This window comes from Clostridium sp. FP1, from assembly GCF_011065975.2.
GTDB lineage: Bacteria > Bacillota > Clostridia > Clostridiales > Clostridiaceae > Clostridium_AD > Clostridium_AD tagluense.
Window position 1 is genome coordinate 4,118,186 of sequence record NZ_JAAMNJ020000001.1, and the last position, 57,671, is coordinate 4,175,856.

At 31.4% G+C, this 57,671-nt stretch carries 46 protein-coding genes and 1 riboswitch (2 of these 47 running past the window's edge); of the genes, 12 read left to right on the plus strand and 34 right to left on the minus strand.

Annotation, left to right across the window (positions count from 1 at the left end):
* The 4 genes from G9F70_RS19825 to G9F70_RS19840 all read right to left on the minus strand — a co-directional run.
* Nucleotides 1-782, minus strand: the 5' portion of a protein-coding gene (locus G9F70_RS19825) for a hypothetical protein (RefSeq protein ID WP_164944689.1). 277 nt of this gene lie to the left of the window's left edge; 782 of the gene's 1,059 nt are visible here — the first part of the coding sequence; the start codon lies at nt 780-782; its stop codon lies off the left edge, out of view.
* Complete coding sequence (locus G9F70_RS19830) at nt 772-1,347, minus strand: sigma-70 family RNA polymerase sigma factor (RefSeq protein ID WP_318011002.1); 576 nt, start codon at nt 1,345-1,347, stop codon at nt 772-774. The genes G9F70_RS19825 and G9F70_RS19830 overlap by 11 nt, the downstream gene beginning before the upstream one ends.
* Nucleotides 1,348-1,787: 440 nt before the next feature.
* Nucleotides 1,788-2,930, minus strand: a complete 1,143-nt coding sequence (gene thiI, locus G9F70_RS19835) for a tRNA uracil 4-sulfurtransferase ThiI (protein ID WP_164944690.1) — start codon at nt 2,928-2,930, stop codon at nt 1,788-1,790.
* 38 nt (nt 2,931-2,968) lie between these two features.
* On the minus strand, nt 2,969-4,114 hold the full coding sequence (locus tag G9F70_RS19840; protein WP_164944691.1) for a cysteine desulfurase family protein: 1,146 nt from the start codon (nt 4,112-4,114) through the stop codon (nt 2,969-2,971).
* 237 nt (nt 4,115-4,351) lie between these two features.
* On the opposite strand from G9F70_RS19840, the gene G9F70_RS19845 reads away from it, so the two are divergent.
* Nucleotides 4,352-5,419 (plus strand): HD-GYP domain-containing protein, encoded by a 1,068-nt coding sequence (locus tag G9F70_RS19845; RefSeq protein WP_164944692.1) that lies wholly within the window; start codon nt 4,352-4,354, stop codon nt 5,417-5,419.
* 67 nt (nt 5,420-5,486) lie between these two features.
* Nucleotides 5,487-6,389, plus strand: coding sequence for a DMT family transporter (locus G9F70_RS19850; RefSeq protein WP_318011003.1), 903 nt, complete (start codon nt 5,487-5,489; stop codon nt 6,387-6,389).
* Between the two features lie 56 nt (nt 6,390-6,445).
* Here G9F70_RS19850 and G9F70_RS19855 read toward each other — a convergent pair whose 3' ends face one another.
* Genes G9F70_RS19855 through G9F70_RS19870 form a run of 4 tightly spaced genes read right to left on the minus strand, consistent with a single transcriptional unit; the run spans nt 6,446 to nt 10,341 of the window.
* Nucleotides 6,446-7,042, minus strand: coding sequence for a metallophosphoesterase (locus G9F70_RS19855; protein ID WP_224617701.1), 597 nt, complete (start codon nt 7,040-7,042; stop codon nt 6,446-6,448).
* A gap of 19 nt (nt 7,043-7,061) precedes the next feature.
* Nucleotides 7,062-8,972, minus strand: a complete 1,911-nt coding sequence (locus G9F70_RS19860; RefSeq protein WP_164944694.1) for a BMP family ABC transporter substrate-binding protein — start codon at nt 8,970-8,972, stop codon at nt 7,062-7,064.
* A 35-nt stretch (nt 8,973-9,007) separates the two neighbouring features.
* Complete coding sequence (locus tag G9F70_RS19865) at nt 9,008-9,886, minus strand: PH domain-containing protein (protein WP_164944695.1); 879 nt, start codon at nt 9,884-9,886, stop codon at nt 9,008-9,010.
* Nucleotides 9,883-10,341: a PH domain-containing protein gene (locus G9F70_RS19870; RefSeq protein ID WP_164944696.1), complete on the minus strand. Its 459-nt coding sequence runs from the start codon at nt 10,339-10,341 to the stop codon at nt 9,883-9,885. The genes G9F70_RS19865 and G9F70_RS19870 overlap by 4 nt, the downstream gene beginning before the upstream one ends.
* Before the next feature lie 336 nt (nt 10,342-10,677).
* Between G9F70_RS19870 and G9F70_RS19875 the strand changes: the two genes are divergently transcribed.
* Entirely contained in the window at nt 10,678-11,118 is a 441-nt protein-coding gene (locus tag G9F70_RS19875; protein WP_164944697.1) for a CBS domain-containing protein, read from the plus strand.
* Nucleotides 11,119-11,178: 60 nt separating this feature from the next.
* On the opposite strand, the gene nagB is transcribed toward G9F70_RS19875, so the two are convergent.
* From nagB to G9F70_RS19895, 4 genes are read right to left on the minus strand one after another with little or no spacing between them, the layout of a single operon-like run.
* A complete protein-coding gene (gene nagB / locus G9F70_RS19880) occupies nt 11,179-11,904 on the minus strand; it encodes a glucosamine-6-phosphate deaminase (protein WP_164944698.1) in 726 nt (241 codons plus the stop codon).
* Between the two features lie 32 nt (nt 11,905-11,936).
* Entirely contained in the window at nt 11,937-13,112 is a 1,176-nt protein-coding gene (nagA, locus tag G9F70_RS19885; protein WP_164944735.1) for an N-acetylglucosamine-6-phosphate deacetylase, read from the minus strand.
* 22 nt (nt 13,113-13,134) lie between these two features.
* Entirely contained in the window at nt 13,135-14,010 is an 876-nt protein-coding gene (murQ, locus tag G9F70_RS19890) for an N-acetylmuramic acid 6-phosphate etherase (protein ID WP_164944699.1), read from the minus strand.
* Between the two features lie 53 nt (nt 14,011-14,063).
* Entirely contained in the window at nt 14,064-14,795 is a 732-nt protein-coding gene (locus tag G9F70_RS19895) for a GntR family transcriptional regulator (RefSeq protein ID WP_164944700.1), read from the minus strand.
* A 189-nt stretch (nt 14,796-14,984) separates the two neighbouring features.
* On the opposite strand from G9F70_RS19895, the gene glcT reads away from it, so the two are divergent.
* Complete coding sequence (glcT, locus tag G9F70_RS19900; protein ID WP_164944701.1) at nt 14,985-15,833, plus strand: glucose PTS transporter transcription antiterminator GlcT; 849 nt, start codon at nt 14,985-14,987, stop codon at nt 15,831-15,833.
* A gap of 194 nt (nt 15,834-16,027) precedes the next feature.
* Here glcT and G9F70_RS19905 read toward each other — a convergent pair whose 3' ends face one another.
* From G9F70_RS19905 to G9F70_RS19925, 5 genes are all read right to left on the minus strand, one after another.
* A complete protein-coding gene (locus tag G9F70_RS19905) occupies nt 16,028-18,166 on the minus strand; it encodes a heavy metal translocating P-type ATPase (RefSeq protein WP_164944702.1) in 2,139 nt (712 codons plus the stop codon).
* A 69-nt stretch (nt 18,167-18,235) separates the two neighbouring features.
* A complete protein-coding gene (locus tag G9F70_RS19910; protein ID WP_125002763.1) occupies nt 18,236-18,598 on the minus strand; it encodes an ArsR/SmtB family transcription factor in 363 nt (120 codons plus the stop codon).
* A gap of 209 nt (nt 18,599-18,807) precedes the next feature.
* Nucleotides 18,808-19,668: a methyl-accepting chemotaxis protein gene (locus tag G9F70_RS27335; RefSeq protein WP_318011004.1), complete on the minus strand. Its 861-nt coding sequence runs from the start codon at nt 19,666-19,668 to the stop codon at nt 18,808-18,810.
* A 95-nt stretch (nt 19,669-19,763) separates the two neighbouring features.
* Nucleotides 19,764-20,516 carry a 5'/3'-nucleotidase SurE gene (gene surE, locus G9F70_RS19920; RefSeq protein WP_164944704.1) on the minus strand — a complete coding sequence of 251 codons (753 nt, stop codon included), beginning with the start codon at nt 20,514-20,516 and terminating at the stop codon, nt 19,764-19,766.
* A gap of 334 nt (nt 20,517-20,850) precedes the next feature.
* A complete protein-coding gene (locus G9F70_RS19925; RefSeq protein ID WP_164944705.1) occupies nt 20,851-22,140 on the minus strand; it encodes a hypothetical protein in 1,290 nt (429 codons plus the stop codon).
* Between the two features lie 451 nt (nt 22,141-22,591).
* Nucleotides 22,592-22,689, plus strand: a riboswitch (glycine riboswitch).
* Between the two features lie 156 nt (nt 22,690-22,845).
* On the opposite strand from G9F70_RS19925, the gene G9F70_RS19930 reads away from it, so the two are divergent.
* Nucleotides 22,846-24,183 carry an APC family permease gene (locus tag G9F70_RS19930; RefSeq protein ID WP_164944706.1) on the plus strand — a complete coding sequence of 446 codons (1,338 nt, stop codon included), beginning with the start codon at nt 22,846-22,848 and terminating at the stop codon, nt 24,181-24,183.
* A gap of 417 nt (nt 24,184-24,600) precedes the next feature.
* Here G9F70_RS19930 and pepF read toward each other — a convergent pair whose 3' ends face one another.
* From pepF to G9F70_RS19945, 3 genes are all read right to left on the minus strand, one after another.
* On the minus strand, nt 24,601-26,400 hold the full coding sequence (gene pepF / locus G9F70_RS19935; RefSeq protein WP_164944707.1) for an oligoendopeptidase F: 1,800 nt from the start codon (nt 26,398-26,400) through the stop codon (nt 24,601-24,603).
* Between the two features lie 198 nt (nt 26,401-26,598).
* On the minus strand, nt 26,599-27,435 hold the full coding sequence (locus G9F70_RS19940; RefSeq protein ID WP_164944708.1) for a YjjW family glycine radical enzyme activase: 837 nt from the start codon (nt 27,433-27,435) through the stop codon (nt 26,599-26,601).
* Nucleotides 27,428-28,924 carry a YjjI family glycine radical enzyme gene (locus G9F70_RS19945; RefSeq protein ID WP_164944709.1) on the minus strand — a complete coding sequence of 499 codons (1,497 nt, stop codon included), beginning with the start codon at nt 28,922-28,924 and terminating at the stop codon, nt 27,428-27,430. Before G9F70_RS19945 ends, G9F70_RS19940 begins: the two co-directional genes overlap by 8 nt.
* A gap of 388 nt (nt 28,925-29,312) precedes the next feature.
* Between G9F70_RS19945 and G9F70_RS19950 the strand changes: the two genes are divergently transcribed.
* The gene (locus G9F70_RS19950; protein ID WP_224617702.1) at nt 29,313-29,465 is read left to right on the plus strand and encodes a hypothetical protein; all 153 of its coding nucleotides are present in this window, start codon (nt 29,313-29,315) and stop codon (nt 29,463-29,465) included.
* A gap of 306 nt (nt 29,466-29,771) precedes the next feature.
* Here G9F70_RS19950 and G9F70_RS19955 read toward each other — a convergent pair whose 3' ends face one another.
* From G9F70_RS19955 to G9F70_RS19975, 5 genes are all read right to left on the minus strand, one after another.
* Complete coding sequence (locus G9F70_RS19955; RefSeq protein WP_164944710.1) at nt 29,772-30,689, minus strand: pseudouridine-5'-phosphate glycosidase; 918 nt, start codon at nt 30,687-30,689, stop codon at nt 29,772-29,774.
* Complete coding sequence (locus tag G9F70_RS19960) at nt 30,683-31,777, minus strand: PfkB family carbohydrate kinase (RefSeq protein WP_164944711.1); 1,095 nt, start codon at nt 31,775-31,777, stop codon at nt 30,683-30,685. The genes G9F70_RS19955 and G9F70_RS19960 overlap by 7 nt, the downstream gene beginning before the upstream one ends.
* Before the next feature lie 132 nt (nt 31,778-31,909).
* The gene (locus G9F70_RS19965) at nt 31,910-32,839 is read right to left on the minus strand and encodes an alpha/beta hydrolase (protein ID WP_164944712.1); all 930 of its coding nucleotides are present in this window, start codon (nt 32,837-32,839) and stop codon (nt 31,910-31,912) included.
* Nucleotides 32,840-33,114: 275 nt separating this feature from the next.
* The gene (locus G9F70_RS19970) at nt 33,115-33,489 is read right to left on the minus strand and encodes a hypothetical protein (RefSeq protein WP_164944713.1); all 375 of its coding nucleotides are present in this window, start codon (nt 33,487-33,489) and stop codon (nt 33,115-33,117) included.
* Nucleotides 33,490-33,855: 366 nt separating this feature from the next.
* Complete coding sequence (locus G9F70_RS19975) at nt 33,856-36,180, minus strand: YcdB/YcdC domain-containing protein (RefSeq protein WP_164944714.1); 2,325 nt, start codon at nt 36,178-36,180, stop codon at nt 33,856-33,858.
* 257 nt (nt 36,181-36,437) lie between these two features.
* On the opposite strand from G9F70_RS19975, the gene G9F70_RS19980 reads away from it, so the two are divergent.
* Nucleotides 36,438-37,055 (plus strand): flavin reductase family protein, encoded by a 618-nt coding sequence (locus G9F70_RS19980; RefSeq protein ID WP_164944715.1) that lies wholly within the window; start codon nt 36,438-36,440, stop codon nt 37,053-37,055.
* Nucleotides 37,056-37,132: 77 nt separating this feature from the next.
* Here the strand turns inward: G9F70_RS19980 and G9F70_RS19985 are convergent, their stop codons facing one another.
* A complete protein-coding gene (locus G9F70_RS19985) occupies nt 37,133-38,077 on the minus strand; it encodes an SPFH domain-containing protein (protein ID WP_164944716.1) in 945 nt (314 codons plus the stop codon).
* A gap of 30 nt (nt 38,078-38,107) precedes the next feature.
* Nucleotides 38,108-38,536, minus strand: coding sequence for an NfeD family protein (locus G9F70_RS19990; protein WP_164944717.1), 429 nt, complete (start codon nt 38,534-38,536; stop codon nt 38,108-38,110).
* A 514-nt stretch (nt 38,537-39,050) separates the two neighbouring features.
* On the opposite strand from G9F70_RS19990, the gene G9F70_RS19995 reads away from it, so the two are divergent.
* Entirely contained in the window at nt 39,051-40,961 is a 1,911-nt protein-coding gene (locus G9F70_RS19995) for an NAD(+) synthase (RefSeq protein WP_164944718.1), read from the plus strand.
* Between the two features lie 98 nt (nt 40,962-41,059).
* Here the strand turns inward: G9F70_RS19995 and G9F70_RS20000 are convergent, their stop codons facing one another.
* The gene (locus G9F70_RS20000; protein WP_164944719.1) at nt 41,060-41,482 is read right to left on the minus strand and encodes a YaaR family protein; all 423 of its coding nucleotides are present in this window, start codon (nt 41,480-41,482) and stop codon (nt 41,060-41,062) included.
* Nucleotides 41,483-41,853: 371 nt separating this feature from the next.
* Between G9F70_RS20000 and G9F70_RS20005 the strand changes: the two genes are divergently transcribed.
* The 3 genes from G9F70_RS20005 to G9F70_RS20015 all read left to right on the plus strand — a co-directional run bounded on the left by G9F70_RS20005 (nt 41,854) and on the right by G9F70_RS20015 (nt 45,702).
* Entirely contained in the window at nt 41,854-42,390 is a 537-nt protein-coding gene (locus G9F70_RS20005; protein WP_164944720.1) for a chromate transporter, read from the plus strand.
* Entirely contained in the window at nt 42,391-42,927 is a 537-nt protein-coding gene (locus G9F70_RS20010; protein ID WP_164944721.1) for a chromate transporter, read from the plus strand.
* 111 nt (nt 42,928-43,038) lie between these two features.
* Entirely contained in the window at nt 43,039-45,702 is a 2,664-nt protein-coding gene (locus G9F70_RS20015) for a cation-translocating P-type ATPase (protein WP_164944722.1), read from the plus strand.
* A 141-nt stretch (nt 45,703-45,843) separates the two neighbouring features.
* Here the strand turns inward: G9F70_RS20015 and ltrA (G9F70_RS20020) are convergent, their stop codons facing one another.
* The 4 genes from ltrA (G9F70_RS20020) to G9F70_RS20035 form a co-directional block, all read right to left on the minus strand.
* The gene (gene ltrA, locus G9F70_RS20020; RefSeq protein ID WP_164948105.1) at nt 45,844-47,163 is read right to left on the minus strand and encodes a group II intron reverse transcriptase/maturase; all 1,320 of its coding nucleotides are present in this window, start codon (nt 47,161-47,163) and stop codon (nt 45,844-45,846) included.
* Between the two features lie 584 nt (nt 47,164-47,747).
* Nucleotides 47,748-49,154 (minus strand): group II intron reverse transcriptase/maturase, encoded by a 1,407-nt coding sequence (gene ltrA / locus G9F70_RS20025; RefSeq protein ID WP_224617703.1) that lies wholly within the window; start codon nt 49,152-49,154, stop codon nt 47,748-47,750.
* Between the two features lie 487 nt (nt 49,155-49,641).
* A complete protein-coding gene (locus G9F70_RS20030; protein WP_164946908.1) occupies nt 49,642-50,481 on the minus strand; it encodes a S1 RNA-binding domain-containing protein in 840 nt (279 codons plus the stop codon).
* 293 nt (nt 50,482-50,774) lie between these two features.
* Nucleotides 50,775-51,281 carry a gamma carbonic anhydrase family protein gene (locus tag G9F70_RS20035; RefSeq protein WP_164946909.1) on the minus strand — a complete coding sequence of 169 codons (507 nt, stop codon included), beginning with the start codon at nt 51,279-51,281 and terminating at the stop codon, nt 50,775-50,777.
* 356 nt (nt 51,282-51,637) lie between these two features.
* Between G9F70_RS20035 and G9F70_RS20040 the strand changes: the two genes are divergently transcribed.
* On the plus strand, nt 51,638-54,664 hold the full coding sequence (locus G9F70_RS20040; RefSeq protein WP_164946910.1) for a vitamin B12-dependent ribonucleotide reductase: 3,027 nt from the start codon (nt 51,638-51,640) through the stop codon (nt 54,662-54,664).
* A gap of 540 nt (nt 54,665-55,204) precedes the next feature.
* Here G9F70_RS20040 and G9F70_RS20045 read toward each other — a convergent pair.
* Both G9F70_RS20045 and G9F70_RS20050 read right to left on the minus strand, forming a co-directional pair.
* A complete protein-coding gene (locus G9F70_RS20045; protein WP_164946911.1) occupies nt 55,205-57,001 on the minus strand; it encodes a hypothetical protein in 1,797 nt (598 codons plus the stop codon).
* A gap of 482 nt (nt 57,002-57,483) precedes the next feature.
* Nucleotides 57,484-57,671, minus strand: the 3' portion of a protein-coding gene (locus tag G9F70_RS20050) for a hypothetical protein (protein WP_164946912.1). 184 nt of this gene lie beyond the right edge of the window; only the last 188 of its 372 coding nucleotides appear in the window; its start codon lies off the right edge, out of view — the gene reads right to left on this strand; the stop codon is at nt 57,484-57,486.

Genomic DNA, 57,671 nt, shown 5'->3' on the forward strand with positions numbered 1-57,671 from the left:
AATTCGCATGAATTATCATATTTCTCTGGTATTAAAATCTTTTCCATTACAAAATCTTTAGGTATATAAACCGGAGTTTTTATACTTTCTCCAAAAATATTTTTTGCTTGCTGCAGAGATAGTGTTCTCATTTTAGTTTCTTCATTGAATTTAAAATCACTTTTCTTTTGTAATACTACAGATTTATCTTTATTATCCTCAACTATCAATTTTTCACTATCAACTATAACTTCATTTATGGCAACAATAGTATCTTTTTCCTTTTTATCATCCGGCACTAAGCTTTCTATTTTAAATGGTATTACAGGCTTCTCATTTAAAATAATTGTTTGTTTTTCCTGCTTCTCTTGGTTACTATTCTTATTAACTACCTTTTTATTTTCTTCCACTATTTTACTAGGTTTGTCCTCAGTAATCTTATCTTTATCTTTAATCATTACTTTATCTTTAATCATTACTTTATCTTTAATCATTACTTTATCTTTAATCATTGCTTTATCTTCATACGGCTCTTTTAATGTTTTAATTTCTTGATTTCTAGTATTCATAGTTATTTCTTCATTTTTCATTAAATTGTTTTTATTATATATAGGGTATATTATAAATCCCATAAATAAACAGGCTACCATGGTTAAAGTCATTGGAATAAAGGCTTTGTTTGTTGATCTTCTACTGTTTTCATCCAATTTTTCTAGTGTTTTTAATTTTAGCTCTCCACTTACTTTTATATCCTTTAATTCCATATTAAACATGTCTCTTATTTCATCTAAATTATCCCTCATATCCAATCCTCCCAGTAACATTCTTTTTAAGTAACTCTCTACCTCTAAATAATCTAGTTCGTACTGTCCCTTCTGGAATCTTCAACATTTCACTGATTTCTCTAGTATTAAATTCCTCATAGTAATATAAAATAATTACTTCCTTATATTTGATAGATAAATTCATAACCTGGTGTAGTAGTTCCCGTGACTCTATAGATTTGATTATAGTATCATCTAAGCTTTCAGCATTGTACTGCTCATTATAAATTTCCCTGTCATAATCTCCATGGCTATTTAGGAGAACCCTCTTTATCCAAAAACTTTTAAAGTAATCTTTACACACATTGATTGTTATTTTCATAATCCAAGTTTTTTCACTACTATTACCTTTAAAGGAATCATATTTTTTAAATACTTTTATAAACACTTCTTGAAAAACATCCTCAGCCTTATTCCTATCCTTAACATATAGAAATGCTACTCTAAGGACATCATCTCCATAACAATTAATAAGCCGCTCTATTTCCTTGTGGATATCCTTTTTTTCTTCATTGTCCTTTTGAACTAAAAACGCAATAGGCACCTATATCCCTCCCATCCTAAATATTAGACGATAATAAAATGAATTTTGTTTCATTAATACTATAATAATTTCTTTTAAATGAAAATAATAGCAATTTATATGAATTTCTATAAAATAAAATAAGCCAACAAAAATGATTTATCATTTTTGTTGGCTTATTTTTTTAGTAACATATTTGTTTTTTATAAAATTGGGAATAAAACCAATATCCCTTTAGGGTAATTGGCAGTTAAATATGTTTTGTTTTAACCTACTGTATTGCCCTTTTGATTCTTTTTCTGAGTTTTATCTTTTGTATCTTTAGAACCCGATTTCTTTTCTCCACCTTTTTTAGCCATGTTAATCACCTCTTTAATATATTTTAAAATCATATTTCTTCTAATATTATTTACACTTTACATGATTTAATACATATTATGAGTCTATTAACATGAATATATTTATTTATAAATTTCCATCTCACAAATAGCCTTTTCAACTAGTCCATCAATATCTAAAACTGATTCAGACTTAATTATCTCAATTAACCTTGGCTTTGTTTTTGGATGTTTAGGAACAAAAATTGTACAACAATCTTCATAAGGTAAAATAGAAGTTTCATAAGTTGCTATCTTTCTTGAAATGTCCATAATATCTATTTTATCCATAGCCACTAGTGGCCTAAAAACTGGTCTATCAGAAACATCATCACTTACTACAAGGCCTTCCATAGTTTGACTAGCTACTTGACCTATGCTTTCTCCAGTAGTTACTGAATTTATTCCATATTTTTCTGAAAGAGCACAGGCAAGTCTCATCATAAATCTTCTCATAATTATTGTTAATTCATCTTCTCTACACTTTTCTATAATTTGCATTTGAATTTCAGTAAAAGGTACTACATACAAAGTTAATTTCCCAGTGTATTCTTTTAAAATATTAGTTAATTGTTTTACCTTATCCTTTGCTCTTTCACTAGTATATGGATGGCTATGATAATAAACCGCATGCAGTTCTACACCACGCCTTGCCATCATATAACCTGCTACAGGTGAGTCTATACCTCCAGATAACATAAGCATAGTGCTACCATTCATTCCATAAGGTAACCCACCCACTGCCTTGATCCTTTTAGCATATATGTATGCCTTATTTCTTATTTCTACATTTATAATACACTTAGGATTATGTACATCCACACTTACCTCTTCATTATTATGTAATATGTAAGTCCCTACTTTTCTACTTACTTCCAATGAATTTATACTAAAGCTTTTATTTGCTCTATTGGTTTGTACTTTAAAAGTCTTAGCTGAGTCTTCTTCAAGTTCTATAAGTGCTTGCTTTTGAATTTCCTCAAGGGTTGCTTCAATTTCTGTAACAATGCAAATCTCCATTATTCCAAAAACATTTTTAACCTTTTCAATGATTTTCTCCATTTGCTGCGAGCATATAAACCATCTTCCTGAGTCCTCAACAAATTCGTACTCTATGTCTATTAGTACATTTTTTATATTATCTTTAAGTTTTTTTTCAAATTTACCTCTGTTTAGTCCCTTTAAAAAGATTTCTGGGGCATATTTTACTAAAATTAATTTTCTCATCTATTCGTTCTCCTCTTTTTCTTATATAGACTTAGCCTTTATCTTTTGTTTAGCTTTCTCAAAAATTTTAGTGATTTGTTAAGTTCACATATAACATAGTCTATCTGTTCTTTATTATTATCTTCAGAAAAACTAAACCGTATAGCCCCCTTTTGCTCCTCTAAACTTCTTCCAAGAGCCTTTAATACTTCACTATTTTTATTAGGGTTTTTAGCTGAACATGCTGAACCTGTAGACACATATATGCCCTTTTCTTCTAAGGAATGAAGAAGTACCTCCCCTTTGACACCAATAAATGATACATTTAGTATATAAGGTGTAAACCTATCCTCCAACTTGCTATTAATTATAGCACCATCTAGCTCAGACAATTTATCTATGAAATATTTCTTTATCTCTAAAACATTGTTGAAATTTACATGCTGATTTTTACACATAATTTTCACTGCGGTTCCAAATCCAACAATTCCAGCAAGATTTTCTGTACCTGACCTTAAATTTCTTTCTTGTCCTCCACCATTTATTAAGCTAATAGGTATGAGACCCTTCCGTGCATATGCAAATCCAATTCCGCGAGGACCATGGATTTTATGTGCACTAGTAGATAATAAATCAATATTATATTTTTCTACATCAATAAGAATCTTTCCATAACTTTGCACTGCATCTACATGAAATTTAGCTCTATTACTTTTTGTTTTAATTAGTTTTCCTATAAACTCAAGATCCTGTATAACCCCTACCTCGTTGTTAACATGCATTATACTAACAATTTGAGTATCGCGATTTATACTACTGCTGAGCTGCTCTATATCTATTCTACCACTTTCATCTACATCAATATATGTAACCTTTGTTCCTAAATCTTCTAATGCCTTAAATGTGTTTGCTACACTTGAATGTTCAATTTTAGTAGTTATTATATGAGACCCAGGCCTCACAAACCCCTTTATAAGAAAATTATTACTTTCGCTTCCTCCTGATGTAAATATTATTTCCTCGCTTATAGCATTTATACTACTCGCAATATTCACTCTTATTTCCCTAAGTTTTTGCTCTGCCTTAAACCCTAAACTATGAGCTGAAGATGGGTTACCATAATAATTTCTCATAGTACTACATACATCCTCAATAACTTCTTCATAAGGTATAGTTGTTGCACTATTATCCAAGTATACTTCCATAATTCTATATCCCTCCTCTTCAAACATCCACTAAAATCACTCAATCAATTCTTAGTGTTTTGCTCTGATATAGTTAATTATAAATATTTTAATTATTATTGTCAATAAATAAAAAACATTCATTTGGGCTAATGTCAGTTTTTATGGTAAAATAAAATCATCCAAATATATAATTTATCTACTAAAATTTAAGTAATTTCACTGAATTTATAAATTAATTTTAAAGGGGATGCATCTATGAAACCAACAGTTAAAAACATAAGCATTTACGAGCTAAAAACAGGTATGATTTTAGCTGAAGATTTAATACTAAATGGCTTAACTTTAGTTACAAATAAAAGTACATTAAATAGTTCCATAATTCAAAAAATACTAGATTTTTATCCATTAGACACTATATCCATTTATGCACAAGAAAGTGAAACCATAGTTCCTATTTCCCAAAATTCAAGGCAAAACAATTTAATCGAAACCGAAAATAAATTGAATCATTTTTCAAATCGCATAGATAATTTTTTAAATAACATAGAAAAAGATATAAAATTAGACTTAATAGAAGTAAGAACTATGTCTAAAGAAATTTTAGACAGTTTTAATGATTATGACTCTATTTTAAAGAGTATAACAAATTCTAGGAATATAGATGAGTACCTAACACGACATTGTGTAAATGTTGCACTTTTAAGTTCTATGCTAGGTAAATGGTTAAACCTACCTAAAAAGGATATAACACTCTTGACCTATGCAGCTTTTCTTCATGATATTGGTAAAACAAAAATTAGCCAAACTATATTAGATAAGCCTTCAAAACTTACAAAATTAGAATTTGAAGAAATTAAAAAACATCCAGTTTACTCTTATGAGCTTGTACGCAATATCCCTTATTTAGATGACTCTGTGAGTTTAGCTGTGCTTATGCATCATGAACGTATAGACGGTTCTGGTTATCCTTTACATTTGAAAGAAGATAAAATTAGTGTTTTTGCAAAAATAATAGGAATTGCAGATATGTTTGATGCAATGACCGCGGATAAAGTTTATGGCAAAAAACAAAACCCCTTTGTTGCATTAGAAATTATGCAACATGATTGCATGGGTTTATTTGATTATAATTATCTCACTGCCTTTATCACACAAATGTCAAACTACTACACTGGTGAAATGGTTAAGCTGAGTGATGGTTCTATAGGAAAGGTAATTAAAATAGACATAAATAATATTGCCAGGCCTCTCATTTCTATTGATTCAAATTTTATTGATTTAAGCATTGAAAAAAATATATTTATTACAGAACTTATAGCCTAATCACAATAAACTTCTCATTTTTTAAAAATAACAAGGCAAAGATGCCTTATATATTAAAGGAGTGCTAATGATGAAAAATACAGACAAAAAAAAGAGTATTCTCGCTGATATGTCTTTACTACTAGTAGCAATTGTTTGGGGTGGCGGATTTATAGCTGTAAAAGGTGCTTTAGATAGTGTTACACCTTTTTATATTATGGCAATGCGGTTTGGTATTTCTGCCATAATTATGCTCTTAGTTTTCAGAAAAAAAATTAAACACATTACTAAAAATCAGCTAGCGGTTGGAACTTTGGTTGGACTTCTCCTTTTTTTAGGCTTTGCTGCTCAAACTATTGGTATGAAATATACAACTGCTGGTAAAAATGCTTTTTTAACTGGAACTAATGTAGTTATTGTACCCTTTCTTTATTGGATAATTAGCAAAAGAAAACCAGATTCCTATTCGTTAGCATCAGCTTTCCTATGTTTTATAGGAATAGGAATGCTCACCTTAGATGGAGGTATACACATCGGACTTGGAGACGGTTTAACCTTAATATGTGCAGTATTTTTTGCAGCCCATATAGTTTCTGTTGGGTTTTTTACGCAAAAAGTTGGTGCTATAACCCTTGTAATAATACAGTTGGGTTCCGCTGCAGTTTTCTCACTTATAGCTGCTTTAATCTACGAACCAATACCAACGCAAATGAATTCAGATACAATTTTTGCAATTGGTTATTTAGCAATTTTCAGTACAATGTTTGCATTCATTATACAAAATGTAGCACAGAAATATACCACCTCGACTCACGCTGCTATTATTTTATGTTTAGAATCAGTTTTTGGCTCTATTTTATCTGTTGTAATGCTTAATGAAGTATTTACCTCAAAGATGGTCATAGGTTGTATAACTATATTTTTGGCAATTATAACAACAGAAACTAAATGGGATTTCTTAAAAACAAAGAAAATATCAGCTAGTAGTTAACTTAATTACATAAAAATATAGAAAACCTATGGTCAAAATCATTACCCATGGGTTTTCTATATTTCAACAATATGGTATTTAAATGCGTTTATAAGAGTAGTAGTGTTGTAAATCATTTTCCTTTCACCTTTTCCATAATCCAAATGCTGATGACCGTAAAAAAAATATTTTGGAGAGTATTTATTTAAAATATCTATAAACACTTCAAAACCCTGATGACAAGGATCTTTTGCATCCCCTATGCCTTTTGCTGGTGAATGAGTTACTAATATATCAAATCCTTTATTCTTCCATAAACTCAATTTTAATTTTGAAGCTCGTTTGTTCATTTCCTTTTGTGAATATTGAAAAGGGCCGCTATTATAGTCAATAGATCCTCCAAGTCCTAGTATTCTAAGATTTTTGTATACAAAAATCTTACCATCAATAGAGATACATCCAGCTGGTGGATTTTTCAAGTAATTTACATCATGATTACCATTAACATAAAGCAGGGGTGCTTTAATCATATTAGCTATATATTCTAGATAATCTGCTTTTAAATCTCCACAGGATATTACTAGCTCAATTTCACTAAATCTTTCATAATCAAAGTGATCCCAAATGTAACTATCTTCAATATCTGAAACTAATAATACTTTAACTTTAATCACCTACTCATCTTTTGAAATTCTATTCCTCCACGGGAAGTTCTCCTACCACATTATCCACAAACCAGTCCATATATAACATATCTTCATAGTTTCCTATGTCACCATCCTTAATTCTAATTTCACCTTGAGTATCTTGCACAGGGCCTGCGAAAGTATGGAATCTATTTTCAATAATTAGTTCGCGCATAATATCTACTAACTTTTGAGTTTGGATGGGCACATTATGTTTTGAATAAATAATATCCACAAGGCCTGAGTCCATTCCCCACCAAAAACTTACACGTTTAGATTCAGTACTAAATATACCTTTAAAACTGCCATTTACAATATTTCTAAGTATTTTCTCATAAAACTCTCCTAAGTCCCATGTAATTAAACCATAGTTTACTCCAGGTATCCATTTTTCCTCCTTTTCGCTATATTCTAAGGAATATAGCCCAAAATCTCTGGAACCCGTGCGTAAAGCTGTTAGATCATTTTGCATTATAAGATCTGCACCCCGCCTTTGAAGTTCTTGAATTAATTCTTTAGAGTGATTTACGTCCCCTATTTCATTAAGCCAAGAAATCATAACTTTAGCATTAGGATTTACTGTTTTAACACCTAAAGCAAAGGCATTAATCCCTGTTATAATCTCAGTTTCATTATAAATATCCATATATCCTATAATATTTGATTTTGTAATTGTACCTGCAATAAGACCCATTAAAAATCTCGGTTCATGAGATCGCCCAAAATAAGTACTTACATTTCTAAAAGCTTTTACTGGAGAGCAATTAAAAAACTTAATATTATCATATTTTAAAGCTGCTCTCAAAGTTATATTAAGATAACATGAACATGTAGTAAATATGACATCATAATTTTCTTCACATAATTCACTTAATTTTTCATAGCTATCACCATCATTTTGAAAATTATCAATAACAGTGGTTTCAACCTCACTGCCTAATTGTTTCTGCGCGTACATTCTTCCTAAATTATGAACATAACTCCAACCTGAGGTATCAATAGTTTTTTCAAAAACAAAAGCCGCTCTTAACTTTTTAGACGGTGCTACTAAATTTGTAAATGAGGTGATAACATTTCTTTTATGCACATCAAAAGGTTCTGTTTGAATATCTACTGCATTATTTTTTGATAGTATCTTAAGTTCTGTTAAGAACTTTTCAACTCTTAATTTTCTCTTTGTTTCTATAAATTCATCTGAAATGCCATATATTTTTATATACTCTAGGAATGCATCCCCAGTGGTAATATTTAATTTATCTCCACCTAATTCATAAAATATGTTCCTAAAGGGCGAATAAACATTTTTAAAAAAATGCTCATATTTGTTTGAAAACAAGTTAAGCTTTGGATTATATTCATCCAAATACTTATCAAGTTGAGTAAAACCACCTTGACACGTAAACCAAATAGCATTTATACCTGTGTTATTATTAAAATCTAAAAATTCATAATATATTGTATTGTTTAAATCCATCTCGTCCCTTTTAGGAACTAACCTAGTAATTTCTCCTTCTATTGCATAAGCATCTACATATTTCAATACACTTACCCTCTTATTTCCCTCCATAACATAGAACTCATTCATGTACTCATACATTTTTATAGGGTCATTTATTCCATCATTAATATGATGAGCATAGACTGCTTGCCATTTCGTAGAAAACTCACTGTCTTCACCCGCTAAAGGAAGAAAATTCATTGCAAAATCTCTACTTCTTGTATAAAAGTAAGTTCCTAATATCTTTTTTAATGGAACACTTTTTATTCCTAAGGGCATTTCTGCTACTATGTCTATTTTTTTTAAAATGCTATCTAAGGATGATATATGCCCTGATTTTCCTTTTGATATGTCCATGTAATATCTAAGTTTAGCTAATTTACTAGCCTTTTTAAATTCTTCAACAGCTGAAAAATTCATCCCACTCACTCCTTAGGGTTTTGATAAATGTATCATCAACAAGAAATATTTTCACTAATATATCCAACCTTATATGATTTACTTACCCCAGCTATAGTTACTTTATATTTAGCAATAGCTTTTCTCTTTTGCAAAACATTTTGTTCTTTTTCAAAAGACTGAATACAATCCTTATGGATTATAACTGTTTTCCTATCTAGTTTTCTAAACCGCATAACAACAAAATGCTTACCATAATACAAGCCATTGTCTTTAAATCTTATATTGTGCCAAAATAATAAAATAGGTATTAGTAGAAAAACATAGTATCCATAAGGAATAAAAATAGCTATTAGGCCTATTATCATAGCCTCCTTTAATAATCTAAATAATAAAAATCCATTTAAAGCTTTTTCTGGTGAATTCCTTAAGTCATAAGTTATATTCATTTCAGGTAAAATTTCTTCAAAAAATTTATTAAGCACTTTACTCTTGGCTATAGGACAAATCATTTTGCTTTTACCTTTGTTTTTTCCACAACCTATAGTTTCCACCTTTAATGAAAAATAACCTAAGGGCTTTTTAATAATACCCTCTACTATTATTAAACTTTGAATTCCTTTTATTGGAATAATCATTTCCTTTTTATGAAATAATCCATAGGATAGTCTCATATCATTTGTGTCTCTTATAACTGTAAAATTATAATATTTTATTATGGTTACAACGACACATATTATCCATGAAACAAATAACATAATAAAAATCACTCTATCCCCAATCTTAAAGTAAACAGATACAATTACAGATAATAATACTAAGATACTACTATACATTGTTGCCATCATAAATAAATCTTTTAAAGGTGTAGTGAATTCTTTTGCGCATTCTTGTACTTGATTTTCATTTCCGTCTTTATTATTTATTTCTCTCATATACTTCTCTCCTGAACAATTTTTGAAATACTAAGCTGCACTTTTTCTCCTGCTTCACTTTCCAAATAAGGGATTACATAATATCCTCCATCAGTATGCACAGTTAAATTTATAAGCCTATATTTTCTAAAAAGAACTCCTTGCTTCATATCAACGTACTTAACTCTTTTCATAGGAATAACTACATTTTTTTCATTGAATATTCCATATCTTAAAATAATTTTTTCCCTGTCTATTTCATATCTATATTTTTCATATCTATATCTTGACATAATTAAAGAATTTACCAAAAAAACTAATGCTAACCCATACATACTACAAATTATCACATATTTCCATAAAACATTGAATTCTAAAGATATATTTAATGCTACAGCAATTGCTAAAAATATCCCGGTTGTTATTAATCCTTTTATTGTCCATATTTTTCGTGAATATGCTGAAATTTTTTTCATACTAACCTCCATACTCATGCTTTTTTCATTTTCCTATATATTATATTAAAATAGCATTACTTAGTTACTTATTACTATTATACCTTATTGCTAATGCATAATTGCTATTTAATGTGTTATTTTAGTATTTTAGTCTAAAATTCATGTAAAGTCCATTATTAAATTTATTAATAATAAATAGTTATAAATCTTTTATAACTACTTTACAAATCATTCATTAAATAGCATAAATTTTAATAAATTATACATCAATAAATAAAAAAAACATGCTATAATGAGATTGTAAGGTTACTGGTAAAATTGGTAAAATAAAAAAATTTAAAGGATGGGTAAAATATGAACATAGCTTTTTTTCTTACGCCTAAAAATGAAGTTATTTATGAAAAGCCAAGCTCTACAATGAGGCAAGCGTTAGAACGAATGGAATACCATAGGTATTCTGCTGTGCCCTTAGTAAATAAAAAAGGTAATTATGTAGGTACTTTAACAGAAGGTGACTTATTATGGAAACTAAAAAATACTCCAAATTTAAGTTTTAATGATACAAGTAAAATTTTAATTGAAGATATCCCAAGACACATCTGTAACACACCAGTATTAATTAATTCAGACATAGAGAGTTTAATATCCCTAGCAAAGGATCAAAACTTTGTTCCCGTTGTGGATGACAATAATATCTTTATAGGAATAATTAAAAGAAGTGATATAATAAGTTATTGTTTTAATTTATTATACGATAATAATGAAATTAAAAGCTTTAAATTAATAGCAACATAAGACATAAAAATAAACAAAATCCCTGTACTAGCTTAACTAGCTAGTATAGGGATTTTGTTTTTATAAAAGACTGGCAGCTTCCTTGTCTAAAATTATTGTTACATCATTATGTAGCTGAAGAATAGACGCTGGTACTTTAGGGCTTATTTTTCCATTAATAGCTTTTGCTATAGCTTCAGCCTTACCTATTCCATTGGCAAGTAAAAGGATCCTCTTAGAGTTCATTATTGTCTTTATTCCCATACTTATGGCTTTTACTGGCACATCCTCTATTGAGTCAAAAAACCTAGAATTAGCTTCTATAGTTTCTTCGTCAAGATTGACTAAATGTGTCTCTGCCTCAAAATTCACATCTGGCTCATTGAATCCTATATGGCCGTTTCCACCTATACCTAGCACTTGCATATCTATTCCAGAAGCTCGTTTTATTTTATCCTCATAGTCTGAGCATACAGCCTTAACATCTTTTGCCATACCTCTTGGCACATTAATCTTTTCCCTATTTATATTTATACTATTAAATAAATTAGCCATCATATAACTATAGTAGCTTTGAGGATTTTCTCTATTAAGTCCATAATATTCGTCCAAATTAAAGGTTGTAACCTCTTTAAAATCTACTTCACTTTTATTATACAAAAGTATTAATTCCTTATACATTCCAAGTGGAGTATCTCCAGTAGCTAGTCCTAACACACTATCTGGCTTTAACATTATTTGACTTGCAATCATCATTGCAGCTTTTTTACTCATTTCTTCATAATTATCTACTACTATTATCCTCATATTTGCACCACCTCATAATAATACTCAAAATCTTACTTTTGAGTTTGGAACACTATTTCCCCTTCAACTATTGTTAAAAGCACATCTATATCTTCATTAAAAATTACTATATCTGCATCTAGTCCCACTTCTAAACTTCCCTTTTTATTATCCATATGAATAACCTTTGCTGGAACACTGGATGCCATTGCAACTGCCTCATAAATTTCTAAATTACTATGATGCAGCATATTTTTCACGGCCTTATTTAAGGTTAATATACTACCAGCTAAAGTACCATTTTCAAGCTTTGCAGCTCCATTTTCAACTATTACCTTCTGACCACCAAGCTCATATATACCACACTTGATACAGCCTGCTCTCATAGAATCTGTTATAAGTACAATTTTATCCTTTTGCTTTACATTTATAAGTATATTAAAAATTGCGGGATGAATATGTATCATATCCGCTATTAACTCACAGGTTATATCACTTGTAAAAATTCCACCTACAATACCTGGTTTTCTATGATTCAATGGAGTCATAGCATTAAATGTATGGGTTGCATGGGTTATTCCACTCTCAATGGCCTTAAGTGTCTCTTCATAACTTGCATCTGAATGACCTATTGATAACGTGATTTTAGAATTACCTTTTACTTTTTTTATAAAACTATGATCCTTATCTTTTTCTGGCGCAAGGGTTATAATTTTAATAATATCTAAATAATCCACTATAGTATCATAATTTGGTTCTATAATATTATCCGCCTTCTGAGCCCCTTTATACTTTTCATTTATAAATGGTCCCTCCATATGTGCCCCTAAAATCTTTGCTCCTTGATTATCCTTGGACATTGCTTCTCTTATAGCATCTAAAGCACAATATATGCTACCCAGCTCCATAGTCATTGTAGTTGGTAAATATGCTGTTACTCCATTTTTAGCTATTGTAGTACTTATAACTCTTAAGGCCTGAGCCGTACCATCCATGGTATCATATCCTCCGGAGCCGTGAATATGAATATCAATAAACCCAGGTGAAACATATTTTCCTTTAGCATCTATAACTTGTATTTCTTCCTTATACTCTTGTTTATAATCTTTCTTATAATTAAGGAACTCCTCCTTATTTATAATTTTTATGATCTGTTTTTCAAAAATTATAACATTATCATATATTACTCTATCTTTCATTATAAGTTTTCCATTAACTATAGCTTTAATTTTCATCACCCCTTCAAAATTATTATAATATAGCTAAGGCCTTAGCTACGTTTCCCTTAGTCTTATCTAAGGCTTCTTTTGCTTTTTCAACCGTCACATCACTTTTAATCTTAACAATGCACACCTTAGGATCATATTCACAGATTTCTAAAATTTCATTTACTTTGCTGTCATCCACACCTGTGGCAAGCTTCACTATTTCCCGTACCCGCTGTTTTAGTTTTTTATTAATAGGTCGTACATTAACCATTAAATTAGAATAAGTTTTACCCGTTTTAATCATGGCTACGGTACTTAACATATTTAAAACCATTTTTTGTGCAGTTCCTGCCTTCATTCTAGTAGATCCCAAAATAACTTCTGGTCCAACCTCTATATTTATGGTAACTTCACAAATGTCTTTAATTTTCCCCTTTGAATTACATATAAGCGCTATAGTTTTGGAGCCCACGGCCTTAGCATATTCCATGGCAGCTACCACATAAGGAGTATTTCCACTAGCAGTTATACCTACTAAAACATCTTTTTTATTCATATTTACCATTTTTAAATCATGGATAGCAAGTTCTGGATTATCCTCTGTGTGTTCAAGCCATCCGCTTAAGGCTTCTACTCCACCAGAAATAATTCCCTGAACCATAGTATCTGGAGTTCCAAAGGTAGGAGGACATTCTGAGGCATCCATTACTCCTAATTTTCCACTTGTTCCACTTCCAATATAAAAAAGTCTCCCTTCCTCTTCAAAGCTTTGAAGAATTAATTCTACTGATTTTTCTATGTTACTAAGCTCTTTTTCAATAGCTATAGCTACTTTTTTGTCCTCATCATTCACCTTTTTAAGAATTTCAAAGATGCTAAGTTTATCTAAATTTGATTCATCAACCTTATTTTTTTCCATAAGAAACCTCCTTGTATAACTCTTTAGGTAGACAATAACCCACTTGCTTTCTCTTATTTTAAAATTATTTGATATTTATACTTATCACTTCTATATACAGCTTTAGTATATTCAATAGGAGTTTCATTTTCTAAATAAGTTGTTCGCCTAAATATTAATGCCAACGCAGAATTTTCTTGATTTAGAAGCTTACTTTCATATTCATTTAGCATTGTGGGCTCAATGGTTTGTTTGGCTTTATCCGGATAATGCCCATACTTTTCTCGAAAAATTGTATATAGTGATTTATTTTCAATAATATCTCTAGTCATTCCCTTAAATAAATAATATGGAAGCCATGCTGTTTCAATAGCTACTGGTTGTTCATCACTAAATCTAAGCCTTATAATTTCAATAATTTTATTTTCCTCTTCAGGCATTTTCAGTTCAAATTTGTATTTTTTTGTTGCCTCTATAACCTTAAAAGATAATATTTTAGTTTTTGATACTGCTCCATTTTCTTCCATTTGTTCAGTGAAACCTTTGAGCTGTGATATTTCTCGATTAACCTTTGCAATAGATACAAAAGTTCCTTTTCCCTGTTCTCTATAAACTAATCCCTCATTTACTAAGGACATAATAGCCTTATTTACGGTCATTCTACTAACTCCTTGAATTTCACAAAGTTCCCTTTCTGTTGGAATTGCTTGTCCTGGCTTTAAAATTTCATTTTCTATCATTTCTTGTAGTATCTCTTTTATCTGATAATGAAGTGGTATAGGAATATCCTTTGAAATCTTTTTCAAATCTTTTTCCTCCTCAATTAGTAATAAATTTTTGTATACATAAACATAGTTGTTATGTTATCATGTTGTTATGTTGTATATACCAATTATATTTCAAATCCATTTTTTTTACAACCTATTTAATTTAATAAATAAAATTTCAGTATTCTTATTATCTAATTTAAAGTAATACAGGGGGGTATATTGTTTATGAATTTTCTTTTCAAAACTGACTATACAATACAAAAGGTATTCAATAATAATGTTCTATTAGTTACACAAAAAAATAGTGAAAAAATACTCTTTGGAAAAGGCTTAGGTTTTGGTAAACATTTTGGTGATATACTTTCCTCAAAGACAAAAATAGATAAAATCTTTTCTTTGGATGATAAAACTAATTATCATAATTTTAAAGAACTTGTAACTACTGTGGATAATGAATTAATTGGTCTATGTGAAGAAATTATATTTATGATATCAAAAGAGCTTAATGAAGACCTAAATGAAAAAATACACATTTCACTTACAGACCATATTGCTTTTACCTTAAAAAGACTTAAACAAAATGATGAAATTATAAATCCATTTTTAGTAGAAACTGAAACACTATATAAAAGAGAATTCGAAATAGCTAAAAAAGCTGTCTCTATGCTTGAAAAGAAGCTGAATATAATAATTCCAGATGGCGAAATAGGCTTTATTACACTACACATTCATTCAGCTAGAAATAATGGAAAGTTATCAAATACTATAAAGTATGCTTTCTTATCTAATTCAATTATTGAATTAATAGAAGATAGTTTAGATTTAGAAATCGACACAGGATCAATTGACTATGCAAGATTTATAACTCATATTCGCTTTGCTATTGAACGACTAATTAACAATACCCCTATTAGGAATGAATTAATTGATGTTATCAAAAAACAATACAGTGATTCTTATACCTTAGCCCAAAAAGTTTGTAATCTTTTAGCATCAGAATTGCAGTTAAATGTGATGGAAGATGAAGTTGCATACATCGCTGTGCATATAGAGAAATTTAAACACGCCTCTTAAATTAATATTATTATAAACTTTGGAATTGAAAGCACTGATACCAAATTATAGTTGCTACCATCGCTTATCCACTAGTTACTCACATGAAAGCTGCTATGAAGCAGTAGAAAAAAAGGTTAATAAGAACTTTCTGTTCTTATTAACCTTTTTTCTATCTTTAGCCTTATATCATCACCTAAGATACTTAAATATGGCTAAACTTTCATGGCTCTCATAGAATTTAGCACTGCAATTAGAGCAACTCCTACATCACCAAAAACAGCTTCCCACATGGTAGAAATCCCGAAAACTGCTAATATTAAAATAGCTATTTTTACACTTAGTGCAAATATAATATTTTGCATAACAATCCGCTTTGTTTTCCTCGCAATAACAATAGCTTCAGCAATTTTTGAAGGTTCATCAGTCATTATCACTATATCTGCAGCTTCTATTGCAGCATCCGAACCTACTCCACCCATTGCTATTCCTATATCTGCTCTTGCGAGCACCGGAGCATCATTAATGCCATCACCTACAAATACTACCTTTCCTTTAGATGATTTTTGCTTTTGGAGGATTTCTAACTTTTCAACCTTTCCGTGTGGAAGTAGCTGCGAGTACACTTCATCTACACCTAGGATTTTTCCAATACCCTCAGCTATATCTTTGTTATCACCTGTAAGCATTACTATTTTCTTAATACCCATAGACTTTAAGCTAGCTATAGCGGAAATAGAGTCTTCCTTTATCTCATCAGAAATTATAATGCTCCCTACATATTTCTTATCTATGGCTACATATATTATGGTTCCTACATTTTTAGCTTTATTATAAGAAATTTTCTCACTATCCATTAATTTTGAGTTACCAGCTAGCACATATTTTCCTTTTACTTTAGCGCGAATACCCATGCCAGATATTTCTTCCACATCTTTAATATCTTCTTTACATACATCTTTGCCATAAGCTTTTAGTATAGAAGTGGCAATAGGATGATTTGAATTGCTTTCTGCAAAAGCTACATACTCTAATAATTCATTTTTGCTAATTCCCATTTCTTCATGTATTTCTGTAACCACAAATACTCCTTTAGTTAGAGTACCTGTTTTATCAAAAACCACCACTTCAACACTATTTAATGCCTCCAAATAATTTCCACCTTTTACCAAGATACCATTTTTAGATGCCCCACCTATTCCTCCAAAGAATCCAAGTGGAATAGATATCACGAGTGCACAAGGACAAGATACTACTAAAAATATCAATGCCCTGTATATCCACTCAGAAAAAGTAGCGCCAGATATTAAAAGAGGTGGAAGTACTGCAAGAATAATTGCACTTATAACTACAATTGGTGTGTAATACCTTGCAAATTTTGTTATAAAATTTTCAGTCGGTGCTTTTTTACTGCTAGCATTTTGTACTAAATCCAAAATTTTAGCCAAAGTTGACTCTCCAAATTCTTTCGTAACCTCTATAGTCAATAATCCATTTTTATTTATACATCCAGCTAAAATTTCATCACCGCTTTTAACTTGTCTTGGAACTGATTCGCCAGTTAATGCAGCTGTATCTACTAAGGACTTACCCTCTATTACCATTCCATCTAAAGGTACTTTTTCTCCTGGCTTTACTATTATAATATCTCCAATGTATACCTCTTCAGGATCTACTTTAACAATTTCATCTTTAATCTTTTTATTTGCATAATCTGGCCTTATATCCATAAGTGCAGATATTGATTTTCTTGATTTATTTACAGCTGCTTCTTGAAAAAATTCTCCTATTTGGTAAAAAAGCATAACTCCTACGCCTTCTGGAAATTCTCCAATAGAAAATGCTCCCACAGTAGCCAGTGCCATTAAGAAGTTTTCATCAAACACCTGCCCTCTTAATATATTTTTTATAGCTATTATAAGGACTTCTCCACCGATTAATAAATAGCTTGTAAGAAATAACCAAAATTCAACCCAATAATCTAATTTAAATACAACTGCTATTATAAAAATTGCTATGCCTATAGAAACTGCCATAATTTTATTTTTATTATTTTCTTCTTCTACCTTGGTCTTGCTATGATTATGACCTTTTTCCTCATATTTAAATGTATTTTCTTTTTTTGGTATAAGCACAACATCCGGTTCTATCCTCTTAACTATTTTTTTTACTTCCTCTATAATAATTAATATTTTATCTTCGCTTTGAAACTTAATTACTAAGTTTTTACTAATAAAATTTATATTTGCATCGACTACTCCCTCTATTTTTTTGCAATTAGCTTCAATTTTATTCGCACAATTAGCACAACCTAAACCTTCTAAAATGAATTCTCTTTTTATTATAGTCTCCATTTTCTCCCCCTCTTACAATTTTTTTTATGTACTTTTACATTAGGTATTTTACTTTATAATAATAGAATATTATTTTAATTCTTTTATGTGTATAAGTCCCTGATCAAAAATTTGTTTAACATGTTCGTCATCCAAAGAATAGAATACAACCTTACCTTCCCGCCTATGTTTCACGAGTCTAGCATTTTTAAGTACACGAAGTTGATGCGAAATAGCTGATTGAGTCATATTAAGAAGAGCTGCTATATCACAAACACACATTTCAGTTTGAAATAGCACACAAAGAATTCTAATTCTTGTAGTATCACCAAAAACTTTAAAAAGTTCTGCTAAGTCATACAGTGTTTCTTCTTGTGGTATTGATTTTCTAACTTTTTCTACCACATCTTCATGTATAGTAGAACAAGTGCAAAACTCTATTTTTTTTACCATTTACTTTCCTCCATTCATATGAACACATGAATTGTTGTTCATATGTTATTATATTACATTTATTAATAGTTGTCAACATCTTTTGGTGACGGTTAACAACTATTTAAACCAAAAGGTACAAGTTTTCATAAAAAACTTGTACCTTTTGAAATGTCATTAAAGGATAGATAATTGTTAACTGTCCCCATTTATTTCTTTTAGCATTCTTCCTATAATTTGCTTGCCATTTCAGCCAAAATCTCTGCACTCTTATTCAATTCTTTTACAGAATGAATTATTTGAGTTAGTTCCTGTTCTTGTTTTTCAGCAGAAGTCATAGCAATACCAATAATCTTTTCTACTTTGCCTACTGAATCCTTAATACTTTTCAATATAGTATTTATTTCAGTTATAGATTGGGTACTAGATCCAGATAATTTTCTTATTTCAGATGCTACAACGCCAAATCCTTTTCCAAGCTCACCTGCTCTAGATGCCTCTATTGCAGCATTTAAGCCCAGAAGGTTTGTTTGTTTTGCTATACCTTCGATAAATTTAATTATATCATCCGTATTGTTGCATTGATCTGAAGTATTTTTTACTTCATCTACAACCTTAGTGTTTATTTCCCTAATATTTTGTATATCAGTATTAATTACATTTGCCACTTTTAATATAGATGCAGTTGCATTTGATAAGTCAACAGACATTTTGGTAATCCTAGTACTATTTGCTAAATTTTTACCATAAGATATTGCACCTACCACTTTACCCTGCTCGTCCTTCAGTGGAATTGCAACTACTCTAATACTCATGTTATTATAATCGTCAACTGTAAAAGCTTTCATTTTACCACTTTCTATAACTTCTCTTAGTGCTTCGCCCTTCGGAATTACCTTTCCCACTTGAGAATAAGCAGGCATATTTTCACTTTCAACAAACTTAACAAATCTTTGCTTATCCGTTAATGTAAAAGCAATCTCGTCCTCAAATAATGCAGGTAGTTGATCTAATATTTCTTTGAAACTAGTTATTATTTTGTGTGTCTCATTTGTATTTTCAATTTCTTTTGATAATAATTTATTGTTCACTTTTACCCCCGCCCAATATTTTAGTTTGATTTTTTCTCTCATAACATAAAGTACAATTAATCAGTAATTTATCATAAGCTTCTATTTTTGTAAAATTAAAACCATTCACTTACATCATTTAATATTTTGAAATTAGTTAAATCATAATGAAGTGGTGTTACAGTCACATAACCCTCTTTAAAATATATTGTGTCGGAATCATCCTCATGAGCATCTTTTAATTCACCTTTAATTTCATAATAAGTTTCATTATTTTCTCCTATAGTTTCTATATAAGCGTTGTTATAAAATCTGCTTCCAATTTTGCATACTTTAATTCCTTTTATTTCATTCTCCTTAAGTAGTGGAACATTTACATTTAGTACAATATCACTTTTAATGTTATTCTCCTTAGCCTTAAGCAATATTTGCCTAGCATATACAGCGGCCATTTCATAACTTTCAATATTTTTATTAATCCGCATAGAAATAGCCATAGATGGCACTTTATAAATAGCTGCTTCAATAGCTGCAGAAACTGTACCAGAATATAGAACATCTGTACCTAAATTTAAGCCTTTATTAATTCCTGATACTACCATATCTATTTTACCCTCAATAAGTTTATTTATGGCAATTTTTACACAATCAGCCGGTGTTCCATCCACACTAAAAGCTTTTGATTTTAATCCTTCTAACACATTTTCTTTCACAATGAGTGGCCTTGAAAGTGTTATTGAATGTCCGCAAGCACTTCTTTCATTATCTGGTGCTACGATAATTACTTCATGATTTTTTTCCAGTTCTTTTGCTAATGCATATATACCTTTTGCATTTATACCATCATCATTGGTAATCAATAGTCTCATTTTCATTCCTCCCTTAATTCACTATGGTTCTTCACAATTATTAATTTTTATCAGCTAAACTAATTGATACATTATTTAAGTAGTATGTACTAAAATAACTTTGATAATTTTAAACAGCTCATTTACTTAAGCTATTATAATTTATATTATACAGATAATAACAATAGATATCTATGGGCAAGTATTAATTTATATTTGCACTTAATTATCAACAGTTACTATAGAACTTTCAAATACAAAAAATACCTATAGACTTGACACTTTTTTCAAAGTGTCAAGTCTATAGGTATTAGTTTAAATCATCATCTGCATCGCTACAATATTTTTACATTTTTTATTGTTTTATTAAAACAATTTTTTCTGCAAATCCAATTGGTGGTAAACTTCTAGTTAATTTTCCACCATAATATGCTACAACTTTAGAATCTTTCTTAATATCATTTACTTCAAGTTTCGCACCTGTTTTAAAATCTACAATTTTAGTTTTTTCACTTATATTAAGAATAATATTATCAAAACCACTTTCCCCTAATCTTTCACCTTTTATCTCAATTCTATTCTCTTTTTTGTCTTCTGATGTATAAATATTATATATATTTCCAATTATACCCATTTCATGCTTTGGTTCACTAATGACTATTTTTTTGGCAACCCCTATTGGTGGTAAACTTTTAGAAAGCACACCATCATAGTAAACTTTCACATTTGCATCATTTTTAATTGCCTCTATTGTTAATTTATTACCACTCTTCTCGCTTATAATTTCAGTTTTAGAATTTATAATAAAGTTTATGTCAGCATAAATATTATCTTTAGATTTTTCTCCCTTAACCAATACCATAATCTCATTTTTGCTCCCTTCGAGAATATTGATATCACTAATCAATCCAGTAGCTGTAGCACTTAATTCTTTATCCTTTTGGTTAGACAGTATAACAACTTTTTTAGGAGTTGCTATAGGTGGCATGCTCATAGTAGTAATATTATAATATGCTATAACTCTAGTTCCTTTTTTGATATCTTTATAGCTTACCACTTTACCAGTTTTACTATCTACAACTTCTGTTTTTTCACTTATGATAAGATTAGTATCTATTTCACCCTTCATAAGTGCCGTGATTTCTTTATTTTCTTTCATTAAAGAAACATCAGTAATTATTCCATAATTGCATGATCCAGACTCTTCCTCACCTTGCTCTACTATTATCATATTAGCAGTACTCATTGGTGGTATGCTGGCAGTAACAGCAGGTCCATAATAAACTTTAACTTTTACTCCATCTTTAATGTCCGTTAAACTTAATTTTTTACCATCTATTGCACTTATTATCTCAGTAGCATCATTTACATTTAGTATAATCTTATCATTATTTGATTTATTATTTTTTATAGTAAATCGAGATTTACTTTCAGATGCTTGTACATCTGAAACTATCCCCTCTGTGCTTGTGAAAAATATTTGTGGTTTCTTCTCACTTTGTGAATTCTTCTCACTAACTGCTTGAATCTTTAAGCTAGTATCATTCTTCAGACTGCTCATAGTATTCGCAGATGCTAACATAGAATTCCCACTTATAAACACCCCTAAAGTTAATATGGCTATTGTTTTCTTTGTGAATTTCATAATAATCCCTCCAACATTGTAATTTAAATATAAAATCTATTAATGTCCCATACAAATTTATACTCTTTCACTTATTAGACGACGCATACAAAAAAAACGCTTCAAATTTTACTGCAAATTTTCAAATACTGCTGTAGAAAATATTTTAAATTGTATGCTTTAGGACATTTATATTTTACACCTTTAAACTATAAAACCAATAGTCTAAAGGATTCCTTTTTAAAGAATAATATTCTAAAAAAATCTTGTTGACTAAATTTTAATTTCCTATTAAAATAATATAGAAATAATAAAATTTATATTTATGGATGATAATTATTGGAGATATCCGCATTGGGTAACCGTAGAAGAAAGAAATAAATCTATGCTTGTGGTTTATTTTGAAACTTTCAGGTATTAGGCATCTAAAAAACAGACTAATTACTGTTTTACTACGCCTTGTACAATAATTTGACATACCCCTGGAGAGACTACTTAAATGTGGCATCAACGGAGCAACTTAGATGATCATCTAATGAAACTTTCAGATAAAAGGACAGGGAGTAAAAAGGCATTGTTTTTCTCGCCCTTTTACTCCCTGTTTTTATATATTTTAATGACTTTTTTGAAGGAAAGCCTAGCATACTAATTAATAATCTTCTGAAGTCTTTAATTAATACCAATTTTCTATTACTCCAAGGCTAACAAAAGAGAGGATGATTTATTTTGGAAACATCAAAAAAACTAAATTCTATCAATAATTCACCAAAAACACTAAAGAAAGAAATCGGTTTACTAGAAGCCATTACTCTAGTTATAGGTATGGTTATAGGTTCAGGAATTTTCTTTAAACCTTCCATTGTCTTTAAAAACGCGGGCTCTCCAACCCTGGGAATACTTGCTTGGGTAGCCGGTGGTATTATAACTATGGCTTCCGCTCTTACTATAGCTGAAATAGCAGCAGCTATTCCAAAAACCGGAGGTGTATTTATATATCTCAAAGAACTTTATGGAGAAAAAGTCGCATTTTTATTTGGTTGGGTACAAACTGTTATTTATGTACCTGGAGCAGCTGCTGCACTCGCAATAGTCCTGGCAACTCAAGCAACTAATTTTGTACCTATGAATTCAATACAACAAAAACTATTTGCAATATTAATGTTATTTATTATTACAACTGCAAACGTTATATCAACAAAACTTGGTAGTAAAATTCAGTTTGTTGCAACTATTGCAAAATTAATTCCAATTTTTATTATTATTGCTTTAGGCCTTATAAAAGGAACAGCTCACAGTTTTTCTTTACCTGTAGGGAATGCAGCCGCTGGTGCTGGATTTGGAGCCGCTATGCTTGGAACACTATGGGCTTATGATGGCTGGGTAGGTGTAGGTAATATAGCAGGAGAACTTAAAAACCCTAAAAAAGACATACCAAAATCAATAATTTTTGGGTTAGTGGTTATTATAATAGTGTATGTACTATTTAATTTAGCAATTATAAACATAGTTCCTATAACAGCTGTTATAAGTTCTAATAAAGTGGCTTCTGATGCTGCAACAGTTTTATTCGGAAAATCTGGTTCCTTATTTATCGCTGCAGGTATATTAATTTCAATCTTTGGAACATTAAATGGTTACCTAATGACAGGAGTTAGAATACCTTTTGCAATGGCGCAGGATAAACTCTTACCTTTTGATAAATTCCTCGGAAAAGTTAATGAAAAGTATCAAACTCCATTAAACGCTTTTGTATTCGAAGTAGTAATTGCTTGCTTATATGTATTTAGCGGTTCTTTTGATAAATTAACTAACCTTGTAACCTTTGTTTTATGGATTTTCTTCACAATGGCGGTAGCTGGTATATTTATATTAAGAACAAAACATAAAGATTTAGATAGACCTTATAAAGTACCACTATATCCAATAATTCCACTCATCGGAATTATCGGAGGTATATATATCCTAGTAAGTACGCTTATGACTGATACTTCAAACGCACTTATAGGACTTGCAATAACTTTAATTGGATTGCCTGTATATTGGTATATTAAGAAAAAGAAATAAAAACAGAAAAGTATATATTATTACAATTGCAATTTACATAATATATACTTTTCCTAACGGTCTAATGGATTGATAATAACTATAACGAAAGAAGCACAGGTTAATTCCTGTGCTTCTTTCGTTATAGTTATGTCTGTCAGCTGTACGCTTAAAATAGTAGATAAATAGTAAGTATGAAATTTCTCCAAAATGACTTGCAATAAGAAACGAAAAAACTATTGAAATTCCATTTAGAAATTCTTCTTTTGCGAATATAAAGTTTCCGTGAGCCTGCACAGGAAGTGCAGGCTAGCGAACCCGAAGCAGGACGCTGAGTGTGAGCGCTAGGGGATTTTATATTTGCAAAAGATTAGAATTTCTTAATCAAATTTCTAGTGTAGAGTTCTTTTACAAGGCGCGGAGGAGAACTTCTATACTCTATATCTCTTTTTCCAGCATCTCTAATAATTCATCAAATCTTCTTATAGTATCTTCCAAAGGTTTTGGAGTGGACATATCTACCCCGGCTTTTTTAAGAATATTTATTGGATAGTCACTTCCACCACTTTTTAAGAAGTCCTTATATCTTTCTACGGCACTTTCACCCTCTTCAACTATCATTTTACTGAAAGAATTAGCTGCTGCAAAACCCGTAGTATATTGATATACATAGAAATCACTATAGAAGTGAGGTATCCTCGACCATTCCATATCTATACCCTCATCTACCACCATTTCTGCTCCAAAATATTTTTGGTTTAAATCATGATAAATTTTACATAAATCCTCGGTCGATAGTGGGTTTCCTCCTTCAATGTTTTCATGGGTTATTTTTTCAAACTCTGCAAACATACATTGTCTAAATACTGTAGTTCTTATTCCTTCTAATTGCTCATTTATTAAAAACAATCTTCTCTTCTTATCTGTCTCGTTTTTAATTAAATAATCTATTAATAGGCATTCATTAGTTGTAGATGCAACTTCTGCACAGAATAACACATATTCAGAATATATATATGGTTGAGTCTTCCTTGAATAATAAGAATGAATAGAGTGCCCCATTTCATGAGCAAGCGTAGATACATCATTTAATTGGTAATTATAATTTAGAAGTACGTATGGCATACTGTCATAGCAGCCCCCTGAATATGCCCCTCCACATTTACCTTTATTTTGAAATATATCCACCCAACCTTCACTAATTCCGTCTTTAAATATACTTAAATACTCTTGCCCTAGTGGTTTAATACCATCCAATACAATTTTAACAGCATCTTCATACTCAATATGATCCTCCTTAGCATCAACTATTGACACATATAAATCATACATATGAATTTCATCAAGCCCTAACAGTTTCTTTTTAAGGCTTACGTATTTATGAAGTGAAGATAAATTGTTATTTATAGTATCCACCACATTATGATAGACCCCTACTGGAATATTATTGGGCTTTAAAGAACTTTCTAATGCGCAGGTATAATTTCTTGTTTTTGCATTAAATATAAAATTCTTTATTGAAGATGTTAAAGATGTTGTTAAAGTATTTTTAAATCCACTATAAGTTCCAAATAATGCTTCAAAGGCATCTTTTCTTACTCTTCTATCCTTTGATTTTATAAAAGTACTATAGTTTCCTTCAGTTAATTCAACCTCATTACCTTTTTCATCTTTTATACTTGGAAATGTCATATCTGCATCAGTCAACATTCCAAATATATTTTCTGGTGCATTTAAACAATCGCCAGCAGAGGCCAAAAGCTTTTCCCCTTCTGTACTTAATGTATGAGGCTTTTGACTTAAAATATCTTTTAAATAAAATTCATATATTTTAAGTTCTGGAAGCTTACAAATTGCCTCATCTACAGTTCCCTCTGGTAATGATAATAGTTCAGGAATAAAAAATGCTGTGATACTAGACGCTTCTGCTTCATAAGCATCAACCTTATTTTTAAGAATTTGGAACTCCGCCTTAGCTGTATCCTCGTCCCCTCTTAAACGTGCATATACAAGCAATTTATCTAAAAGTCTTAGAATTTCTACATTGCTTTCTAAAAAGCTTAATAAATCTTCAGCCCTGCCCAGTTTTCCTGAAAACCTTTGCATATTTGGTGCTTTAGATTTTAGTGTTTCAAAATCTTCTTCCCACGCCGCAGAATTTTTATACATTTTTTCAACTTTCCACTTATGCATACTATCAATTTCATCTCTTGTTTTAAGTTTTTTAACTTCACTCACTAAAATTCCCTTCTTTCATTTTGTAAATTTAATATCCACTAAAATACATCATTAGATACCATATTATAACTATATTATCATATAACTTACAATAAATCCACAAACTAAAAAACCTCACATTTTGTGAGGTCTCTAGTAACACATTGGAATAAATAGACTAACATACTGACTTGTTATTTATTAAATTGCCTAATATAACTATACTACAACTATATTTTTACACCCATTATGCATTGCTATATCTCCTAATTCCTTCATAATCTCATCCTTAGGTGTGTAACTGTTTATCCTTCCAAGTCTTACACCAATTTGCCTATATTTTATAAGTTTGTATCTTATATCAGGATTTAAGGTTGCAATAAGCTTGCTGATTTTATCTACATTATTAAAATTATCTAAAACTTCTGGAACAATAACCGTTCTAATTTCATAGATTTTATTTAAATTAGCTAAATATTTTACATTTTCTATGACAGTTGCATTTCCCATACCTGTAAGTTTCTTATGTTCCTCATTATTATAGGATTTTATATCTACCATTGCCATATCCATAACATCCACTAGCTCCTTATGTTCCCATAGTGGTACCGAACCATTAGTATCCACAAAACATGTTAAACCCATCTTTTTAACTTCCTTAAATAGGTTTGTTAAAAACTCACTTTGTAGGGTGCACTCGCCACCTGAGACAGTAATTCCAGAGATGAAAAATTTATTCTTCTCTATTTCCTGCACAACTTCTTCTACAGTCATGCTCTGTGCTTTAGGGGAACTGTTTCTTTTGCAAACCTTCAGACATTCATCACATCTACTGCAAGCTGTTTTATCCCATACTACATCAGGAGCCTTAAATTCTAGTGCACTATAATTGCAAGCACTCACACATTCCCCGCAACTATTACAAATATTTATAGTCTCTGGATTATGACAATAAGAGCAGTTAAAATTACACCCTTGCAAGAATATAGCAGTCCTATTCCCTGGTCCATCCACGGAGCTAAAGGGAATAATTCGATTAACTAGTCCCTTAATCATTTTTTCTTATCTTTCGGTCTAATACCTTTTGATTCATAACTGCTCCAAGTCCTAATGCTACTGTATCCTGTAGCACCTGCTGTCCCTTTTGTAGCTTTTCAATTTCTGATCTTTTTACAAGATATCCCGTAATTCTTATTACATCACAATCTGTAGAATATGCTGAAAAATATCTCATTTGCTTTTTAAAAGCGCCTTTGATAATATCTAGCACATACTCCGGATTACTTTTAACTGTACTATCAAAATTAAATATATCGCCAATTCCTGAAGGAAAAAACTTATGGAATTTAGCTGCTTCCACTATATGCTGAGGAAGATCAGGTTCATCTCCAATAGGAATCCTACACCCTGGGCTTATCCCCATATCAGAATCAATACCCACTTGAGCATGTAATAAATATTTCCCTTTAGATATACTGCAATGAGGGTCATTATGTTTATTAACCTCAGTTTCTAGCTTTTCAATAATCTTATAACCTAAATTATTGGCTATTTCGCCATGTCCAAATCTATTTTCTAGTTTAGATGCGTCAATAAAGTAATTCACACATTCAGCTAATCCAAACATACCAAACATAGCCGTGAAGTTATCTTTATGGATTAATCCTTCTTTTACCAGAAAATTAGTTTCAAAGAATCCGCTTTCCTCTACTAAAAATCTAATTCTTTCCTTCATATACCCAGCCATTTTCTCTACTGCATCCGGCAATATAATATTTATAAATTCATCTTGGTCTTTTGCTTTTTTAGAAAGAGTCGCCAAATTTAATCTAGATAGTGTATAACTTCCCCCACCTATTGTTAATCCATTATAACAACTAGCTATAGCGTAGTTGTTATCAAACTCCCTTGAAAACATCTCATGGTTAGCAAAGCTTGGTTTTGCAGTTATTAATGCAGTATTAATTGCATCAATAGCAAACTCATCTGAAGTATCTTCTGTGCTGTATTTTAAAGTTAAGTTAGGAATTGCATTTTGTAGTTCTCTTTCTGCCCTTAATATTAATCTTCCTGCTTTAGTATCTTTTGGTCCTATATTTGCATGGCAAAATGAATCTGTTATAGTTCTATCTATATGTGTTAAAAATAATTTTATAGCATGAAAAGCTTCTTCTTCATTAACCACAAAGGGTTCCAAAAGATAATCAATATTTCCTATATATACTGGGAATGAAGAAATTGATGGTACATGATTATATAATATTAATAAACTATTTGTAGCCTCCCAAATATCGACAGGTGGCGTTAGGCCTAAAAACTCACTTCCATTTTTCATGAATTTCTCGTAATTAGGTACTATATACCTAGGCCTATAAGGTGCATGTCCTTCAAAAAGGTCACAGATTATTCCCTCACCTCTAAGTTTCTGAGTATCTTTTTCAATGTTCAAAACATCTATACTATCTTCCGCAGCTCGTGCAAGAGTTAGTACCTTTTGCTCATAAGTTAGGGTCCCATTTTTAATAATTTCTAAAATGTTGTTCATTATAACACCACTCCATTTAAATTATTTTAACCACATTTTCGGAAGGTAAGTCTCTAAACATATATAAGCATAAGTATCTACTAATCAATAGACATTTTATTTTAGCCGAATTCACTTCCGAAAGTTGTTAACAAATCCACTTTATTGGATTATTAACCACATTTTCAAATGGGTTGTTTAACATATAAGTGGATGAATCTATTATATGCTGTTAATTATATTTTATATCGAATCCTGTGTTTTTGCAAAGGTTTTCTGTACTAATGGATAGGAATTATTTTATAATTCTATTTATTCGCACAAATAGAATATACGTACCTCTTTTATAAAGTGAATTTATTTCTAATATTTGGATGAAAGAGCAGCACATAAAAATTCTTCACCCACTATGCTTTTTAAATCAGATAAGAAACTTGGCGGTAATGGCTTTAAAAGTCGAGTGTGCCTGATTAAACCAGTAGAAAAAGATTTTAATGGCAGCATTTATGTTGAATTGTTCTCATACCTCGTGGTAATACCAGAAGAAATAACAGCTGCTTAAAGTGACTTGAAATAAGAATCGTAGACACTATTGAAGTTAGGTTTTTTTCTTAGTTTATGCTAACAAAAGTATATATTGCGTAGATTGCGTTTGAACGTGCCTTAGTAATTCACAATTTATTTTATTTACGGTTGCGTAAAGAAAAATTCATGTTTGAGCGATAGCGAGTTTGAATTTTTTAGCAACTGTGAATAAAATAAATTTTAGAATTACTTGGCAAAGTGAACGCATTCTAGCAATATATACTTGACCTTATAGCATAATCTAAGAAAAACTCTTAATGGAATTTCTTACTTTGATGCCTTATTACCCAAGCTTTGCAAGTTCCACAGCTATTTGTGCTCCAACTTTAGCATTATTATATACTAATTCAATATTTGAATCTAGACTTGCCCCACCAGTAATCTCTTTAACTTTTCCAAGTAAGAATGGTGTGCTTTCTTTTCCTTTAATTCCTTTTTCCTTTAACTCTTTTAATGCACTAGTTATAGCATTTGTTATAGCATCATAATCCATCTCATACTGCTCTGGAATTGGGTTAGCTATAACCATGCCTCCATTTAGTCCTAAATCCCATTTTGCTTTTAAAGCTACTGCAACCATATCCGCTGAATCTACGCGATAATCTACTCCAAATCCACTCTTTCTAGTATAGAAAGCAGGGAGTTCATCTGTGCCAAATCCAACTACTGGAACACCTTGAGTCTCTAGATACTCTAGAGTGAGTCCTATATCTAGTATAGATTTTGCTCCTGCACAAATTACAGCTACATTAGTATGTGCTAATTCTTGAAGATCCGCTGAAATATCAAAAGTCTCTTGTGCTCCTCTATGAACTCCACCAATACCACCTGTAGCAAAAACCTTAACCCCTGCAAGTGCAGCAATTATCATTGTAGTTGCTACCGTAGTTGCTCCATTTGCCTTATTTGCTATTATAAATGGAATATCTCGTCTACTGGTTTTTATTACATTCTTACCATTTCCAAGTATTTCTATTTCATCTCTAGTTAATCCAAGCTTTAGCCTTCCATTAATAATTGCTGTAGTTGCTGGCACCGCTCCATTTTCTCTTATTATTTCTTCTACCTTAAGGGCAGTCTCGACATTTCTTGGATATGGCATACCATGAGATATAATAGTAGATTCTAAAGCCACCACTGCGCGCCCTTCCTTTAATGCCTTAGCAACCTCTGGTTTAATATCTAAATAATTCATTAACATAATTCAATCTCCTTCATCTTCTTATTTATATTTTCTACGGACATGTTAGGGTTGATAGTATTTTCATGAGATAACGCTAGTATTCCAGCGCTCATAGAAAATCGTGCACTATAGTCTATTTCAAAATCATTGAAATGACTATAAGCTAGAGCTGCCAAGCAAGCATCACCTGCTCCTGTTGCATTAATTATCTGCACCTTCGGGCTTATTATATGATTGGAAGTAACACCATCATCATAATACATACCCTCTTCACCTAGGCTTATAAAGACTCTTTTAACTCCTTTTTTTAAAAAGTACTTTGCTGCTTTTTTTAAATCCTTTTCATTATTTATTTTAATTCCCGATAATATTTCTGCCTCAAGCTTATTAGGTTTAATAGTATGGAAACAACCAATAAAATCTTTTACTTTTTTCGCCTTAGTTGTAGATACTGTATCCAAGAAAAAATCTACATCCTTATAATTAGTTAAAATATATTCAATAGTTTCCTCTGGAATATTTGTATCAATAATGCAAAGCTTTGAATTTTCTATTATATTCTTCTTATTTTTAATAAAATCCACACTAACCTTATCAATAATATCCATATAGGCTATAGCTACCATCATGTCACCGGTCCCGTCTAGTATTGATAAATAGGTGGAAGTAGCATGTTCACTTAAAACAAGAGAATCTTCCATATTAAGGTTAATCATTCTTGACTCTTCTAATATTTTTCTTCCATATACATCATCACCAACTGCGCTAATAAGCTTTGTTTCTACGCCTAATTTCACTAGGTTTTCGCCAATATTTCTTCCTACACCGCCAAATGAAATCTTTACTTCTCCAGGGTTAGAATCCTTTAATATTAAATCATTATTCGGAAAACCTTGAATATCAACATTAGTTCCACCAACAATACTTATATATGACTGTTCACGTAAGATGTAACCTTTACCTACTACATATCCTTTTTTTAGCAAATTACTAATGTGAACTGCCACTGAAGACCTTGTAATTCTTAAGGAATCAGCTAGTTCCTTTTGAGAAATCATAGGATTGTTCCTAATTAATTCTAAAATTTCTTGCTCTCTATTTGTCATAACCCTCTCCTTAACGTATGTTTAGTACATAAACATTAGCTTATTTATATGATAGCATATATGTTTTTGTTTTCCAAGTAAATTCTTTCAATTTTAGTTGGAATGTTTCAATTAATTGTTAACTGTCCCCGCTTATTTCAAAGACGCATTAAGCCATTTTATTACATCTGCAATTACTTCTTCCCTATTAATCTCATTAAGCATCTCATGTCTTCCGTCTTTATAAAGCTTATAAGTTAAATCCACCATTCCATGCTCTTTATAGGTCTTAACCAATTTTAGAACACCCTTACCATTCTTTCCTACGGGATCTTTATCGCCTGAGAATATATAAATAGGTAAATCCTTAGGAACATTTTCAATTTCCCTTGGGTCAGCTATACTCTTAAGTCCACCTAGAAAATCATAGAAAAATCCTGCTGTAAAAACCGTTCCGCAGAAAGGATCATCTATATATTTATCCACTTGTTTGTTATCCCTACTTAACCAATCAAAGGCTGTTCTATTTGGTTTAAAAGAATTATTATAATTTCCAAAAGATAATTTATCTAATTTATTACTTTTGCCGGATCTTCCAATTTTCTTGATTTCTCTCTTTGCTATAAGTCTTGCGATATCTATAGTAATTCCCTGATTTCCACAAGATCCTGAAACAATTGCACCCTTTAAGCCGCCTCCGTATAAACAAATATATCTTTGTGTTAAGAATGATCCCATACTGTGACCAAATAAAAATATAGGCAAATTGTGATTTTCTTCTTTAATTCTTTTATTTAATTGGTGCATATTTTCCACCATTGAGTTAAAGCCATCTTCACCTAAGTCTCCTAGTTTTGAGATTTGACCTGCAGTTTTACCATGTCCTCTATGGTCATTAGCATAAACAATAAATCCATCATTTGTTAAAACCCTTGCAAATCCTTCGTACCTAGCTGCCGTTTCTGCCATCCCATGGGCTATCTGAAGTACCCCTTTAACTTGTGTATTTTCGTTTGGTAACCATTTGTATACAAATATCTCTAAGTCACCCTTATCCTTAATCTTAAAATTTTCTACTTTCATAACTCCATCCCCCTCGTATAAATCTTTTATATCTATTTTAAGTGTTTCCTTGATTTCATTCAATTATTAAAACGCAGAAAATTCAAGCACAAAAAAACCACACTTAATAAATCTATCGTTAAACAGACTTGTTAGTGTGGCTCTCATTTCTCTTAGCCATAATTCATATTTACTCTCAACAAAATTATATCACTAAAATATATATTTGGAAAGCAATATTATTTAAAATATAAAATTAATGTTGTACTATAGTATCTTCTAAGCTATACTACTCCTTATTTTTCCAATGTTTTATATTCAACCTCAATATATTTATCTTCATCATAAAATTTTTCTGATTGCCCATAAATACGTATATTCGTTTGTACAGCACTTTCAGCAATATGTTTTGCAGTATTTATAGTTGCAATAACAGTTGTATCTGCTACAACCGCAGTTATCGCTGCTGCTATTTTTGCAGTTTTACCAACCACACCACCAACTACTGTACTACATTTTTTAGTGTTTAAAGCCAACTTCGGCTTACCTGAAAGCCCTACTATATTAGCTACAACATTACCCGTTAGCTCAATGCTATACTCAGCTGTATTCCCCACTAGTTTTCCAGCACCATATATTATTTTTCCAAGCATTGTCATCATCATCACCATACCTATATCATACTTTACCTAAGGATCATGCGCCCTATTACTATTATACTATATTTTTGAAAAATTATTATTTATTATATTGTATACCTATTTATAAAGAAACCCTGGAAGAATAACACTTATTAATTGTTTATCACTTTTAGAAATAGCTAGCTGATAGGAGATTTACCCCTTTCTAGACCTATGGAACATATAACAATTCTCAATTGTTATCCTGCCACTGAAGTTTTCTATTTGTTATAGCTTGTAACTCTCACTTATAGAAGTGGGAGACTTTCCTTCTGAAATATCGTTAAACTATTAATATTAAATTTCTTGTTTCAATCTTGTTTGCAAACCACAAAGGAGAATTTTCCTATCTGTCCTTTAGTATTGTGTATTTCTTACATTATTAAGTGCATGATATACACCTATAGCTAATTGTTCCATAGTTGTATTTTCCTTTGGCTTAAATTCATTGTTTTCTATTTGTATAAATCTAAAAGCCTCTGCAATAGCAACATACCCTACATTATCCTTGCTTATATTCGCTGCGTCTTTATAATTAATTTTAAACAACTCACTGTGCTGGGCTAATTTACTATAATTGGTGTATTTAACTAATGTTTTAGCGAGTTCCTCTCTAGTAACTAATCTGTCTCCTATAAATTCACCATCTGAGTTTTCCATAATTCCATAGGATACAGCCAGTTGAAGGTATTTATAGTTTACATCAGATTTTGCAATGTTGGAGAATTTTAAATCTGCAGTCTTATCTGCCATATATGGTGTATAACCTCTTGCATTTACTAACATTTTAATTAAATCAATTTGAGTGGTTTTTTTATCTAATTTAAAATCACCAGTTTCTATTAATCCTTTAGATGCTAAAATACTTAATTCTTTTTCGGCCTTACTGCCTTTGATTTTTTCTTTAAACAATTCTATATTTTGGTCGATATTTTCACCACCATAGTTTAGAAACTTACCAGTAAGGGCATCAATATTTGTATAGTCGTACATCCCATTAGCATCGCTTAGTTTATAAGCGAGTTTTATTTCTAATTCTGGTTTTTCTGGATTATCACTTTTATTTATTTGTGTATAAACTAGTACTGGTTTATACTTACTAAACATTGTTTCACTTACATTTTTCTTGCTTATAACATTTTTAATATCTGGGAATTTGATGTTTTTATCCCAATTACAATTTAAATTATTCATCTCGCCGGTTACGGCACTAAAACCAACATTTATACTATTGTCATTGAATTCTATGCCGTTTTCTAGTCTTGAAAAGTTGAAATAATAATTTCTTTCACCCATTTTATCGTAAGCATTATATTTATAACGAGGTTGCTCTGTTTTTATTTGTTTTACAATGCCCGGATAATACTTGGCTACTGCTTCTATTGCCTTAGTGTACGCCTGTTCCCAAGATAATTTAGCCTGGAATTTTGCAGTACCATTATAATCTTCATTTGAATTTTTGTTAATGCTTAATATTTCTCCAGTTAAAGCATCTATTGATATATTTCCACCTTCATTGTATTTTGATGCATCTCCTTTATTGAAATATGCATTCCAAGTCTTATTACTTGAACTGCCAAAGTTTTCAGTATACTCTTGATATCCTAAGCCTTCAATGGCATAACCCTGGCCATAAACATTATTTATGAAATTTTTTATTATAGTTCTTGCTTCCTCTTCCTCTATTGCCTTTTCTCTAGTTGTTACCACCTTTGATTTATTATAAAAGTCTGCCCTTTCTTTATCATTTAAATTTTTTATTACAGGAATATTACCATTGCTAAAGGGATCCATGAACTTGCCATCTTTAGCATCCAACACATTTCCTCTATTAAATTCTGGAACATATACTGCTTTTACAGCTCTTTTATTTTCATAATACATATACTCTTGTGTAAAAGCCATATATTTCAAAGTCATTTTAGCTTCAGTTTTAAAAGCTTCAACTGCAGTTTCAGAATCTACCATCCCCTTAATCTCTGGAAATTTAAAATCTGCATTCCAATTACTATAGTAAGAAACTACCTTTCCCGCTACCCCATCAACTTCTATATTAATATTATTACCATCAAATTCTATGCCATTAACTTTATTTACATAGGCAAAATTATAATTAGGTGACCCATGATTCCCTAAATTATTGTAATCTTTTTTATTAGATTCATTATATTTTTTAGGTTGGATTTTTGAAACAAAATCATCACTAATTTTTTGTGCTTCCTTAGCTGTCATTGTGGGAACTGCATTTTCTTCATTTATCTTACGTTCATAATTATTTACTTGAGTAACTTCGCCAGTTTCTGCATTTAAGGTAACATTAATGTTAATAGTTTTTTCCATATTATTCATTTGCCAATTAATATTCCAGGAGCTAATCTGCTTACCATTGTAATTAGATGTATTAAAGTTACTTGTTTGTGTGAATTTACTCTCATCTATTTCCGTATTAAAATAAGTTTTCATAGTTCCCTTTGCAATCTCTTTTGCTTTTTCCTTTGATATTTTAACACTTTTTTCTGCTTCACTATTTTTTGTAATTGCAGCCCCTGTAGTCGTGTTTGTGTTTACAATTGGCGTAACTGGAATTTGAGGCTTTGTCATGGTTTTTGCAAAAGTTGAAGTTGTACTAGTAACTGTTAATGCCGAGGCTAATAATATGGAAAATATTTTTTTCCTGTTCATGATAATTCCCACCTTTCAATATAATGTTTTATTCTTTCATATGAAAATCTATCTTTTGTTGAAAAGTATACTCCCTATAATTGTATTACCATATATATACATTATAGACCCTTATGAATTCAAATTAGTTACATATAAATTACATTTTTTCCTAATTATATGAATTGTTGTCTCATTTGAATTTGCAACTTTATAAATCTTTTCAGGTATTGTATAATGTATATGTTATAGACAAAAAGGAATGGGAGTGAAAATATATGACAAAAACTATTTTTAAAGGCAGTGCAATGCTAAATCCTGTTCCTGTAGTATTAATTACCTCAAAAAATAAAGAGGGAAAAATTAATGTTTTTACAGTAGCTTGGATAGGAACAGCTTGTACTAAACCGCCAATGATAACTGTAGCCATAAGGCCTGAAAGGCTTTCCTATGAATATATAAAAGAAAGTGGTGACTTTGTAATAAATTTACCTAATTCTAGAATGGTTAGACAAGTAGATTATTGTGGTGTGCGCTCAGGAAGACAAATAGATAAAATTCACGAAATGAACTTTACTACTGAAGACAGCAAGGATATAGTGGCTCCTTTAATTTCTGAATGCCCCATATCTCTAGAATGCGTTGTTAAAAGCATTACCCATTTAGGTACCCACGATTTGTTTTTAGCTGAAGTTGTTAATACTCATGTAGATAACAGCTTAATAGATTTAAACGGGAAAATTCATTTTGAAAATGCAGACCTTATTACTTATTCTCACGGTGAATATTTTAGTGTTAATTCTAACCCTCTAGGCAAATTTGGTTATTCAGTTCAGAAAAAAAGCAGCAAGGCACCTGTAAAAAATAACAAGTCAAAGCAAAAAAAGAAAGCCTGATTTCCAGACTTTCTTTTTTTTTCATTAGGCATATTTAAATAAATAACAAGTCAGCTTGTTATTTATTTTCATGTGCACTATTTATTCATTTTTAACATTTCACCTATAGCTGCTATACTACCTAAACTTGACAATGTCTCATTTGGAAGTATAAGCTTATTAGCTGGATTCTTAGCCATTTCTTTAAGAGCCTCTATTTGTTTTAAGGCTATTACTGTTTCATTTGTACCTGACTCTATAATAGCTGTGTTTATTCTTCTTATTGCATCTGCCTCTGCTATTGCAATAGCCTGTATAGCTTTAGCCTTACCTTCTGCTTCAAGAAGTTGAGATTCTTTCATTCCTTCTGCACGTCTAATATTTGCTTCTTTTTCAGCTTCAGCATTTAATATTTGAGCTTGTTTAAATCCTTCTGCTTTTTCAATTTGACTTTGTTTTTCACCCTCTGCTGTAAGAATAAACGCTCTCTTATCTCTCTCTGCTCTCATTTGTTTTTCCATTGCCTGTTGAATTTCAGATGGTGGAATTATATTTTTGATTTCTACAGATAATATTTTTATTCCATAAGCATCTGTAATTTCATCGATTATTTCAAGAAGTCTTAAATTTATTCTATCTCTTCCTGATAATACTTCATCCAATGTCATATCTCCCACAATATTTCTCATATTAGTTATAGTGGAATACACAATACCTGATTTATAATCTTCAATATTGTACACTGCATCTCTTGAATTAATAACCTTATAAAATATAACATTATCAATTGATATATTTACATTATCTTTAGTTATAACATTTTGTGGTTGTATATCTAATATTTGTTGTTTCGTAGAAATTCTTCTGCGAACAAAATCTGCAAAAACAATTGTTAAATGCCAACCTGGCTCTAGTATCCTATGAAACTGACCAAACCTTTCTACCAAACACACAGATCCAGTATTAACAATTTTAATAGATGATATAATCATGATAACTAATATTAACAATATAAACAAACCTATAAACGATCCTACTCCCATAATAAATGCCTCCTTAAATTTTAATAAAACTTATACCTTAGCTATTAACAACTTATTTCCTTCGATACCAATAATTTGAACAGAGTCACCACTTTTTAATGGCTTTCCTACATTTTTTACAGTCCAATAAATTCCTTGAAACTTAATATTTGCTTTTACGTCAATATCTTTTGTTATTATAAATTCACTTCCAATATATCCTTCTTCCATAGTCAATGTTTTGGTTACAGTTTTCTTTATAGTTCTCTTAACTATAGGATATCCAACAGATGTACATACTGCACTAACCCCTATAAAAACAATAGCTTGAACAATTACTGGTGCATTAAATGCTATAGAAATTATAGCTGCAATTGCGCCTATAGCAAACCATATAAACATAAAACTACTAGTTATAATATCAATAGCTAGTGCCCCTAATGCTACAACTACCCAAAATATCATTGGCTTCCATTCCATGTTGTCCCCCCCCCCTTTCGAATATTAATTAGCATTATAACTTTTTAAACATTATGATATTACTAATCCTTATTTAAGTATATCTCTTTTTTGTGTTTTATAACACCATTTTGTTGTAATAATATTACACCAAAAATTTGATGTGTTGTCGATATATCATTATATAGTATTTTTTATACATAATAAAGTTTTATTATAGTACATTATGTGTTATTTAATACTCTATTATACCCTTGCATAGTTCTATCTTATGTTTGCTTTCATTATCTCATTAATTCACCTTTTTAATGAAATACCAGAATAAAATAGTTTGGGGATGGTTAACAACTATTTGAACTATAAATGTCTAAATAGTGAGGGACAGTTAACAATTATTTAAACTAAGGTAAAATAATTGTTAACCCTCCCTACTAATGAATCTAAGATAATGATATAATTTTATTGAACACTGGTTATATAAAGTCGATTTTACAAATACTATATTTGAAGAATTAAAGAAAGGTCGTGAATTAGTTTGGATACTTCTTTTATTAGAGTTTCTGCCGCTTGCCCAGTGGTAAATGTGGCAGATATACAATTCAATTTAAATAACATAGAAAGCTGCATCAAAGAGGCTTTAAAAGAAAAATCAAAATTTATAGTTTTCCCAGAACTTTGCATAACAGCTTATACCTGTGCGGATTTATTTTTACAACAAGAATTACTTGAAAAATCTGAAAGTGCAATTGGATCCCTATGTGAATTTTCTAAAAACAAAGATATACTAATTGCTGTAGGAGCTCCACTACATTTTAATAATTGCCTATATAATTGTGCTTATATAATATTTAAGGGTAACATTTTAGGAATAGTACCAAAAAGCTATATCCCAAATTACTCTGAGTTTTATGAAAAAAGATGGTTTACTGAGGGTCTTGGCGTACTAGGGAAAACTGTAAATCTTCCTTTTGCAAAGTCCATCCCTTTTGGAACTAATTTATTATTCACCTGCAATAATATTAAAATTGGTTTTGAAATTTGTGAAGATCTTTGGGTAACCATTCCCCCTAGTAGCTATTTAGCCCTTCAGGGTGCAAATATAATTGCTAATTTATCTGCATCTAATGAATTAGTTAGCAAAGCTGATTACAGAAAATCCTTAGTTTCATCTCAGAGCGCAAGATGTATGTGTTCTTATTTATATGCATCCTCTGGAGTTTTTGAATCTTCCACAGATTTACTTTTCAGTGGTCATCTTTTAATTAGCGAAAATGGTTTATTATTAAAAGAAAACAATAGATTTCAAAGAGAAAATGAAATTATCACCTCCATTATTGATATAGATAAGTTAAATAGTGAAAGGTTAAAAAATATCAGTTTTAGAAATAGTCCTTCCATATGTCCTTTTGAGGTATGCGAAATTCCTTTTGAATTTTCAAATTTAGACTTTGGAGTTTTTGATAGATATATTGATAAGCATCCTTTTGTTCCTTCTAATCAATATCAACGCGCGCTACGTTGCAAGGAAATATTTAATATTCAGTCCTCGGCCCTTGCTAAAAGATTCTCTTATACGGGGCTTAATAAAGCTATAGTTGGGATTTCTGGCGGACTTGATTCAACCCTTGCACTGCTAGTTATAGTTAAAACCTTTGATATGTTAAATTTGCCAAGAAAAAATATTATTACTATTACTATGCCTGGTTTTGGAACTACAGATAGAACCTATCTGAATGCCGTAAACCTATGTAAACATTTAGGTACAGAGTTTAGAGAAATTAATATAGTAGACGCCTGTTTACAACATTTCAAAGACATAAATCATCCAATAGAAAAACATGATGTAACTTATGAAAATGTTCAGGCAAGAGAAAGAACTCAAATTCTTATGGATGTTGCCAATAAAGATGGTGGACTATTAATAGGAACAGGAGATTTATCTGAACTGGCTTTAGGTTGGTGCACATATAATGGAGACCATATGTCCATGTATTCTGTAAACTGCTCAATTCCTAAGACTTTAGTGAAATATTTAGTTAAGTATGTAGCGGAAAAAGAAGCTTCAAAGGAAGCCTCCGAAATACTTTTAGATATCTTGGACACTCCTATAAGTCCAGAACTTATGCCTAAAGATGTGAATGGTAAAATCGCTCAAAAAACTGAAGACATAGTAGGCCCTTACGAATTACATGACTTTTTCCTTTACTATTTCATGAAGCAAGGCGCCACCATCAGTAAAATATTATTCTTAGCTAAAGAGGCCTTTAAAACCGATTATGCCGAAGATGAAATTACTAAATGGTTAGATAAATTTATAAAAAGATTCTTTACTCAACAATTTAAACGTTCAGCCTTGCCAGATGGTCCAAAAGTAGGAACTATAAGTTTATCTCCAAGAGGAGATCTTAGAATGCCATCTGATGCTAGTTTTAATTCTTTCCTTTAAATTGTAATTTGCTATGCTACAATATTAAGCCTGAATAAAGTACATGTATTATTTTGTGTAGAGTTAACTTCAAACTTTACGCAATATATGTACTTTTTTCATTTATAAACATCCACAATAAGTCCTGCAATTTCATCAATAGTGCTTGCTATGTCAAGATTTTCTTTTTCGCCACTCAATAACATTTGTGTAAGCTCCTCTAGTTTCGAATCCACAGTCTCCACCGTTATAAAATATTGTGTTTGCCAAAAACTAATATCCTTCTTAACCTCATACATATGTTTTAAAACAGAATCTAAATATTCTCTAATTAAATTTTTATATGCTTTCACATCTGCAAAGCATTTTGTAATGCTCAATCTATTTCCTTTCTTTTTTATATCATCCATCATTTCTTTAAGTTGTTGTTCTGATTTTTGCTGCCTAGCAAAACTAAAATTTTGTGAAAAATCTTTTTTACTAGATACAGTTTTCTTATCTGATGTAACCGCTGCATTCCTTCTAGTTCTTGATATTTCCATGTTTTTCCACCTCCTATTTTCAAAATTAATTATTAGAATGTTTTCATATTCTTATATACATTATATCGAATTTTCCGCAAAAAAATATACACAATGTAAAATTAATTCTTGTCACAATAGAAAATTAATTCTTGTCACAATGTGAAATTAATTCTTGTCACAATAAAAAAATTTAATTTACCCATATATTTAAAAATAATTCCAGCCAAAATCAAATATAAAATCTTTTACTTATAAATTTGCCAATTTTTTTTTATATTAGTATAATAATATGGTAAATAATATACATTATAGATATAGGTTTTTGATTTACGCTAGGACCAATATTTCTATCCATATAACTAAAAATTAAAATTCTTAGGGGTGGACAAATGAAAAAATTACTAAACATGTTTTGGACTTTCTTTAAAATAGGAGCTTTTACCTTTGGTGGAGGGTATGCCATGATACCTCTCATAGAAATTGAAGTTGTCAATAAAAAAAAGTGGCTTTCTAAAGAAGATTTCTTAGATATAATTGTTATTTCTCAAACTTTTCCTGGAGCCTTAGCTGTTAATAGTAGCGTATTTATAGGCTATAGAACTTGCGGACTACTTGGAGCTATCATTGGGCTTCTAGGAGTTGTTTTACCCTCATTTTTTATAATATTATTGATTGCAGTTTTTTTTATGAAATTCAGAGATTATTATTATGTGGATTTGGTTTTCAAAGGTATCTCTGCTGCGGTACCAATGCTTATACTCATAGCCGTAGTAAGTTTATCCAAATCTTTAAAGAAAAGCTATGCAAATCTTATTATAATTTTAGTTTCCATGGGGAGTATATTATTATTTAATGTACACCCTGTTATAGTTATACTTTTATCTGGTTTATACGGGGTAATATTTCTTGGAAAGAAGGTGAAGTAAATGTCAATTTTAATAAAAATTTATCTATCCTTCTTAAAAATAGGTGCCTTTAGCTTTGGTGGAGGATATGCTATGATTCCTCTTATCAAAAGAGAAATTGTAAATAACAATAATTGGATTACCTCCAAAGAGCTTATTGATATTATAGGTATATCCCAGATGACTCCAGGACCTATAGCCATTAATTCAGCAACTTTTGTAGGTTTTAAAGTTGCTGGTATATTAGGTAGTATTTCGGCAACTCTGGGCGTAATTTCCTTTTCATTTATCTTAGTTTCTATAGCTAATCACTATATTGTTAAATTCAAAGAATCCTACATAATGAAGGCAGCTCTCGCAGGTATGAGGCCTGCACTAATTGGTCTTATAGTCTCTGTATTCTTATCCATGGGAAGCGACTCTTATAAAGACATTAAAAGTGTAGTAATTGGAGTCATAATTTTAGGACTGCTGATTACAAATAAAATTCATCCAATTTTAATAATAATGATTTCAGGGGTATTGGGTATTGTGTTTTATGGTCTAATACCTATTTAATTACTTCTCTTTATTCGCAACATATTTGTATTTTATATTTTGGCATAATAATTTTCTTGTTTTAAATAAATTAAGCTATAATAACAAATACTATAAGTTGAGGTGATGTTAATGTTTTTCAACAAAACTATTGAGCAAGTTTTAAAAGAATTTGGTTCTAATCCAATAACAGGACTTTCTCAAAGTCAAAGCGAGGTAAAAAGAGAAAAATTTGGACTAAACCAATTAACAACTAAAAAACCCAAAACTCTAATAGCCATGTTTTTTGCCCAACTAAATGATATTTTAATTTATATTTTAATTGCAGCTGCAGTGATCTCTGCCCTCCTTGGTGAAACCAGTGACGCAATAATAATTGCTATTGTAATTATTATTAATGCTACAGTAGGAATTATTCAAGAGTCTAAAGCAGAAAAAGCGCTTGATGCACTAAAAAAATTATCGACTCCTAAAGCTGTAGTTAAAAGAGATGGGCAGTTAAACGAAATTCCATCAGAGGAAGTTGTACCTGGAGATATTATTATTATTGATGCAGGAAGATATGTACCCTGTGATTTGAGACTTATTGAAGCTGCAAATTTAAAAATAGAAGAATCTACACTTACGGGAGAATCTGTGCCTGTGGATAAAGACGCTTCTCTAGTTCTGCCGGGCGAGGATATACCCCTAGGTGATCAAAAAAACATGCTCTTCATGTCTACCCTTGCAACCTATGGTAGAGGTGTTGGTATAGCTGTATCTACTGGAATGGATACTCAAATAGGTAAAATTGCTAAAATGCTAGATGAAAAAGTAGACGATGAGACCCCACTTCAAAAGAAACTAGCGCAACTTGGCAAGTACCTGGGAATAGGTGCCCTATTCATATGTGCTCTTATGTTTATAGTTGGTGTTCTTCAAAAGAGAGATCTTTTTGAAATGCTACTTGTTTCCATAAGTTTAGCTGTTGCCGCTATTCCTGAAGGTCTTCCTGCTATAGTAACTATAGTTCTTGCTATGGGAGTTCAAAAGATGATAAAGGAGAATGCTATTGTAAGAAAATTACCTGCTGTTGAAACTTTAGGTTCAGTAAATATTATTTGTTCAGATAAGACAGGCACTTTAACTCAAAATAAAATGACAGTAACAAAATTCTATGCTGATGGTCAATTAGGAGCTATAGACAGTCTGAACATTAATCATACTGAGCATAAGCTCTTACTAGAAAATCTTATTTTATGCAATGATGCCACCTACTCGGAAAATTCAAAAACTGGCGACCCCACAGAGATTGCTCTATTACAAGCTGGGGTAGACTATAGCATATTTAAAGACGATTTAGAAAAAATTCATAAAAGAATTGATGAGATTCCTTTTGATTCAGATAGAAAATTGATGACTACTGTAAATAAATATGATAATGACTATTATGTAATGACAAAAGGTGCTATTGATAATCTATTAAATCTATGCACAAAGGCATATATTAAAGGCAGTATAATAGAAATTACGCCAAATATAAAAAAAGACATATTAGCTGCCTCAAATAACATGTCTGACAATGCACTAAGAGTTCTAGGTGCCGCTTATAAAATTCTTCCTAGCTCTCATGTAGAGATTGATTCACTAGAGTGTGATTTAATACTTATTGGCCTAGTAGGTATGATAGATCCTCCAAGGCTAGAGGTTAAGGATTCTATTTCCCTATGCATGAAGTCTGGAATAAAAACTGTAATGATAACCGGCGACCACCAAAACACAGCTTTTGCTATAGCCAAAGATTTAGATATTACTAATAATTCTTCTGAGGTTATATCTGGCACCGAGCTTGATAAAATGTCTGATGTCGAACTAAATAATAGAATTGAGAATATAAGGGTATTTGCAAGAGTGTCCCCTGAACATAAAGTGAAGATTGTACGCGCTCTTAAAGCAAAAGGAAATATTGTATCAATGACTGGCGACGGAGTAAATGATGCACCCTCTCTTAAAATGGCAGACATAGGAGTCGCCATGGGTATAACAGGTACTGATGTTGCTAAAGGTGCTGCTGATATGATACTCATAGATGATAATTTTTCAACTATTGTTGCTGCTATAAAAGAAGGAAGAAACATCTTCACAAATATTAAGAAAACTATAATATTTCTTCTATCCTGTAATATAGGAGAGATTATAGCACTATTTCTTGCCATACTTTTAGGCTGGGCTACGCCACTTCGCCCTATCCATATATTATGGGTTAACCTAATCACCGATACACTACCAGCACTGGCTTTAGGTGTAGATCCTGGTGACCCTGATGTAATGAAATATAAACCTAGAAATCCAAAAGATAGTTTATTTAAAGGTGAATCTTTAAATTTACTTCTTAACGGACTTCTAATAGGCATCTTAACCCTAGCTGCATTTATAATAGGTGCAAAATATTATAGTGGAGACACTAGCTTATTCCCACTATTCCCGGGAAATCTTTCAGAAGATGCACTAAAACACGCACAAACCATGGCCTTTGTAGTACTTAGTGTCTCTCAATTAGTACATTCTTTAAATATGAGAAATGAGAAGAAATCCATATTTCAAATAGGTTTATTTTCAAACAAATATTTAATTGGAGCTATAGTTTTTGGTATACTACTACAAGATTTTATAATAACTGTGCCATTTCTAGCTAATGTTTTTAGTGTTCATTCCTTAAGTTTAATGGATTGGGGTTTTGTTACTATTCTATCCCTTATGCCACTACTCCTTAATGAAATAGTAAAAATATTCAAGCGGAGTTCTTCCATAATATAAGAAAGTAGATAACAAATCGAGTAGGAGCTAAATAATTAATTTATTTAGCGACTCCGGGTAGAAGGGTTGCGCAATTCACAACCCAGACCCCCACGGAACCAGGCGTGCGGATTTCCCGCACCTGGCTCTTCAAAAGTTGATTTACAGTATTGCGTATGATTTCATTTTTACAAATGGAATTGAAATCTTCGGTCGCAACAACGGAAACTTTTCTTTGATTTTTCTGTATTTATCCCAGTTTACATTTCCTTTCCAACTTCGGCTACTTAGCATTTTCTTAAAGTAATTTTCTGATTTATTATAAATTTTAAACAAGGATTTTAGATTTCCACCCATTCCATAGTAGTTATAATGTCCTCTTAAAATTTGATTTATCTTGTTCACTTGTTCTTTTATAGGACTATGCCTTATTTCTCGCATTTTATCTGTTATCTTCTTTATTCCTCGATTTAATCGCGTTTTCTCTGTCTTTCTTCCTACCATGAAATTTCCTGACCTGTTCCTTGTACAAAAATGTGTGAACCCTAGAAAATATAATGTCTCCATTTTCTTACCTTTTTCCTTTGCATGCTTACTAGAAAATCTTCCAAATTCAACTAATCTCGTTTTATTTGGCTCTATTTGCAATGCAAATTTCGCAAGTCTTTTGCTTAGTACTTTCTGAAATTTTATAGCATCCTCTCTATATTGAAAACATACTATAAAATCATCTATGTACCTAATCAAGTAGCTCTCGCCCTTTAATTTGGGTTTTACTACTTTCTCAAACCATAAATCTAGTACATAGTGAAGGTAAATATTACTAAGTAGAACACTTATTGACCCTCCTTGAGGGGTTCCAATTTCACTACTCTCTAGTTTTCCATCTTCTATTACTCCTGCTTTAAGCCACCTATTTATAAGGCTTATCATTCTGGGGTCTCCGACTCGATGTTGCACAAATTTGAGTAACCATTCATGGTCTAAACTCCCAAAGAAATTCTTTAAATCTGCTTCCAAAACCCAGCTTACTTTCTTTCCTGAAATTGTTTCGTTTATAGTCGCAAGTGCATTGTGCGCACTCCTTTTAGGTCTTCCCCCAAAAGAACAATCCAGAAAGTCCTGTTCATATATTGTAGAAAGTACAGTTGCAACACTTCGCTGCAATGCACGGTCTGCGACACATGGAACTCCTATTGGTCGTTTTTCTGTTTTTCCAGGCTTAGGAATCCAAACTCTTCTAACTGCTGGGGGTTTGTAGCTTTCTCTATGGATTGACGTAATCATTTTATCAGCCCATATATCAAAGTAATCCTTTGCTTCTTTTACATCTATACCATCTATTCCCTTAGCTGTATTATTAGGCATATGCATAAGGCTTTCATGTATTAGTTCTTTTGTTACATGATGCGCTATAGATGTAAATTTTAAATTTGTTTCTTTTCGAGCTTTTACTGCTATTTCTTCCAATTTTGTTGTCATAACTGAGTTCCTCCTTACTTTGAATTAAGGCTCGTATCCTCCCATTGAATGGAGCTTATGTTTCGTTGAAAGAATTCAACTTTTGCTGACCGCTTCCCCACGTAGTAGGCTTTCCCTACCTCAAAGTACTATCAGTCAGTAAGACTTCCGTCAAATCATTGTATTATTCTTGCTTTGTAAGGCTTGTTTAATACTATCCACATTCTGCGGAAACCTGACGGATCTCCCTTGTTCCCAAGGAATCCATTGATAACATGCCGTAGGTACGAACCCCGGAAACAACTAATATCCTAACCTTTAACAGATATTTCGTTACTGCCTTCCCAACAGAGAGATAAAGTCGGCTATTTCACAACACGTTCAATTTCGGGGCTAATTATCCTCTTCACTTTATTCCGGCCTGCTATCTTCCTGTCTACGCTTCGGAGTAAATGTTACCATTTACCACGCAAGACTCGGTACTTGACTGCTGGCTAAGCTTTATCAAGATGACCATTTCAGGTCATTTGTATTCCTTGAACTTTTCAAGGCGCAACTCTCACACCACCGTGCGTACCGTTCGGTACACGGCGGTTCAATAAGAATTACCTAATCATAAATTTTTCAGTTAAGGTTATAAAGCCTTGTTCTTTAAGGTATTTATTAGTTAGAGTTCTTGTTAAGACTGGGCTATGGGATATTCTCCAATAGCCTTTTCTTGTATTCGCATATTCCCAAGCTTTGTATTCATCAATACCAAGCCTTTTGAGATTATCATGTTTTGTTTTAATTCTCTTCCATTGTTTCCAATAACATAAGCGAATCCTTCGTCTTAGCCACTCGTCTAAGGTTTTAAGTATACTTTTCATATCTGCTAATTTAAAATAATTTACCCATCCAACTATAACTTGTCTTAGTTTAATAGCACGAAGTTCCATACTCATAGCATTACTTCTTCCTGTTATTTCTTTGAGCTTACTTTTAAGTTTCTTAACAGAATTTTGGTGTACTCTTATTCCCATTTCACCTTTCTTTGGATAAAATGTAAATCCCAAATACTTCAGCTTCCACGGTCTGTCGACCTTGCTCTTGTCTTTATTGACTTTGAGTTTCAAATCCTCTTCTATAAACCTTGTTATACTTGCCATTACACGGTATGCTGATTTCTTTGATTTTAAATAAATATTACAGTCGTCAGCATAACGACTGAAGTGCAATCCTCGCTTTTCTAACTCTTTATCCAACTCATTTAACATGACATTACTAAGTAATGGTGAAAGATTGCCACCTTGCGGTACACCTTTTTGAGAGGTATTAAAAATTCCTCTTTCCATTACTCCCGCTTGAAGATATTTTCTTATAAGGGATATTACCCTAACATCCTTTACTTCTTTATAAACCAATCCTATTAATTTGTCATGATTTACAGTATCGAAGTATTTCTCCAAATCAATATCTACTGCCCACTTGTAACCTTTATCCATGTATTCTTTGCATTTCCGAATTGCTTGGTGTGCACTTCTATTTGGTCTAAATCCATAACTATTATCCGAAAATTTCTCTTCAAATATTGGATTTAGAACTTGAGCGATAGCTTGTTGTATTACTCTGTCTACAGCAGTTGGTATTCCTAGTGGTCGTTTCTTTCCATCAGGCTTAGGTATTTCTACTCGCCTTACTGGATTAGGTTTATACCTACCTTCCAATAGTAATTGCCGAAGGCTGGCGCCATTTTCTTTCAAGTATTGTAGAAGTTCATCTACCTTCATACCATCAACTCCATGACTACCTTTATTAGCTCTAACTTTCTTAAATGCTTGATTTAAGTTGTTTCTGTCAATAATCCTTTCAAACAGTCCATTGGTGTATTTATTTTCGGCGTTCTGTCTCTTTTCTATCGTCAATGAAATGCTCGGCGCTCCTACATACTCTTCGAGTTCCACTCTATCCTTTTGTAGGTAACCTTCATTATGAAGTTGTCTGCTTTTATCACATTTCTTTGTGTTTTTCAAAGTTTCAAAACCTCCTATCGTTCAGTCCTTCACCGAAGGCTCATGAACCTTCTGCTACTATGACGTCTGCTGACTTCTTAGATTTCAACTTTACATCACTGCAAAGGTTGTTATTTCAAAATTCATCTCTATAACCTTTACCTAAGATCTCCCCGGGTAAGAACGCAATCTTTCACTCCATCTATCTGCTACATTTACACCACTTGTTTCGAATAGTTTTGGGCTTCGTTATGTTATGCAAACTTACCCACAAGCACATGCCTTATATGTAGTTTCTATTCGTCAGACCAGAGTTTTGCCGCCGACTTCCTTCAGATTCCACGTCACCATGGACACCCTTGTCTTAAGCTATGCACTTGGCACTATTAACCCGTGCTAGGGACTTTCACCCATTAGATTGCGTCCATGCCGGGCGCACATAAAAAGTAAGAGCCTGATGTAACTCATCACACTCTTACTTTTTTTGAAAAATATGAAGGTTAAGAATTTATTTTAATCTAGTACCCTCTTCATTTTGAAGGATTAGGTCACTTTTCATAAGGCCACCTAATGCTCTTTTAAATGCGTTTTTGCTAGTTTTAAAAACTTTTTTTATATCATCTGGAGAACTTTTATCATTGTATGGCATAAATCCATCGGAACTTTTAAGATATTCTAATATTTGCTCTTCAACTATATCTCTTTCCTCTAGTCTTGGTTTTCTTACTGTTAAGTCCATTTTACCATCTTCATAATATTTTTTAACTCTTGCTTTTAATCTATCTCCAGGCGTTATATTCATATAATTCTCATTTCTTAAAATAACCCCTCTGTAAATATCATCAATAGCTACCATTACAGTACCATTAGTCTGGATTCCGTATACTGTGCCTTCCACTTCATCATCAATATTATATGAATCTGTATCGTATAAATATTTATCAACAAAAGTAGTGGCTGCAATTCTTCCAGTCTTATCTAGATATATATAAAAAAGATATTTTCTGCCTGTTTCTAAACTGTAATTTTCCTCCTTAAAAGGAACCAATACATCTCTTTCTAGACCAATTTCTACAAAACTACCTATTGTAGTCATGTCAACAACCTTAAGATAAGCTAAATCCCCCACCTTTGCAAGTGGTTTTTTTAAAGTTGAAATTAACCTATCACTTGAATCTCTGTACACAAAGGCTTCAACTTCATCATCAATATTAAGCGCCCTACCTAAAGTACTTTTCATTGGAAGTAGTACGTCATCACTAGTGTTTCCTGTGCCAGCGTCTAGATAGTACCCAAATTCTGCGCGCCTTACTACTTTTAAATTATTTAAATCTCCTATGTTTATCATTTATTATCTCCTACCTTTTATTTTAAACTTTTGACCAATCTATGTATTTGTTAAGTTTAGAAAAAATTCAACTAAATATTTTTCTTCAAGCATATACTTATATTTCTGCTCATTTGTCATCTTTTCTATTCCATTTAATTTTATCATTTTTCCCACTCCTTAAAAAAACAATAATTCTCTACCTTCTATTGTAGTTAAAAAACGTCGAAAATAAAAGCTATTTTTAAAAATAAAAGACAGTTAACAACTCAATTGTTCAAATAGTTGTTAACCGCCCCCATTTACCTACACTTTTATTTTATAATATATTTCATGGAAAGCTCTGCATAATGCTCCGCAGATTTTTTTAAGGCTTCTTTTTCTTCTATAGTCAGTTCTCGAATAACTCTTGCTGGTACTCCCATACAAAGAACGCCAGAAGGTATTTTCTTCCCCTGCGTAACCAAGCTACCAGCACCAATTATAGTATATTCTCCTATTTCAGCTCCATTTAGTATAGTGCTTCCCATACCAATTAAAGTATTACTTGAAATTTTACAACCATGTATTATAGAATTATGTCCTATAGTTACATACTCTCCAATATATACTGGAAAATCCTCATCATTGTGCACCGTACAATTGTCTTGAACATTTGTATAAGCACCTATAGATATATAATTCATATCTCCTCTTAATACAGCTCCAAACCAAATATTACTGTACTCTCCTATAGATACATTTCCTATAACGTCCGCACTGATAGCAATAAAAGATTGTTTGTGTACCTTAGGTATTTGTCCATCAAATTGATGTATCATAAGCTACTAATCACCTCTTCCCAAAAAAAATAATTACTTATCTATTATACAATATAATAATATTTATTACACTGCAATATTTTATAAATTGTCCTATTATTCGCAATATTATTACATAATAATCTGTATTGATTTTTATATAATTTCATTATATAATACCATATATAGTTATGAATTCCTTTGTGATTACTACATATAGTGTGTTATACTATTTTAGCATATAAGATTAAACTAAATAATTGTGAAAATTTTTAGTGTAGTAACATCAGCACGCATAAATATAATTTTAGAATTAATTTATATATTAAGAAAATAATAGGAGGTGAATATACTAGCTTTTTTAGGCTAGTATACTTATGGCGGAGATAAAAAGTTTAATTAAAAGATTTTATACAAGTTCATTAGAAAAAGATAAAAATATTACTGTTTTTGATTTGTTTCATTGGAAAAAGGTAGATGTTTTTCTAAAGGACCATAAAACAAACAAAGTACTTTTAGATATGAAGGATTTAGAATTTCCTGAGCATTACTCGCAAAATTCTTGCGATATTATAGCTTCAAAATATTTCAGAAAATCCGGTGTTCCCACTAAGCAAGGCTACGAAAACAGTATGAAAATGGTAGCTCATAGGCTTGTTAATTTTTGGTGTGAATCCTTAACTGACCAAACAATTATTAAAACTGATGAGGAAAAAAGCATTGTTTATGATGAATTAGTATATGCATTTTTAAATCAAATGTTTGCTCCAAATTCTCCTCAATGGTTTAATACTGGGCTTAACCTCTCTTATGGTATAAAAGGTGGAACCCTAGATAATTTTTATTATGATGAAAGTAAAAAAATGATTGTTAAAAGCGAGGATGCTTATACAAGAACTCAGGCTTCTGCTTGTTTCATTCTCTCAATTGAAGATAAATTACTTGGCAAACACTCAATATCTGAGCAGTATGTAACAGAAACTAAATTATTCAAAGGCGGTTCAGGTACCGGAACAAACTTCTCTAGCATAAGAGGTCGTGGCGAAAGGTTATCTAGTGGTGGAGTCTCTTCAGGTCTAATGAGTTTTTTAAAAGGCCTTGATAGAAATGCAGGAGCAATAAAATCTGGCGGAACTACAAGACGTGCTGCTAAAATGCTATGTCTTGATATTGACCATCCGGAAATAATGGAATTTATGACTTGGAAAGCTAAAGAAGAAGATAAGGTACGCGCTCTTACCAAAATGGGTTATGATGGCAACTTTGAAGGAGAAGCTTACGAGACCGTATCTGGACAAAACGGAAACAATTCCATAAGATTTTCAGATGAATTCATGATGAAGGTTGATGACCTTTCAAAAAATCCTAAGCAGACTATTACTCTTAAAGGAAGAGCTGACAACTCAGTTAATAAAGATATACCTGTTAAGAAGCTATGGGATACCTTTAATAAAGCTGCTTGGTTATGCGCAGATCCAGCTCCCCAGTTTGATGATACCTTTAATGCATGGCACACTTGTCCAGCTGGAGAAGATGGCGCAGTTAATGCAAAGCACAATAGAATTAATTCAACTAACCCTTGTGGAGAATATGCATTTTTAGATGATACTTCCTGTAATTTAGCCTCTATTAATATTTATAAATTCTATGACAGTAAAACTAAAAAATTAGATATAGATGGATATGTTCATTTAATAGGACTTACTCAATTAATCCTTGAAGCTTCCATACATTGGGGCCAATTTCCTACAGAAGATATAGCAAGAAAAACACACTTATTTAGAAGCACAGGACTTGGAATTGCAAACCTCTCTTCACTACTTATGGTAATGGGATACGCCTATGACTCAGAAGATGCTAGAAATTTAGCTTCCTCGCTAACTGGAATAATGACAGCTCAGTCTTATTATGTCTCATCCCTCATGGCAAAAGAACTAGCTCCTTTTGAAAAATATGAAATTAACAAAACATATATGCAACTAGTTATAAGAAATCACGCTAGAGCAGCTGGAGCTCTAAATACTGAATTTGAAAATTTAAACTATGAGCCTGTAAAAGTTAATCACAATCTTTTAAAGGGCAACTCTCTAGGTTATATAAGTGAAACCTTAAAAAATTGCTTCACAAAAGCATTAAATAGTGGTGAAAAATACGGTTTTAGAAATGCCCAAGTTACAGTTATAGCTCCTACTGGTACTATTTCCTTTGCTATGGATTGTGGAGCAACCTCTATAGAACCATATTTCAGCCATTTTATTTATAAAAAATTATCTGGTGGCGGTTATATGACCATGGTTAATCCGGTAATTAAAGCTTCCTTAACTAACCTCGGATATTCTCAAATCCAAACAAATGATATTCTAGACTATATCCTAAGAAAAGAAAAAGTTAATGAAAACGGCTTTGAGTACGAAAAAATTATTGATGGAAAAATCGAGGGCGCTCCACATTTAAAACCTGAACATTTAGCTATATTTGATACAGCAAACAAATGCGGTAGTGGAAAAAGATACATTCCATTTATGGGACATGTTCTCATGATGGCAGCAATAACTCCGATGATATCAGGTTCTATATCAAAAACTGTAAATTTACCTAAAAATGCCACTATAGAAGATTTTAAAGAAGTCATACTTAACTCTTGGAAATTAGGTGTAAAAGGCATAGCCTTATATAGAGATGGTTCAAAGGCAAGTCAGCCTTTAAACACTACCCTATCTCAAGATAAAGAACTATCCCTTGAAGATTTATCCTATGCGGATCTTTTAAAGAAAGCAAAGACGCAAGAGGAAATTTCCAATCATTCTACAAGAGAAAAACCAATTGGAATCCGTTATGGCACTACTCATCCTGCTCAAATTGATGATGTAAAAGTCTATACTACTGTAAATAGACGTTCAAATGGAGAAATCTCTGAAATATATATAACAACAGATAGAGAAGGTACTATTATTACTGGATTACTCAATTCTCTTTCAAAATCAATTTCAGTAATGCTTCAATATCACGTACCTGCAGAAGATATTTCTAAAATGCTTCGCGGACAAAAATTTGAACCTTATGGTTTTGTACAAAAACATCCTTATATTAAATCTGTTTCTTCTATATCTGATTTAATTAGCAAAATAATTGATATAGAACTAGGCGACTATACAAGATGTCAAATTAAACCTGAAAATTACGGCAACACTGATATACCTAAAAACCCACTAATGCCAGATGAAAATGAAATTTCAGCTAGCATAGTAGAAAATGAAAATGTATCTACCTTCAAAAACACTGAAAAGCCTAAAGGAGAAAGGTTATACTCTGAAACCTGCTCTCATTGTTCAAGTACTAAACTTGTTAAAAGCGGTACTTGCAAGGTTTGTCTAGATTGTGGAACAACTACGGGGTGTAGTTAAACACTGTAGTTAAACACTGTAGTTAACCACTGGGGACAGTTAACAACTAATAGTTATATCTCTGCTCTAATAGTAGAAATACAACTTTGAACTTTGCTGATACAACTATGAGGTTTACTACAAAATAAATATTTATTCATAAGTAATCAAATAAAACCTACTAAACTGATTTTTATCAATTTAGTAGGTTTTATTAAATTCTTTGGCCTTTCTGTGTCTTGATCCTCATTGGAAATGTAGCATAAAATACTGCCCTATCTTTAAAATATGTTTGTTTTGCATTTGTACTATGAATTGATTTCCTTTTTCATCTTCACAAAACAAATCATATATTGCCTTACGGCTAGTATAACAATCCCCTTGCATTTCATTCTTTATTCCTTCTTTTTCATCACTATCTGATTTAAGTTTAGGTACATTACTAACAAAAACTGCTATTGCTATGAGCAGAAAAATAGAACCGCCACCGAAATGACGATTCTCTCTTTGCTTATCTTTTTAAACTTCCATATTCGCCCAGGGGTCTGACCCCTTTAATGCTTATTGTAGTTGTAAACTAGGTGGATTCGTTTGCCCTTCTGCGCCATATGGTACTGCCTTTGATTTCTCACTTTCACGTTTAGCCTTGGTTGTTACTGATATATATATACTTCCGCCTTCTGATTTTGGAAGTGTAATACTTAATGTTGCTGTTGCTGTAGGTATTGCATCTTTTGCTAGTTTTTCACCTTTTGCTAGTTTGTCTGCTTTTGCTATTGCTGTTCCTATTGGTTTTGCGCCTTTTTTACTTTCTTCGTATATTGTAACTACATCTCCTAATTTTAAATCTTTAACTGTTATTGTATCTAGTTCCAATGCATTATTGACAACTGTCACTATTGATGATGGCATATCCGTAACCGCTTCTGCTATATAGCCTTTTGGTCCTACTTTATAACTTTCAAGCAAACCCTTTTTGGTTACTGTTACATATATTCTTCTATTTGTATTTTCAATGTTTCCCTCGTCCTCGTAAAGTTGTGGAATGCTTATTGTCGCTTTTGCTGTTTTTGTTGCTTTATCTGCTTTTGCTGTTGCTGTTCCAATTGGTGCTTTAAGAAACGCCCCTTCAAAAATAGTTGTCGCTTCTGCAAGTTTACTTAGTGCCGCTGATGCTGGTTCTGCTGCTGTTGCTGCTCTTGATGCTTCTGCTGCTGCTGCTACTACTAATTTTTCTAATGTTATTTTGTTTTCTGGGGTTACTGCATAATCTGAGTTTGTTGTTAATTGCGTTAATATTGCTATGTCTTGTTGGTCTTGTAATAAATTTACTGCCTTGTTTAATGCATTAAATCGTGCTGTAATTGCGTTATTTAATTTTACCATTGCTGCTATTTTTTCTGATTCTGTTGCTATTGGTGATGCTGATACTACAGCTTCTTCTTTTGCTGCTACTACTGCTGCGTCTTTTGCTACTAGTAATTTATCTACTGCGTTTACTTTCTCTGATGCTGTTGCTGCTAATTTTGCTGCTATGTCTGCTGTTCTAGCATACCCATAATTTCCCCCAGCTTCAAATATATCTTTAGCAAATTGGTTCATTGATTGCAACTGGTATTGATTTGCCCCTTCAATTGCACACTTCCTTGCATATTCAAGTTTTGTGTTTGCTTCTTTTATCGCATTCGTAAGTTGCGCTTCTATTGTTACTAGGAATATATATGTTTGCGTTTTTGTTGTTGTTTGTGTTGCTACTTGTTCTCCACTTACTGATTCTGAGTATACTTTAACTATATCTCCTACTTCTAAACCTTCAACTGTTACCGTGTCTGGTATTCCTGCATTATTCTCAACAGAAACATTATCAACTTTTATTAATGGAGTTCGGCCTTCTTTTTCATATGGTACTTTTTGTGCAGTACTTTCATGCAACCCCTTTCTTTTTACTGTTACGTATATAAATCCTCCAGCTGGCTCCTCAAATAAACCTCCCATTACCGGAAATTCTGCACTTACTGTTGCTGATGCTGTTGTTACTGTTGCACCTTTTGTTGCTTTGTCTGCTTTTGCTGTTGCTGTTCCTATTTGTGTTACTGTTCTTCCTGTTACTATTGCTGATACATCTACTGGTGCTACTATTCCACTTCCGTCTAGTTGTACTATTGAATATACTTTAACTATATCTCCTACCACTAAACCTGTAACTGTTAATGTATCTGGCATTCCCGCATTGTTTTTAGCAGTTATTATGGTTCCTGTAACTTGACCCACCGTTTCCGCAAAAACCGTTCCTGTTGATGGTAAAATCATTGTTATAAATACTACTACACTTAGTGCTTTTGATAATATCTTCTTCATTAATTTTATCTCCCCTTACTCTTTTATTATTTAGTCATATAAAAATAAATAACAAGTCAAAGATACTGGTATATTTTATGTCAAACAAAAAGCAATTTTCGTAGCTAGTATCACTATCCACGGGCTCTACTGACTCAAAATAGACTAGAATACTAACTTGTTATTTATTTTCACATTCCTTTACTACGATTGTTCTTTGTTTTAAAAAGATTTTAACTTGATTTATGGAAAAAATCATATGGATAGGAAAATCATATGTATATATATTATCGGGTAATTATACTTATACTTTATACTTATTAATTAAATAGTAAATTTAATATTTTTTACAATAAAATTTTTATAGCTGCTTTAAGAATAATTACTGCTTTTTATACACTTATGCTTAGCACAAGTGTAATATATTCTAATGTACCTAAAACAAAAAAAGGAATATAAATTTCATATAGAAATTTATATTCCTTTTATATTTATTTTTCATACTATTTTTTATTGTTTTTAACTCTATTTGGCTTAGCCTTAGGTCTCATTACTATGTCGTCTTTCTTATCTTTTTTTGAATTAGTATTTGTATAATTTGTTTTAGAAACACTTCTCTTTTTAATAAATCCCGATAAATCCATAAACCACAAAAATAAAATAACAAATATTCCTGGTATTATATTGTTAG

Excerpts from the sequence above, each read along its gene's own strand:
- G9F70_RS20010 (WP_164944721.1), top strand. The coding sequence starts at position 42,391 with ATGTCAATTTTAATAAAAATTTATCTATCCTTCTTAAAAATAGGTGCC.
- glcT (WP_164944701.1), top strand. The coding sequence starts at position 14,985 with ATGAATTTTCTTTTCAAAACTGACTATACAATACAAAAGGTATTCAAT.
- G9F70_RS19850 (WP_318011003.1), top strand. The coding sequence starts at position 5,487 with ATGATGAAAAATACAGACAAAAAAAAGAGTATTCTCGCTGATATGTCT.
- G9F70_RS19840 (WP_164944691.1), bottom strand. The coding sequence starts at position 4,114 with ATGGAAGTATACTTGGATAATAGTGCAACAACTATACCTTATGAAGAA.
- murQ (WP_164944699.1), bottom strand. The coding sequence starts at position 14,010 with ATGGAAAAAAATAAGGTTGATGAATCAAATTTAGATAAACTTAGCATC.
- G9F70_RS19955 (WP_164944710.1), bottom strand. The coding sequence starts at position 30,689 with ATGTTAATGAATTATTTAGATATTAAACCAGAGGTTGCTAAGGCATTA.
- G9F70_RS19960 (WP_164944711.1), bottom strand. The coding sequence starts at position 31,777 with ATGACAAATAGAGAGCAAGAAATTTTAGAATTAATTAGGAACAATCCT.
- G9F70_RS19860 (WP_164944694.1), bottom strand. The coding sequence starts at position 8,972 with ATGAATTTTTCAGCTGTTGAAGAATTTAAAAAGGCTAGTAAATTAGCT.
- G9F70_RS20015 (WP_164944722.1), top strand. The coding sequence starts at position 43,039 with ATGTTTTTCAACAAAACTATTGAGCAAGTTTTAAAAGAATTTGGTTCT.
- G9F70_RS19970 (WP_164944713.1), bottom strand. The coding sequence starts at position 33,489 with ATGGTGATGATGATGACAATGCTTGGAAAAATAATATATGGTGCTGGA.
- G9F70_RS20005 (WP_164944720.1), top strand. The coding sequence starts at position 41,854 with ATGAAAAAATTACTAAACATGTTTTGGACTTTCTTTAAAATAGGAGCT.
- nagB (WP_164944698.1), bottom strand. The coding sequence starts at position 11,904 with ATGAGGATAATAGTAGTAGATAATTATGAAGAAATGAGTAAAAAAGCT.
- G9F70_RS19905 (WP_164944702.1), bottom strand. The coding sequence starts at position 18,166 with ATGGAGACTATAATAAAAAGAGAATTCATTTTAGAAGGTTTAGGTTGT.
- G9F70_RS20040 (WP_164946910.1), top strand. The coding sequence starts at position 51,638 with ATGGCGGAGATAAAAAGTTTAATTAAAAGATTTTATACAAGTTCATTA.
- G9F70_RS19975 (WP_164944714.1), bottom strand. The coding sequence starts at position 36,180 with ATGAACAGGAAAAAAATATTTTCCATATTATTAGCCTCGGCATTAACA.
- G9F70_RS19865 (WP_164944695.1), bottom strand. The coding sequence starts at position 9,886 with ATGAGAGAAATAAATAATAAAGACGGAAATGAAAATCAAGTACAAGAA.
- G9F70_RS19965 (WP_164944712.1), bottom strand. The coding sequence starts at position 32,839 with ATGAAAGTAGAAAATTTTAAGATTAAGGATAAGGGTGACTTAGAGATA.
- G9F70_RS19875 (WP_164944697.1), top strand. The coding sequence starts at position 10,678 with ATGAACATAGCTTTTTTTCTTACGCCTAAAAATGAAGTTATTTATGAA.
- G9F70_RS20035 (WP_164946909.1), bottom strand. The coding sequence starts at position 51,281 with ATGATACATCAATTTGATGGACAAATACCTAAGGTACACAAACAATCT.
- G9F70_RS19945 (WP_164944709.1), bottom strand. The coding sequence starts at position 28,924 with ATGAACAACATTTTAGAAATTATTAAAAATGGGACCCTAACTTATGAG.
- G9F70_RS19990 (WP_164944717.1), bottom strand. The coding sequence starts at position 38,536 with ATGGAATGGAAGCCAATGATATTTTGGGTAGTTGTAGCATTAGGGGCA.
- G9F70_RS19910 (WP_125002763.1), bottom strand. The coding sequence starts at position 18,598 with ATGGTAAAAAAAATAGAGTTTTGCACTTGTTCTACTATACATGAAGAT.
- G9F70_RS19845 (WP_164944692.1), top strand. The coding sequence starts at position 4,352 with ATGAAACCAACAGTTAAAAACATAAGCATTTACGAGCTAAAAACAGGT.
- G9F70_RS20045 (WP_164946911.1), bottom strand. The coding sequence starts at position 57,001 with ATGAAGAAGATATTATCAAAAGCACTAAGTGTAGTAGTATTTATAACA.
- ltrA (WP_164948105.1), bottom strand. The coding sequence starts at position 47,163 with ATGACAACAAAATTGGAAGAAATAGCAGTAAAAGCTCGAAAAGAAACA.
- G9F70_RS19870 (WP_164944696.1), bottom strand. The coding sequence starts at position 10,341 with ATGAAAAAAATTTCAGCATATTCACGAAAAATATGGACAATAAAAGGA.
- G9F70_RS20000 (WP_164944719.1), bottom strand. The coding sequence starts at position 41,482 with ATGGAAATATCAAGAACTAGAAGGAATGCAGCGGTTACATCAGATAAG.
- G9F70_RS19950 (WP_224617702.1), top strand. The coding sequence starts at position 29,313 with ATGCTTTTTAAATCAGATAAGAAACTTGGCGGTAATGGCTTTAAAAGT.
- G9F70_RS19925 (WP_164944705.1), bottom strand. The coding sequence starts at position 22,140 with ATGAAATTCACAAAGAAAACAATAGCCATATTAACTTTAGGGGTGTTT.
- G9F70_RS19980 (WP_164944715.1), top strand. The coding sequence starts at position 36,438 with ATGACAAAAACTATTTTTAAAGGCAGTGCAATGCTAAATCCTGTTCCT.
- G9F70_RS19940 (WP_164944708.1), bottom strand. The coding sequence starts at position 27,435 with ATGATTAAGGGACTAGTTAATCGAATTATTCCCTTTAGCTCCGTGGAT.
- G9F70_RS20030 (WP_164946908.1), bottom strand. The coding sequence starts at position 50,481 with ATGATAAACATAGGAGATTTAAATAATTTAAAAGTAGTAAGGCGCGCA.
- G9F70_RS19985 (WP_164944716.1), bottom strand. The coding sequence starts at position 38,077 with ATGGGAGTAGGATCGTTTATAGGTTTGTTTATATTGTTAATATTAGTT.
- thiI (WP_164944690.1), bottom strand. The coding sequence starts at position 2,930 with ATGAGAAAATTAATTTTAGTAAAATATGCCCCAGAAATCTTTTTAAAG.
- surE (WP_164944704.1), bottom strand. The coding sequence starts at position 20,516 with ATGAGACTATTGATTACCAATGATGATGGTATAAATGCAAAAGGTATA.